Genomic DNA, 57,671 nt, shown 5'->3' with positions numbered 1-57,671 from the left:
CCCAGTATCTTGAGGAGGTGTACGCGAACAACCCCTCGATGTTCGATTCGCTTGATGGGTTCACCTGGTATCAGAACTCGGTTGGGTCCCTTGCGCCCACGCGCTATGGCTGCTCGTACCTTCTCACTGGCCAGCTTCCGCAGGAGGGCGAGGACTTCCAGGACTACGTGAAGTCGTCTGTGAGCAACAGCACGTACCTTAGGGACATCAGTGCACTGGGGTATGACATTGGGGTCTATTCGGATTCGGGCTCGACAACCCATGGCGATCCGAATGCCCTCGCCGGGCTTGCTAAGAACGTCCATCCCCTTGATGACGGTGGCATGAGTGGCCTCGACGAGACAGGTGCGGTACGGATCATGTACAAGGCCGCGCTGTATCGTGACCTACCGTGGATGGTCAAGCCTTTCCTCTGGTACTACACCGACGAGCTCAACCAGCGGATGTCCACCCCCAAGGAGGAGGCGGATGACCTTGGTGATGTTCCCTACAACTTTGATGACCCGTCGTTCTACGCGCAGCTGAAGGCGAGAGGCCTCTCCATAAACAATGACGGGGAGGCAGGGTCGTTCCGCTTCATCCACCTTCTGGGTGCCCACTTCCCGTACACGATGGACGCGCAGGGCGAGCGGGTGGACGGCGAGACCACCTATGAGCAGCAGGCGCTCGGATCCTTCAGGATCGTCTCGACATACCTCGACGACCTCAAGGAGCTTGGCGTCTACGACAACACGACGGTCATCGTGACTGCCGACCACGGCAGGATCGACTTCATGTCAGACACCCCCATCGAGAGGCCGACGTCTCCGATTCTGTTCGTGAAGCCTGCGGGGGCTGCGCATGGGAGCCTTTCCATCGATGCGACGACTCCCGTCTGGGCGCCCGATGTGCTTGCGACCGTTATCGATCAGGCATCCGACGGCGACCAGGACTTGGTTGCAAAGTACGGGACTCCGGCGTATGACGTTGCAGCCACGTTCGACGACAAGCGCGTGCGCACATTTGATGCTCCAACGTGGGACGGGAACTATACGCCGCACATGTACCAGTTCAGCGTGATTGGCCCTGTGGAGGATTGGAACTCCTGGAGCCTCACGGGCGTTACTTGGGAGACGAACGAGCGCTAGACAGGATGCGCGAGAGATGCCAGCCGATGCCGTCTACTTCTCGGCGGCTTGCGCCAAGCGCATCTGGCGCTGACGCCGGTGGGAACGTAGGAGGAATGAGAACATGAGAAGCACGAGAAATGCGCTCGCGCTCCACGACGCGCTCTACGCGTTTGCCCTTACTGCCGTGTGGGTGCTCGTGCCCGCGACCCCGGCCCTCGCCTACGTGGACCCCTCGGTCATGACCTACACCATCCAGGCGCTGGCCGCGGTGGCCGTGGCGCTCTCGGCGGTGCTGGGCGTGGCCTTCAGGCGGACGCGCAGGGCCCTCATGCGGCTCCTGCACGTAGACGAGGGGGCGGGCCGCGTGGTCGAGCCCGCGGTCTCCCGCATCGACCCCTCCGGCAAGGCCGCGGCCGACGCGGCGGCGCGAGAGGCGCTTGCAGCCGCGGGCGGCAACGCGCGCGGGGCCGCCACGGGCCGCCTGGCGGGCGTCCCCTGGCGCCGCCGCCTCGCGCTCTCGCTTCTCGTCTGCCTGTTCGATGCATTTACGGTTCTCGTCGTGGCTCCTTACGAGCTCGTTGCCGCAAACTCTGCGTCGCTTGTCTTTGGCCTGGACAGCGTGTGGCAGCTCATCCTCGTGGCGGGGCTTCTCGTTGGCGTTGTCTGCGCCCTTGTCCTCTCAGTGTTCCGCGGGCGAGCGTTTGACGTGCTTCTCGCCCTGGCGCTTGCCGTTGGCATTGGCTCCTACGTGCAGACGCTCTTTCTCAATGGGGGCCTTACGGTTGCCGACGGCAACCTCATCGACTGGAGCAAGTACACCGGGGAAATGGTGGGGAACCTTCTCGTTTGGGGAGCCATTGCTGCTGCCTTGGTGACGCTTGCCGTTACGCGCGAGAAGGCCGGTAGGGCAGTCGCGGCGGTGGCGAGCGTTGCTCTCGTGCTTGTTCAGCTGGTGGGCGTGGTGAGCCTGTGGGTCTCGCCCCCGGATGGCTCGAGCATCCAGACCCAGAGGATTTACACCACCGAGCAGGGCATGTTTGATGTGTCGAAGAACAAGAATGTTATCGTGCTTGTCGTTGATACCGTTGACTCGCTCAAAACCAAGGCCGTCTACGACAATTACCCCGAGATGCTCGACGAGTTCACGGGCTTCACGTGGTACCAGAACAGCACCGGCTCGATGATACCCACGCGATACGGGATTCCATTCCTGCTCACGGGCTCTTATCCAAAGGCAGGGGAGACTTGGAACGACTTTTTTGGCCGTATCTACTCGGGTAGCACATTCCTGGACGATGTTTCCGCCCAGGGCTACTCGGCGGGCATCTACACCGATTCCTTTAGTCCCGATTATGCCAAAACGCGCACCATCAACGTGCATCCCCTTGATGCATCGAAGGCGCTCGACAAGCGGGGCACGCTCGAGATTCTCTACCAGTGCTCGCTCTATCGCGACATGCCATGGACACTCAAGCCCTTCTTCTGGTACTACACGGACCAGATCAACAATGCCATGTTCTCGAGCGAAGCTGAGAATGACCCCTCAAGCACGCCCTATGTCATGAATGACCCGGCGTACTATCAAAAGCTCAGGGAGCGAGGCCTCTCCATCAACAGCGAGGACGCCTCGTTCCGCTTCATTCACCTTGTGGGGACGCATACGCCCTACACGATGGACGCGCAGGGCAACCTCAACGAGGAAGGCACGAGCCTTGAGGACCAGACGCTCGGTACGTTCCACATCCTCTCCGAGTACCTGAGACAGCTCAAGCAGCTTGGGGTCTATGACCAGTCTACGATCATTGTGACGGCGGACCATGGCGAGTGGTACCTCACGGACGAGCCCCTTACCGAGCCCACCTCGCCCATCATCTTCGTGAAGCCTGCACAGGACGCTGGCGCCGACGCAGCGCCTTGCGCAATCTCCCAGGAGCCGGCCAGTCACAAGGACCTTCAGGCCACCATGCTTAAGGGCATGGGCGCCTCGCAGGACGTTCTCGACCACTACGGAGAGTTCAACGTGGCGCTTGAGGACCGACATGACCCCGCGGATCGCCTGCGCACCTACTGCATGCTTACGCACGACGGCAAGCGTGACTATGACCTGCTTGAGTATCAGATAGTTGGGGACGTCTCCGACTTCAACAACTGGCATCTCGACGGGAACGATTGGCGCAACGAGGAGGCCTGGAAGCAACGCGACGCCGAGAGGTAGCCTAAACCTCTAGGGCCAAGTTCGCGTAATCTGGGTTAACGGGGCGCCGTCGCCCGGAACGAGCGACGGCGCTTGTGGCACAGCATGATTGCCTGGTCGTGCAAGTGGAAGGGGCTCTCGATGGCGGGGTTTGGACATGCGAGAAAGGCGATGGCGAGCGACTTCGATGGGACGCTCTTCTTTGGGATTGGCGGTCGCGTCCATCCGCTCCATCGCTTTCTCCCTCGTGACCTCGCCGCTATCGAGGAGTTCCGAGCGGAGGGCGGCCTCTTTGGCGTGTGCACGGGACGCCCGCTCGGTGCCGTTCTCGACGATGCGGGGAACGCCCTCAGCTTTGACTTCGCCGTCACGAGCAGCGGAGCGTGCGTGAGTGATGCCGAGGGAAACACGCTGTTCTCGCGAGAAATACCTAATGACGACGTGCGGGCGGTCTTGGACGTTGCGCATGGGCAGACGTCGCGACCGTCATTCCTGGCTGTGAAATCAGGCTATCTTGTTCTTGGGGAGAGCAGCATTCCCGGGCTGCCCAAGGCGTTTCTCAAACGGCTGAGGGTCGTGAGCTCCGTTGATGAGGCGCTCTCGGTTGAGCCAGGGGAGCGCGGCGAATCGGTCCAGGTTGTCTCGCTGGGCTTTGCCAGCCAAGAAAGGGCTGCGAGCTTTGTTGCCGGGGTGGGAGAGCGGCTTGGCGGGAGGGTTGCGGCGTTTCAGAACCTCGACTCCGTGGACGTGGTGCCTGCGGGGTGTTCGAAGGGCACGGGGTTGGCAATCGCACGGGAGCGCTTTGGGCTGGGACTGGTTGGTGGCATAGGGGACTCGTTCAACGACCTGCCACTTCTTGGTGAGGCAGATGTGGCGTACACGTTCAACCGTGCGCCAGAGGTCGTTCGGGCGAGTGCCGATGTGCTGGTGGACGATGTCGCTGAGGCACTCGCGGACCTTGGGCGACGGTAAGGTAGTGAGACAAAGTAGGAGACAAAGGGGCAGTCCCTTTGTCTCATGGTCGACTGGCGAGCGAAAAGCGGGGGCGAGGCCATTGCGGCCTCGCCCCCCGAGCGCGATATTGGCGCCCGGGGGGCGTCTCCTACGCGCCAGCCTCAAGCTCCTCGCGGATGGCGAGGATGAAATCGCGCGTGTTGAGCTTGGTGGGGTTCTCCAGCGTGGTGATGCGTGCGAGGTCGCCCGTCATGCGGCCATCTTCGATGGTCTTGACGGTCGCGCGCTCCAGGCGCTTTGCGAAGTCGACAAGCTCAGGCGTTCCGTCCAGCTCTCCACGCTTTGCAAGCGCGCCGGTCCACGCGAAGATCGTGGCCACCGAGTTGGTCGACGTCTCCTCTCCGCGCAGGTACTTGTAGTAGTGGCGCTGAACGGTGCCGTGAGCAGCCTCATACTCGTACTGGCCATGGGGCGAGACCAGCACCGAGGTCATCATGGCAAGCGAGCCAAACGCGGATGAGAGCATGTCGCTCATCACGTCGCCGTCGTAGTTCTTGCACGCCCAGATGAAGCCGCCCTCGCTCTTCATGATGCGAGCAACGGCGTCGTCGATGAGGGTGTAGAAGTACGTGATGCCGGCTGCCTCGAAGCGCTCCTTGTACTCGGCCTCGTACATGTCGGCAAAGATGTCCTTGAAGCGGTGGTCGTAGATCTTCGAGATGGTGTCCTTCGAGGCAAACCACAGGTCCTGGTGCGTGGAGAGCGCGTACTCGAAGCAGCTGCGCGCGAAGCCCTCGATTGAGGAGTCCACGTTGTGCATGCCCTGGATGACGCCGGGCTGGTCAAAGTCGTGGATCAGGCGGCGCTCCTCGTGGCCATCGGCATCTGTGAAGACCAGCTCGGCCTTGCCGGCACCGGGCACGCGGTACTCGACGTTCTTGTACACGTCGCCGTATCCGTGACGGGCAATGGTGATGGGTCGCCTCCAGCACTTGACCACAGGCTCGATGCCCTTGACCACGATGGGTGCGCGGAAGATGGTGCCGTCGAGCATCGAGCGGATGGTGCCGTTGGGGCTCTTCCACATCTGGTGCAGGTGGTACTCCTCCACGCGCTGGGCGTTGGGGGTGATGGTTGCGCACTTGACAGCCACGCCCAGGCGCTTGGTGGCCTCGGCGGAGTCGATGGTCACCTGGTCGCCCGTCTCGTCTCGGTGCTTAAGGCCCAGGTCGTAGTACTCGGTCTTAAGATCGACGTACGGGCAGATAAGCTCGTCCTTGATGATCTGCCAGATGATGCGGGTCATCTCGTCGCCGTCCATCTCGACGAGCGGGGTCTTCATTTCGATCTTCGACATGCGTGCCTCCAGCGGGGTGTTGTTACGGACCTTCGTTGCCTTTGCGGCCCAAGCCTAGTCTGTGGTTCCAGTCTAGTCGACCAAGGCTACAGGACGATTTCCGGCGAGAGCCATGCGGACTGGTCACGGCTCACTACGCGCGCACAAGCATACGCGCGCGGCAGCGAGAGGATCGCTGCGCCACGGTATGCACCGGACGGCATGAGCTCAAGCGACATGGCGCAGTCGGCCACGCCATCGTCCACCAGGCAGAGCGGCAGCAGGAGCCGCATGGTACCAGTGGCGGGATCAAACGCCGGCGCTGCCATGCGGAAGCTTGCCTGTGCAAGGCGCAGCGAGAGGGACGTGGCATCCTGCAGTGCCCTGGCCATGCGTCGGTAGAGGCTGGGGTCTGCCTTTATTGCACGCGCCAGGTCCCTGCATGCGCCCCGTCCCAGACGGCCGCTGCCCGCGTCCACGCCCTCGCGCAGGAGGCGAGACGCCTCGGGGCTGTCGGCAAGTTGGTCGGCGAGGAAGGCGCGTGGCAGGCGCCCGACCTGCTCGCCGAGAAGTGCCGCGGTGTCCAGGATGAGCATGCGACCGGGCTGGCAGACGACGTCCTCAACGCGTTCGAGGTAGCTGGCCGGCTGGGGCAGATCGGGAAGCGTCGCCACAAGGCGGGCGCCAAGCTCGCCCGAGCCTGCCGTGGCAAATCCGTCGAGCTTCCAGGCAATGTCACCGACGTTGGGCGAGAAGACCGCGTAGACGTCCTCGCCAAAGGGAGTGAGCAGCCCCGTGTCAAACGCTGCGAGCGAGCCGTCTGCCGCCGTGGCAACGCGGTCCTGCTCAACGACACGATGGAAGGTTACGGTGAGATACTCGCGCAGGACGCCATAGCGGGACGGCGCGCCCACGCCCTCGCCGGGGAAGTTCCAGCGCTCGGGCGCCACCATGGTGGCAAGCGTCCCCAGGGTGCGCTCCCAGGAACCGATAACCGCAAACTGCGCAAACTCGCGAAGCGGGCTAACGATGGAAGTGCCCACGCCCTGCAGCGACGCACCAGAGAGGTCGCTCCACGCGCCCTCGTCGGCCGCGGGAAGGCCCTCAAGGCCAACCTGCTCGTGGACCATGCCGGTACCGTCGTCACCATCTACCAACGCAAGGCTCCACTGCTTGCCGGACAAGGGTCGTGACGTGCGGCGGATTGTGACCTCCACCGGGCCGGAGCCATCCTCGTGGAGGTAGCGGAGCGGGAAGGTGACGCGGCTCCTCGTGCCCGAGAGGGTCCCGGTCGAGCGGGCAACGCGCCAGTCCTCATCGAGCGTGCGGGTGACGTCGGCGTCGATGGGGAGCTTCTGGTAGAGCACGCGGAGAAGCTCGTCCTTGCAGTGGACCTCTGCCGAGAAGAGCTCGGGGAGGTTCTGGTGGGGGAGGGGCTGCGTGGCTGGGGCGGGTCCAGGGGCGGCTACCGGTGCGGGGGCCGGTGCCGGAGCTGGCGACGTGGCGGGTGCCGGAGTCTCGGGCTGTGCTTGGGCAGCTGCTGCGAGGTCCGCCTCCATGTCCTCGTAGGGGTCATAGGTAATGGTGAGGTTGATGCCAGAGTCGTTGGGCGTCTCGGGCTCCGGCTGCTCGCGGGTCTCGGCTCCAGTGGCCTCTGCCTGCGGCTCGTTTGGCTCTTTGGGGGTTTCGTCGGCAGGGGAGGGCTGCGGCGTCGGCGCAGGTGCTGGCGCCGGTTCGGGTTCCGGCACGGTTACGGTTTCAGGCTCCGGCTCCGGCGCGGATGCCGGCTCTGGCTCGGCCGGAGCTTCCGGTTCCGGTGCGGGCTCCGGCTTGGCCTCGGGCTTCTCAACGTGGCGTGGCTTTGTCGGTTTGGGGTCGTGCGAGCCCTTGCGACGCTTCCACGGCTTGCTCTTGCTTCCCTTCTCTCCTGCGTTGCCAGAGCCAGACTGTCCCGCGCGCTCGAGGTAGCCGTCGTACTCCTCGTTGGGCACAATCGTTGCGTAGACGCGCCCCTTTTTGAAGACGGTGAGCCGAACGAACTCGGGAAGCGCCTCCATAAGCGATTGAATGTCCTCCTGCCCAAGGTCCTGCGGCGCAATGCCGTCCTCCAGAAGCACCTCCTCGACGCGCGAGAGAAGTGCCTGGTGGTTGGTCCCAAGGGTGGACGAGAGAAGCTTGTACAGGTAAAGCCTGTTTCCTGGTGTGATTCTGGGCATCGTTTACGGCCTTCCTTTAAGAGCTCCTGGGTGGGAGCCTGAGTTTGCAAGTTTCTACAGTATCACCCGCGGGTGTCGGCGCACAGCGGATTCGGCGCGGATGGGGCTTGCGCCGACGAGAGCGGAGAAAATCTTCTCTCGGGCGAGAAAACGGCGCCGGGACGTGGGTTTCAGACGGGATTCCGTACGAGACGCGCCCTCCGGCGTCAAAATGGCGCCGGAGCGTGAGTTGTCGCAGGGATTCCGTACAAAAGGGCCCCTTGGGCGCCGCCGGGCGAGGAGCGCGCCGCCTGCCAGACCGCCGGCGGCCGACGGCACCACCGACCCTCCTGCCAGCTAGCATCAAAGATGTGCGGCAACCCCGGTGTTAGGAGGAACCCGTGAAACTCAATGTGCGCAGGACCGTCCTTATCGGCTTTGCGTTCTTCTCCATCTGCGCGTTCTGGCAGATGTACAACAGTGTGATTCCGCTCATGCTCACGAACACGTTCCACCTAGACGAGACCTTCTCGGGCATGATCATGGCTGCCGACAACGTCCTTGCCCTCTTCCTCCTGCCGTTCTTTGGCTCGCTCTCGGACCGCTGCCACAGTCGCCTGGGCCGCCGCATGCCCTTCATCCTCGTGGGTACGGCGCTTGCCGTGGTTGGCATGATCTTCCTGCCCATCATCAACAACGCGTACTATGCGGACGGCTCGGGCGCCCTTCTCGCCGCATTCATTGGCGTTCTGCTCTTTGTGCTTGTTTCCATGGGCACCTACCGCAGCCCAGCCGTAGCGCTTATGCCCGACTGCACGCCCAAGCCGTTGCGCTCGCCCGCAAACGCGATCATCAACCTCATGGGTGCCGTGGGCGGCATCATCTACCTGGGGATTGCCTCCGTGCTCTACAACAAGGGCCGCACTGCTGGCCTCGATCACGTGGACTACCTGCCGCTCTTTGTGATTGTGGCTGCCATCATGGTGGTCTCGGTAGCTATCGTGTTTCTCACCGTAAAGGAGCCCAAGCTCGAGGCCGAGGTCGCGGCATACGAGGCAAAGCACCCCGAGGAGAACCTTGTCGAGAAGGACGCCGCCACGGGCAAGGAGGTGCTCCCCGCGCCGGTTAGGCGCTCGTTGGGCTTCCTTCTCGCGTCCATTGCCCTGTGGTTCATTGGCTACAACGCCATGGAGACCTGGTTTACCACGTATGCGCAGGCAGAGTGGGGCATGGCGCTGGGCGAGGCAAGCCGCTGCCTCATCGTGGCCAACGTGGGCGCCATTGTCTCGTACATTCCCGTGGGGGCCATCGCCAGCCGCGTGGGGCGCAAGCGCACCATCCAGGGCGGCATTGTGCTTCTCGGCGGAGGCTTTGCGTTCTGCGCTGCCTGGACCTTTGCCGGCATGGGCTTCTCGCCCGCGCTCTACGTGGTGATGATCGTCCTTGGCATGGGCTGGGCCGGCATCAACGTGAACTCGCTTCCCATGGTGGTCGAAATGTGCAAAGGCTCCGACACCGGCAAGTTCACGGGGCTCTACTACACCTTCTCGATGGCCGCGCAGACGGTCACGCCCATAGCCGCGGGCTGGCTCATGCATAACGTGAGCTACCGGTCGCTCTTCATCTACGCCACGGTGTTTGTTGCCGCAAGCTTCGTTACAATGCTGTTCGTGCACCACGGAGACTCGAAATTGGTCGAGAAAAGAGGGCTCGAATCGTTCGACGTCGACTAGCGTGCCGCCGGCTCGGCGTGCCTGGCGTTGTCGACGCCTGGATGGAGGATTGTCGATGGCAAACTGCATCATTCGCAAGCATCCGGCGCTCTTCGCTGCCGGCATCGCCGCAGGTCTTGGGGCTGCTGCCGTGTATGGCATGGCACCCCGTACGGGCAACAAGACGGTTGACGAGCGCTGGAACGAGTTTGCGCGCTACCGCTACGCGCACCGCGGCCTCCACGACGACTCCCTTGGCGCCCCCGAGAACTCGCTTGCCGCCTTTAGGCGCGCCCGCGAGTACGGCTTTGGCGTGGAGCTTGACGTGCACCTCACCGCTGACGACCGCCTGGTTGTCATCCACGACTCCGACCTCAAGCGCATGACGGGCAAGGAGGGCACCGTCGAGGAGCTTACGCGCCCGCAGCTCGAGGAGTACCGCCTCAACGGCACCGACCAGGGCATTCCCACGCTTGGCGAGGTCCTGCGCATCTTCGAGTGGGACGGTAGGGGATCCATGCCCGCGCCGCTCATCATCGAAATCAAGACCTACTGCGAGAACGCTGACCTTCTCACCAGCCGCGTCATGGAGTGCCTGGACACCTTTGACGTGCGCTACTGCATCGAGAGCTTCGATCCCGCCGTGCTGGTGTGGCTGCGCCGCAACCGCCCCGAGGTCATCCGTGGGCAGCTCTCGATGGACTTTCTCGCGGACGACGCCGGTGCAAGCGCCAAGGCCCTGCCGCTGCCGCTGCGCGTGGGGGCAACCGCGCTTCTCGGCAACGTGGCCACCAAGCCGGACTTCATTGCGTACCGCTTCGACGACCGCGAGCAGCCCGCGGTGCGTCTGGTGTGCGGGACTCTCGGCGGCAAGCTGGTCACGTGGACCATTCGCAGCGAACGAGACATGCTGGCCTCCGAGGCCGAGGGTGCGCCGGTGATCTTTGAGGGCTTTGTGCCTGCGCCGCAGTCCTGCGTAGCCGCACACTGGGCCAGCGCCACGGCATAGCCGGAAGGCGGCTCTAACAGATTTTTTCGCCGCCGCTGGCTGACCCGCTGCCCTTGTGACCCTTTGCCCAGAGCTTTGCCTCGCGGTTGCGCATGTTCCACACTGTGGCCTCCATGCCCAGGGGCACGTAGTCGAGCTTCTCGAGGTCCTGGGGGAGGTATTCCACTAGACCGCGCTGGGGAGTGGGCGAGAAGTGCGCGGGTTCTGGTCCGGGCGTCGCCTCCAACGCGAAGACCTTGGCGCCGTTGGCAGCGAGGCGTTCCTCGTAGCCGCTTGTGGGGTCGTTGGGGAAGTCTGCCCGGGCGTCCTCGCTTGTCCAGAGAACCTGATAGCCCGCGGCGGCAAGCTCCTCGAGCGTGAAGAGGTAGAGGGGGTGGCTGTCTGTCTTGAGCCGCAGCGTGCCGTCCGGTGCAAGGATGCGGCGGTACTCCATGAGGCAGGTGGCATCCGTAAGACGGCGGCGTGCCTGACGTTTGCGGGGGAACGGCGTGGGGAAGTTGAGGTAGATGCGCGAGAGCTCGCCGGGGGCGAAGGCCTCGGTCACGCGGTGGCCGTCCCAGGCGAGAAAGACAACGTTCTTGAGGCCGCTCTTTGCGGCGAGGCCACCGGCGTAGGCCATGCAGAGCGGCTCGCCGTCCATGCCGAGGAAGAGCACGTCTGGCTCGCGACGAGCGGACTCCACCGTGAAGGCGCCCTTGCCGCAGCCCAGGTCAAGCCGGACCTCGCGAAAGCGCCCGGCGCCCGCCGCTCCGCCTGCTGCGGAGGTGCCGCCCAGAGGGTAGCAGGCCTCCGCCCAGCGTCCGGCGTAGTCCTGGGGCGCAGGCTCGATGAAGTCCGCGTAGCGCTCGAGGCGCTCCTCGAGGACAAAGTGCTTGGGTGTGCGTGCGTGCATGGGGCCTCGGCTATTCTTTGCTCGTCTCGGCGCTGGATGCGGACGCTGACGGCTCGGTGGATGCAGCGCTCGCGCTTCTCCCGCCGCCGAGCGTGAACGTGGTTGCGGCGTGCAGCATGTTGACCTCTGCCAGTTCGAGCTTGCCGTCGATGTAGGGCTGGTACATGGCGTCGATCGAGCCCACGCCCATCGAGCAGCCGCTGCACTGCTCGCACGAGCCGTCGCCGCAGAAGCTCAGCCCGCGGCGCACGATCTCCTCGCGTTCCTCTCGCGTGGTGTCCTTGATGAGGACGCTCTGTGCCATGGCAACCCCTTTGGTCGAGTGATTTCTCTTGGGAGTATAGGCCGCAGAGGTCGGGCAGGCACGCCGCGTGAAGGCTTAAGATAGACAGGTCGTGTAAGTGTCCTCGAATGTCAAAGGAGCCAAGATGGCTGACGATGCAAAGCAGCATGCACTTGACGCACACAAGGAGTGGCACGGCAAGATCGAGGTCGTGAGCAGGGCCAAGATCAGCACGCCGGAGGAGCTTGCCGTTGCCTACACGCCAGGCGTCGCCGTTCCCTGCCTGGAGATCCAGAAGGACCCGAGCCTCTCGTACGAGTACACCCGCCGCTGGAACCTGGTTGCCGTGGTGACCGACGGCTCCGCGGTTCTCGGCCTGGGCAACATTGGCCCCGAGGCGGGCATGCCCGTCATGGAGGGCAAGTGCGCCCTCTTCAAGACATTCGCCGACGTGGACGCCTTCCCCCTGTGCATCCGCTCCAACGACGTGGATGAGATCGTGCGCACCGTGCAGCTGCTCGCCGGCAGCTTTGGCGGCGTGAACCTAGAGGACATCTCCGCGCCGCGCTGCTTCGAGATCGAGCGTCGCCTCAAGGAGACCTGCGACATCCCCGTCTTCCATGACGACCAGCATGGCACCGCGGTCGTGACCTGCGCAGCGCTGATCAACGCGTGCCGTCTCACCGGCCGTGACCTCGGCGACGTCAAGGTGGTCTTCTCGGGCGCCGGCGCCGCGGGCATCTCCATCGCTCGCCTCATGAAGCGCATGGGCGTGAAGGACATCATCATCTGCGACCACACGGGTGCCATCTACGAGGGCCGCGACGGCCTGAACCCGGTGAAGCAGGAGGTCGCCACCTGGACCAACACCGAGAAGGTCCAGGGTTCGCTCGCCGACGCACTTAAGGGCGCGGACGTCTTTGTGGGCGTCTCCAAGCCCAACTTGGTCTCGCAGGACATGGTACGCTCGATGGCCAAGGACCCCATCATCTTTGCCTGCGCGAACCCCGTGCCCGAGATCATGCCCGACGAGGCGCTGGCCGCCGGCGCGGCCGTGGCGGCAACGGGCCGCTCGGACTTCCCCAACCAGATCAACAACGTTCTGGCGTTCCCCGGCATCTTCCGCGGTGCGCTTGACGTGCGCGCGAGCGACATCAACGACGACATGATGGAGGCCGCGGCCTACGCCATCGCCGGTCTGGTGGACGACGAGCACCGTGCGGCGGACTACATCATCCCTGGTGCCTTCGACAAGCGTGTTGCGCCCGCCGTTGCTGCAGCCGTGGCCGACGCTGCGCGCAAGAGCGGGGTTGCGAGGATTTAGCTTCGGGCGTTCGAGTACTCGAACGAACGGATTTGAGAGGGCGGGCCTTCGGTCCGCCCTCTTTTCGTGACGAAGCTGCACGTTATTCTGGCGGAGGTGTCTCTCCTTGGGTTACGGAGTCGCCATTCTCGCCTGATGGTTGCATCGAACTGCCCTGTGTTACACATTGGGGCGCTTTCGTGCATCGAACTCCCCTTCGTTACACGTAGTTTTGGGAGCCTCTCAAGTAGCCAGGGAACAGTCAAAGTAAGAAATCGCAGGTAGAGAGCAGAATCAACTATTTAATAAATTTGGGAATACTCAAATCTGTCAGAATTGGCGTGTAACGAAGGCGAGTTCGATGCAGTTTTGTCCGGAATTGTGTAACGAAGGCCAGCTCGGCGCAATCGACGAGTTCAACGTTACTCATTCCTTCGATTGTCGGAGCCGTAGGTGATTCCTTGGGAAAGCGTGGGAGACTCACACGTTTTTCCAACGAATAATGTGGGAGTTGCGTTGGCGAGACTTACGGCGCCTACTCCATGTGTGTCAGAACGCCTGCAAACAGTGGCGTCAGGGTCATGTTGTCAATGATGAAGTAGACAAAGGGCCGGTCTAGGATGACCTCCCGGACCTCGGGCTCGTCCGGCGTGGCCGTTGAGCAAGTCATGCCTATTGATGTGACCGCTGCCGCTTTTGTGCCTGTCTCGTTTACGTCGATGAAGGTCTTTTGGAGTACGGTGCTTATGGCAAGGTTGCCGTCCTTGAGGGTAGCCAGGCGCGAGAAGTCGGCGAGCTTTGGGTCGAAGGCATCGCGCACGCCCATGGCTACCAGCTGGTCGTTGAGTGTGGTCTGGTAGTCAAGCGAGAACTTGGGGAGTCCGGCGGATGCCTTAATGTTGGAGATTGGGTTTGCAATCACCTCATGCAGGGATGTGCCATCCAGCGACGCCACGAGGTCTGCGAGCTGCACGTCCTGCTTGGGGAGCAGCGCGACAAAGGCAAAGTTGTAGTCCTTATAGGGCTTCAGGAAGCCCTCTGCGAGGTTGTTCTCAAGGTAGGCGGTCTCGTGCGAGTGCATCATGCGGACGCTCTGCTCGTCTCCTTCCTCGGTCGTGAAGGTGTCGCCCTGCACGTCGCCTTCTTCATATGGTTCTTGCCAAACGTCATCAAAGGCCAGAGCGTTAATGAGAAAGAGTTGCTCATCTTCGGTAATGCGTTCCACAAGCTGGTCAATCATGCCATCAGTCTTGGAACTGACCCAGGAATTGATATCGTCGGCGGTTGTGGAGTCAAACGGTGCCGAGAATGCCTGCGCGTAAAGGTTGCCTTTACAGGTGGCGAGGTAATCATCCGAGACGCTGAGGTCATCTGACGCCCTCAGCCAAATGGAGTTTGCGCACTTGAGGGCGAGGGCGCCGCCATTCTGCTGCGTATCATAGAGGCCCTCGCCAGAGATGCGGCGGGCGTAAGCGCCCAGGTAGGTCGCAAGTGAGTCGATATCCATGCCCGTTGCGGTCTCTAGCTGGGAGAGCGTATCGCTTGTGGCACCGGTTTCCGCGAGGGCCAGGGCAAAGAGCGCCGAGAGGGGAGAGACAAGCACGTTTGCCTGCTGGTTTGTGGGATAGGTGCCCTGAAGCAGGCGAGAAGTGAAGTCAAAGAGTGCGTGCATAGTTGTTTGGTCTGTGAGAGCGTTAGCGATGGGCCCCTGAGTGAGCGAAGCGTCCTTTACATCTGCAGTGAGGTCCGTGGCAGAGATGGCTGGCGCGTTATCCTGCGCATTGTTTCTGCAGCCTGTGAGCGCAGTACCAAGCGAGAGCGCTGCGGGCATACCGAGGAGAGCGAGGACAGTGCGTCGTTTAACGAGGCGTTCCATGGGGACTCCCTTCGTATGGGGTAACGAAATTATATGTGGAGGAGTCCCTGGGATCGCTCGCAAGCTGCCCGACGAGCGTTTTTACGCGTTTATCGGGGGCTGTTTTCTAGCGAGCCTCACTCCCCGGGGCGTCGGTTGCGCTCTCGGCCCGTGTACCTACCCGGTTCACCACAACAATCCCTGCGCTCACCAGCACCAACGCGCAGATGGAGCGCACGGGGTCAACCTGCTGGTACTCGCCGAGGAGCACTGCAGAAAGCACGAAGCCAAACACCGGGTTCATGAACCCATAGACCGAGATGCGCGAGACCGAGTTTACGGAAAGCAGGAGCGACCACACGCTGTATGCCGCCGCCGAGATGAACGCCATGTATGCGAGCAGCGCAATGGCGTTCGGTCCGGTGGGCGAAAGCGTCCCGCCGCCTGCCACGCCCATCGCCACGAGGCCCAGGCCGCCCACCACAAACTGCCATCCACTGAGCAGCACCGGGTCATGCCTCAGCGAGAGTCGCTGGATAAGGCAGGAAGACGTCGCCGAGCACAGCGCGCTGAGAAGGATCATCCCCTCGCCGTCGGGCGAGAATGAAAACGAGAAGCTGCCCAGGCTACCACCAAGATTGATGAGAACCACGCCAGCAAACCCCAGGAGGCACCCCGCCACCTTCCTGCCGGTAAGCCGCTCTTGGCGAAACGCCAGCGCCGAAAGCAGGATGGCAAAGAAGTTGGCGCTTGCCTCGATGACCGAGCTCGTGGTTCCCGCGGCGTGCGCAAGTCCCAGGTAGAAGAAGGCGTACTGCCCAAAGGTCTGGAAGAGTGCGAGCAGGCAGATGCCGCCAACGTCGGTGCGCTTGGGCGCCAGAGGCCTTCTGCGGGCAATGCTCACAAAGACGATGACCATTGCCCCGGCAAGAAGGAAGCGCGTTCCCGCAAAGAGCATCTGGGACGCGGTGTCGGTGCCCGCGATGTCAAACAGCGCGTAGCCAATCTTGATGCAAGGGAACGCCGACCCCCAGAGAAGGCAGCAGAACGCGGCCGCGAGCAGGGCTCCCCACGTGCTCGTAAGGAAACGCTCCTGCCGCTCTCCCATGTGGAACTCTGTGCTGCTTGCTCGTGCCATGTTGCTCCTCCCGCGTAGCCGGCGAACCAGTATACGCGGCGTGCTTGTAGTTCGCAGACAGCGTGAGCAGGGCTGTGGGGCCGAAATTAGACGTTTTGGGGCCGAGAAGCCCTCGAAAACGTCTAACACGAGCCCCGCAGCCCCCGGCGACCACCTCAGGTTGCGTCAGCAGGTAAGAAAGCGACCCCCGGAGGGGCCGCAGTCGGCCTTCCCCCGAGGGTCGTGTTCTTGATGTTCTTCGACCATCGGGGGAAGGCCGACTGCGGCTACCCCCTCTGGCTGCGCTTACGCGAAGTAGCTCACACCACCCTCGAACAGCGGCTGGTACGCGTTGCCGGGCACGTTCTTGTAGAGGCCCTCTCCGCTGCGCTCGGTGTGGCCCATCTTGCCCAGTACGCGTCCGTCGGGCGAGGTGATGCCCTCGACGGCCATGAACGACCCGTTGGGGTTGGAGCGCAGGTTCATGGACGGCAGTCGGTCGGCGTTCACGTACTGCGTAGCAATCTGCCCCGCAGCCTCCAGGCGCTCCAGCTCGTCGGCGGTGCAGACGAAGCGTCCCTCTCCGTGGCTGATTGCGATGTTGTGCACGTCGCCCACGTTGCACTTGGAGAGCCACGGCGAGATGGTCGACGCCACGCGCGTGCGCACGAGGCGGCTCTGGTGGCGCCCAATGGGGTTGAAGGTGAGGGTGGGGGAGTCCTCGCGCGCGTCCACGATGTCACCGTAGGGAACAAGCCCCAGCTTGATGAGGGCCTGGAAGCCGTTGCAGACGCCCAGCATGAGGCCGTCGCGCGCCTGGAGCAGGTCGCGCACCGCCTCGGTGACGGCGGGGTTGCGGAAGAACGCCACGATGAACTTGGCCGAGCCGTCGGGCTCGTCGCCGCCGGAGAAGCCGCCTGGGATGAAGACGATCTGGCTCTCGCGTATGGCGTGTACCATGGCGTCGACGCTCTCGGAGACCGCCTGCGGCGTGAGGTTGTTCACGATGACCGTCTTGGCCACGGCGCCCACGCGCTCAAACGCCCGCGCGGAGTCGTACTCGCAGTTGGTGCCCGGGAAGACGGGGATCACCACGCGCGGCTTGGCGTAGCTGGCACCTGCCGTGTGGCGCGTAGGCGTGACGCCTGCCTTCTCGGCGTCAAACGAGATGGGCGCGCATGCCGATCCCTCGGCCTTGCCCAGGTACGGATACACGCCCGAGAGCGCGTTCTCCCAGGGCTTCTGCAGGTCGTTCAGGATGGACATGCGCTCGCCGCATGCGTAGAGCGCGTACTCCGCGAGCGTCTGGCCAAACGCGGCAACGGTCACGCCCTTTGGCGCCTCGGGCAGGTTGGCGTCCTGCGCAAGCTCGATCACAAAGCTGCCGTACGCGGGGTTGAGCAGTGCCTCCTGGGTGAACTCGGGGCGCACGCGCAGGCCAATGAAGTTGCCCACGCACATCTTGAACATGGCCTCGGCCATGCAGCCGTAGCCCGGCGTGCTCACCGCGCGCGCGGCACCGGAGCCAATGAGCTTCTCGACGTAGTCAAACGCGGCGAGAAGGGACTCCGCTGTGGGAGTGATGCCGTCGTCGGCGTACTCCGGCACAACAACGATCACCTGGTCGTCGGCGTGCTTGAACTCCGGCGAGGTCACGCGGTCGACCTTGCCCAGACCGGTGGCAAACGAGACCAGCGTGGGTGGCACGTCGAGGTCTTCGAACGAGCCGGACATGGAGTCCTTGCCACCAATGGAGCCAATGCCCAGGTCGAGCTGGGCCATGAGCGCGCCGAGAAGAGCGGCCGTGGGCCTGCCCCAGCGCCTGGGGTCGTCGCGGAGCTTCTCGAAGTACTCCTGGAACGTGAGGTAGAAGTTCTTGTGCTCGAAGCCCATGGCAACGAGCTTGGAGACGGACTCAACAACGGCCAGGTAGGCACCCGTGTACTCGTCCTCGCTCATGAGGTAGGGGTTGTAGCCCCACGCCATGCCCGAGCACGTAGTGGTCTCGCCGTCCACGGGGAGCTTGGCTGCCATGCCAAGCGCCGGCGTGAGCTGGGTCGTGCCACCAAACGGCATGAGGACTGTCGCGGCGCCAATGGTGGAGTCGAACCTCTCTGCCAGGCCCTTGTTGGACGCTACGTTGAGGTCTGTCACGAGGGAGACCATCTTCTGCGCAAAGGTGTCGCCGGCCCACTCGTGGTGGTACTCGTGCGGCGCGCAGACATGAACCGAGGTGGACTTGGGCGCGCCATTGGACGAGAGGAACTCGCGGCTCACGTCCACGATGGTCTTTCCGCGCCAGGTCATGCGCAGGCGGGGCTCCTCGGTGACCTCGGCGACCACCGTGGCCTCGAGGTTCTCCTCGTGCGCATAGCCCAGGAACTCGTCCACGTCCTCGGGAGCCAGCGCCACGGCCATGCGCTCCTGCGACTCGGAGATGGCAAGCTCAGTGCCGTCGAGGCCGTCGTACTTCTTGGGCACGCGGTCAAGATCAATGAGAAGGCCATCGGCAAGCTCGCCGATGGCAACCGAGACGCCGCCGGCGCCAAAGTCGTTGCAGCGCTTGATGAGGCGGCACGCGTCGCCGCGGCGGAAGAGGCGCTGCAGCTTGCGCTCGGTGGGGGCGTTGCCCTTCTGGACCTCGGCGCCGTCCTTCTCGAGCGACTCCACGTTGTGCGCCTTGGAGCTGCCCGTGGCACCACCGATGCCGTCGCGGCCGGTACGGCCGCCGAGAAGCACGATCTTGTCGCCCGGGGCGGGGCACTCGCGGCGCACGTGGTCCGCGGGCGTGGCACCCACAACGGCGCCGATCTCCATGCGCTTGGCCACGTAGCCGGGGTGGTAGAGCTCGGAGACCTGGCCGGTGGCAAGGCCGATCTGGTTGCCATAGGAGGAGTAGCCGGCCGCCGCCGTGCGGCAGATCTTGCGTTGCGGGAGCTTGCCGGGAAGCGTGCTCGACACGGGCGCCGTGGGGTCGGCCGCGCCGGTCACGCGCATGGCCTGGTACACGTAGCTGCGGCCCGAGAGCGGGTCGCGGATGGCGCCGCCAATGCAGGTGGCCGCGCCGCCAAAGGGCTCGATCTCGGTGGGGTGGTTGTGCGTCTCGTTCTTGAAGAGGTAGAGCCAGTCCTCGTCGTGGCCGTTGACGTCGACCTTTGCCTTCACGGTGCAGGCGTTTATCTCCTCGGACTCGTCGAGGCCGGTGAGCTGGCCCGTGTGCTTGAGCCACTTGGCGCCAATGGTGCCCATGTCCATAAGGCAGACGGGCTTGTTGTCGCGGCCAAGCTGGTGACGTACGTCCATGTAGCGACGGAACGCGGCCGCTGCCTGGGTGTTGTCGAACTGGATGTCGGTGAGGCCGGTGCCAAAGGTGGTGTGGCGGCAGTGGTCGGACCAGTAGGTGTCGATCATGCGAATCTCGGTGATGGTGGGCACGCGCCCCTCGTGCGCAAAGTAGCTCTGGCAGAACTTGGCGTCCGCCACGTCCATGGCTAGGCCGCGGTCGCGCACAAAGTCCTCGATGCCCTTCTCGTCAAGATCGAGGAAGCCGTCCAGGACCTCGACGTCTGCGGGCTCCGGGTAGACGGTGGCGAGGGTCTCGCGCTTCTCGAGCGATGCCTCGCGCGCCTCGACCGGGTTGATCACGTAGTGCTTGATGGCCGTAAGGTCATCATCGGTGAGCGCGCCCTCCAGCACATAGACCTTGGCGTTTCTCACCGTGGGGCGCTCGCCCTGCGAGACGAGCTGGATGCACTCGGCCGCCGAGGCGTCGCGCATGTCAAACTGGCCGGGCAGGGACTCCACGGCAAAGACGCGTGCGCCCTCAGCCACCTCGGGCATCTCGCACGTGGCGCGGTCGGTCTGGGGCTCGGAGAAGACGATCGGCACGCACTGCTCGAAGAGCTCCTCGGAGATTCCCTCGACGTCGTAGCGGTTGATGATGCGCAGGCCTGTGAGCGACGAGATGCCCAGCATGTGCCGCAGCTCGTGGCTGAGCGCCCGCGCCTCCCCGTCGAATCCGTCCCTTTTCTCAACGTAGATGCGCGAGACCATCGAGGCCACCTTTCGTGATGGGTGTGGGCTGGGCACGTCGCGTGTGCGACGCCAAAGGACCGCCCACCATTCTACGGCAGCGAGGGCTCCGGCGTCGGAAGGTGGCGCGCCTGTCACACATTCGTTGCCAAAGCTCGACTAGAGATGTCAGCGGGTCGCCAGCGAGAGCCGCGTCGATCCGCCCGACAAGCGCTTGACGCCTGAGTCACGCACGGTCGCGATTTGGCTTTGTGTGATGCTGGGCTTTTGCTCGTCTCGTCCTCAGCCGTGCGTAATTCCGATGCCCGCGGGAGTGGGGCGGGGGAGCAGCTCCTTGCCGCCCCCGCGCGGAGTCCCCCTCGCGCGGCAAAACCTCACACGCGGAGTCCCCCTTGCGCGGCAAAACCTCACACGTGATATTTCTATATTGATGCGAGAAGACAAAAGCCCAGGTAATGTTAAGAGAATATCAAATAAGAAACAACACGTGTGAGGTTTCTGGTCCGGCTTTGCTTCTTTCGCAACGTGTGGTCGCTCAGATAACGCTTGAATCGCTCAGGTCGATACAAAACCAGCCCCCGAACGTGTGCCGTCTCGCAACACATTCGGGGGCCGAGAAGAACTCTGCGCCGAGAAGCCCCTAGTCGTCCTCGTCGATCTTCTGGAGCGTCGCCATGATTGGCGGGATGATCTGCTTCTTGCGGCTCACCACGCCCTTGAGCAGCGCCATGCCGTCCTTGGGCGTGACGTCGAAGGCCTGCGCCACCACGTCCTCGGCGCCGTTGCCGTAGATCATGAGGTCGGTGCTCTGCGACTTAACGTCGGTGAACATGTAGAAGATCATGGGCAGCTCCTCGGCCTTGGCGGCCTCGGCGAGGAACGGCCGCACGAGGTTCTCGGCAGCCACGCGGCTGTTCTTTGTCATGTAGCTGCCCTGGCCCACGCCAAACTTGGCGTTGCCGCGGCTGAAGACCTTGAAGTCCTGGTGGAAGACCTCCTCGGCGGTGCGGCCCGTGAGGTCGGCGCCAGCCTCGAACATCGAGTCGGCGTACGTCTCGATGTCCTCGCCGCAGATCTTTGCCAGCTCCTCGGCCGCGTGACGGTCCTTGGCCGTGCAGGTGGGGGAGCGGAACGTGAGCGTGTCGGAGAGGATAGCCGAGAGCATGAGGCCCGCGATCTTGGGCGGAATCTCCACGCCGGCCTCGGCGTAGGCACTGTAGATGATCGTGCAGGTGCAGCCCACGGGCTCGGCGCGGTAGTAGACGGGCGCGTTCGTCTCGATGGTGCCAATGCGGTGGTGGTCGAGGATCTCCATGATCTCGGCCTGGTCAAGGCCGTCCACGGCCTGCGAGCGCTCGGAGTGGTCCACGAGAATGACGTGCTTGCGCTTGATGTTGATCAGGTTTGGCGAGCTCACCAGGCCAAAGTAGGAGCCGTCCTCGTCGATGACGGGGAAGAAGCGGTGACGCGACTTTGCCATGATCTTGCGCGCGTCGTCCACGGACGTGTTGACCGAGAACTGCAGGATGCCCTTGCGCAGCATCTTGGCACGCACGGGCACGGACATGCCGATGAGACGCGCGGCGGCGAAGGTGTCGTACGGCGTGGTGATGATGGTGCAGCCGTGGCGCTCGGCGGAGGCAATGACGCGCTTGGACACGTTGGCACCGCAGCAGATGACCAGGCACCCGGCGTCGCACTCGACGGCGAACTGCTGGGTCTCGTAGCGGTTGGTGACCAGCACGATGTCGCCGGCCTTGATGGTGTCCTCCATCATCTCGGGCGTGGTGCCCACGCGCACGTTGCCCTTGGTCACGCGGCCGTTGGGGTCGCCCAGAAGCAGCGTGCCGTTGAGCGTCTCGATGATGTTCTTATAGGTGGTCTGGGCCTCGGAGAGCATGGCGGTATCGAAGATGTCCATGTTCGCGTTGGCGACGTCCTTCACCGCGATGAGGCCCTCGAGGTGCTTGTCCTCGTCGGTGATGCAGAGCGTGTCCACCTTGGTGTCCTGCATCATGTTCCAGGCGGCGAACAGGCTCATCTCGGCGTCGATGCCGGGCTGCTTTTGCACCACGATGTCCTTGATCTGCGGCGTCACCGACGTAATGAGCGGCGGCTCCTCGAAGCCAAAGTGCTTGAGCACAAACGCGGTCTCGCGGTTGAGGGCGCCTGCGCGCCTGGCCTCGTAGATCGGCTCGTCGATCTGGTTCTTGAGGTAAGCGTAGGAAATGGCGGCGCAGATGCTGTCCGTGTCCGGATGCAAGTGGCCGATAACGTTGACCTTGCGGATTGCCTCTGGCATGAATCCCCCTCAGTTCTCTTTGCACCATGCCCGCCGCCAGAGCGGTCGCGGCCGTACAGGTGTATCCCATCCCCCTCGATTGTGCCACCGGTAGTAACAAAAAAGATGCACGCATGGGCGAAACCGCAGGTTTTAGGCATGCAGCGGCATCCGATTGTGCATAAACGTTGAAGGGCGCGGCCCCGTGCGCCGCCGCCCGCGGGGTCGCCCACACGCCCTCCCGTAGAATGGGAGCATACACACGCCCGTGGCGAGCCCTTCTCGCCGCATGCGGCACCCCCACCCAAGGGCACGTTTGGCCCCAGACAGGAGCAGCAATGGCAGAGTTCGTGTACCAGATGTACAAGGCCCGCAAGGTCGTGGGCGAGAAGGTCATTCTCGACGACGTCACCGTGGGCGTCTATCCCGGTGCCAAGATCGGTGTGGTTGGCCCCAACGGCATGGGCAAGTCCACGCTTCTCAAGGTCATGGCCGGCCTCGAGGACGTCTCCAACGGCGAGGCCCGCCTCACGCCGGGCTACACGGTGGGGCTTCTGCAGCAGGAACCGCCCCTCGATGAGGACAAGACCGTGCGCGAGAACATCGAGATGGCCTTCTCGGACGTGATCGCCAAGGTCAACCGCTTCAACCAGATTGGAGAGGAGATGGCGAGCCCCGACGCGGACTTTGACGCCCTCATGGCCGAGATGGGCCGCCTCCAGGATGAGATCGACGCCGCCAATGGCTGGGACCTGGACTCCCAGCTCTCGCAGGCCATGGACGCCCTGCAGTGCCCCGATCCGGACGCCCCGGTGACCCAGCTCTCCGGTGGCGAGCGTCGCCGCGTGGCGCTGTGCCGCCTGCTGCTCGAGGCGCCTGACCTGCTCCTTCTCGACGAGCCCACCAACCACCTGGACGCCGAGAGCGTGCTGTGGCTCGAGCAGTTCCTGCACAACTATCCCGGTGCCGTCATGGCCGTCACGCACGACCGCTACTTCCTGAACGACGTGGCGGGCTGGATCTGCGAGGTGGACCGCGGCCAGCTCTACCCCTACGAGGGCAACTACTCCACCTATCTGGAGAAGAAGGCCGCCCGCCTGGAGGCAGAGGGCCGCGAGAACGCCAAGCGCGCCAAGAAGATGCGCTCCGAGCTCGAGTGGGTGCGCCAGAGCCCCAAGGCGCGCCAGGCCAAGAACCGCGCGCGCCTGGAGCGCTACGAGCAGATGGAGGCCGAGGCCAGGGCCACCAAGAAGCTCGACTTCTCCGAGATCCAGATCCCCGTGGGCCCGCGCCTGGGCGCCAAGGTGCTTACGGTGGAGCATCTCACCAAGGCGTTTGGCGACCGCATCCTTATCGACGACCTCTCCTTTGACCTGCCGCGCAACGGCATCGTGGGCGTGATTGGCCCCAACGGCGTGGGCAAGACCACGCTCTTCAAGATGATCGTTGGCCAGGAGCAGCCCTCTTCGGGCACGCTGGAGCTGGGCGAGACGGTCAAGCTATCCTACGTGGACCAGATGCGCGCCGGCATCGACCCCAAGAAGAGCGTCTGGGAGGTTGTCTCGGACGGCAACGACTACATCACCGTGGGCGACACGGAGATTCCCAGCCGCGCCTACGTGGCCACCTTCGGCTTCAAGGGCACGGACCAGCAGAAGCCTGCAGGCGTGCTCTCCGGTGGCGAGAGGAACCGCCTGAACCTGGCCCTTACCCTTCGCCAGGGCGGAAACCTCCTCCTGCTGGACGAGCCCACGAACGACCTCGACACCGAGACGAGCGAGAGCCTGGAGGATGCCCTCGAGCGCTTCCCCGGCTGCTCGGTGGTCACGAGCCACGACCGCTGGTTCCTCGACCGCGTGGCCACGCACATCCTGGCCTGGGAGGGCACGGACGAGAACCCCGGCAGCTGGCACTGGTTCGAGGGCAACTTTGAGGCCTACCAGGCCGACCGCGAGCGTCGCCTGGGCCCGGAGGCGTCCAAGCCCCACCGCCTGCACCGCAAGCTCACCCGCGACTAATGAGACAAAGGGAGTTTCCCTTTGTCTCATGCGCGGGCTGCTAGAAGGGCGGTTCCCCGACTCATTCAAACAAGTCGGCGAGCGGACGGTCGCGAGGCCGCCCGCTCGCTTTCTAGTGACGTATCATTTCCCCTTGGTGAGTAGTTGCACAGTAGTTGTCCGTCCATCAAGGAGGAAAGCAATGCCTATTGAGAAGCCATACCAGACGCGCAAGGTTGTCATTATCGGCGCCGGTCGCGTTGGCAGCCACGTTGCACTGTGCCTGATGTTTCGCCACCTCGTGAACGAGATCGTGTTTCTCGACGTGAACCGTGAGGCCGCAGAGGCCCAGGTCATGGACCTCGAGGACCTTGCCTCGGGCATGGGCGACTCGTTCACCATCCGTGTTGGTGACTACGCCGACTGCGCGGACGCCCACTTCATCGTTCTCACCGCCGGCCGCAGCCGCAGGCCCGGCGAGACGCGCCTCGACATGCTCGGCGGCACCATGAAGGTGCTCGAGGGCATCGTTGGCCCCGTGCGCGACTCCGGCTTCAACGGCATCGTGCTGAGCGTCTCCAACCCCGCCGACATCGTGACCGAGTACCTGTACCGCAACCTCGGCCTGCCGCGCGAGCATGTCTTTGGGACCGGCACCGCGCTCGACTCCGTGCGACTGCGCCGCATCCTCTCTGGCATCATCGACGTCGACGCCAAGCAGATTCAGGCCTTCTGCATGGGCGAGCACGGCGACTCCTCGTTCATCCCCACCTCGCATGTGACCGTTGGCTCAATCACGCTGCGCGAGTACCTTGCGATGAACCACCACTCCGGCACCAACATCGACTTCGACGAGGTCAAGCGCATGGTCAAGGAGTCTGGCAGCAAGATCGTGGGAGGCAAGGGCTGCACCGAGTTTGGCATCGCCTCGGTTGTCGCCGAGATCATCACGGCCATCCTGCACAACGAGAAGCGCATGCTGCCCCTCTCGGTGCACCTCGAGGGCGAGTACGGCGAGAGCGGTATCTCCGCAGGTACGCCTTGCATCGTGGGCTCCAACGGCATTGATGCCGTGCTCGAGATTGACCTCTCCTACGACGAGCGCCGCGCCATGCGCAACTCCTGCTCGATCATCCGCGGCTACGTCGACCAGGTCATGCCCGAGGTTCCCGCGCAGGAGTAGGGAAGGATTTCTCGGCACCTGGTGCGGTGCTGGAGCGACGCCGCGCCGGGTGCATACGGCACACGTTCGCACCCGAATGCGTGATAAGCCGAATGCGTGACAGACGGGCCGGCCGTGCGGGAATCCCGCGCGACCGGCCCAAGCCATAACGATGCCGATAAAAGCCTCGCGCCGAGAAGTGCCGACGCCCTACGCCAGGGTGCGCCGGATGCTCTCGAGCGCCTTCATGCGGTCGCTCCTGTAGCGGTTGGCCTCGTCCTCGTCCATGGACGAGCAGCGCACGCGGTCGCAGTCGCGAAGCGCCTGCACAATGGCCTCCATCACGGGCTGCGCCTGCTCGGTAGGCGTGACCAGGAGTAGCCTGGTCTTCGCTGCCCCGGTGGCCGCGATGGCACTGGGGGCCGCGGCAACAACGGCCGCAGCCTCGTCGCCCGCATCTGGGCGCTCTACGCGCGTCTCCACGGTGACCAGGCGCTTTGACTGCAAACGCTGCAGCGTACGCGCCAGCTGGAGCGTAGAGAAGCCACAGTAGTCCGCCAGCTCCTCTCGGCCCGAGAAGACCGTGCCAAGTCGCACAAAGGCAAGGAGCCGCACATCACGTGGGGTGAGGTCAAACCGCGCAGCCACAAGCTCGAGGTTCCTCTCGACCAGCTTCTCCTCGAAGTACAGGCCGAGAAGCGTATCGGCATCCATCTCGGGGTTCACGTAGACGGGCACGCGCTCCTCGCCCAGCTTGGCCGAGCGCTGCCACGGCATGATGTCACCGTCGCCGGCGGACTCTATGTAGAAGCGGTAGATGTCGGGACGGCGCGCGCGGTAGTCCTCCTCGTCAAAGACCTGCTTGTAGAAGTCGTTGTAGTACTCAATCACGTTGAGCTTCATCTGGACGACCTTGGCGGGGTTGGCGCCCTGGCTGGCCAGCGAGCCCCTGGTTCGCACGTAGTAGTAGACGGGCACCTGCAGCGGGTAGATGCGCTTGCAGTGCAGCTCGTACTCCATGTTGAAGATGAAGTCCTCGCACCAGCTGAGCGTGACGTCCATGCGCAGCTGGTACTTCTCGATGATGTCGCGACGGTAGAGCTTGTTCCACACCACGCCAAAGTAGAAGTCCGAGGGGTTCTGGATCATGTAGTCGCCAAACTCCTCGCGCGAGAGGACGCCCTCGGCGTCGATGTCGCCCTTGCGCGAGACCTTGCTGCCAATCACGCGGTAGAAGTCCGCGATGACCATGTCGCAGTCGTTGTCCTCCATGGCGCGCACGAGAAGGCGCGTTGCCTCGGGGGCAATCCAGTCATCCGAGTCGAGAAACTGCACGTAATCGCCTTGCGCGGCATCAAGCGCCTTGTTGCGCGTGTCCGAGACGCCGGAGTTTGCCTTGTGGAGCACGCGCACGCGGCTGTCCTTCTCGGCGTACTCGTTGCAGAGGGCGGGCGAGGAGTCCGTGCTGCCGTCGTCTGCCAGGATGAGCTCGAAGTCGCGGTACTCCTGCCCCAAGATGCTGTCGACGCACCTCCGCAGCGTCTCCTGGGCGTTGTAGACGGGAACGATGATGCTTACCTTGGGCATGACGCCCCTCTCGACGAGACCGTTGCGTGGTGAGCGCCCCGTGGCGGGCGCGCGGGCTTCAATTGTAGACTACGGGCTTTGCTATCCTTTAAGGTCGAGAAGGCCGGGTTGGGCGGTCTCGATCGGATTGGTGATGGTTCATGGCAAACAGGGAGAACAGCTACAAGGGTCGTGGGGGGCGAGACAGCATTCGCGTCTCGCACTACGTGCCGGAGCAGACGGGCGAGAAGGGCCCTGGCAACGATTCAGCGAGCGACGCCCAGAGGTGCGCGCAGGAGCGAGGCCAGCGGGGCGGCCAGCGTCGCCGCCAGTCGGCGAGCGACGTGCGCGTGCTGCGGCCGGGTGTTGTACCTGGCACGCAACCTCCCGCCAGGGCAGAGCAGGCCCGCACCTACGCCGAGCGCCACCGCAAGGAGCAACGCTCGCGCACCGTGCGCTGCGGGATTCTCATCGCCGTTGCCTGCGGGGTTGCCCTTGTCGTGGGCATTGTGGCTGCCCGCGGCGGAGTGGGATCCTTGCTCCCGGATAACGCCGGTTCTGGCAGTGGCAATGAGCCCGCGACCCAGGGAGCGAGCGGATCGCAGAGTGCGGAGCAGGGTGCCCGGGCCACGGGCGCCCAGAACGACGGCAGCATCGTGATGACGCTGGGCGGCAGTGCAGACACCTACGTCAAGCGTGGCGAGGGCTACGTGGACGGTGGTTGCTACGCGCACGACCGCACGGACGGCATGATCACCGACAAGGTCACGGCTTCGGGGGAGGTCGATACCACGACGCTGGGAGACTATACCGTGACGTATACCGTCGAGGACTCCGCGGGCATGGTGGCCACAGCCACGCGGACGGTGCACGTGGTAGACGACGTTGATGGCGGCTGGGACGACGACGGCATTTCGGTCTTCATGTACCACGACGTCTACGATGCGGCAAACCCTCCCGAAGGTGCCTCGAGCGACCAGAACCTCATCTCGACCACCCTGCTTGACCAGCAGCTTTCCTGGCTCAACGAGAACGGCTACTACTTCCCGTCGTGGGCCGAGGTGCGTGCCTACATCGAGGGTGGCCACTCGCTGCCGGCAAAGTCGGTGGTGCTCACCTTCGACGACGGCTCCGAGGGCTTCCTCACCTATGCGATTCCGCTGCTCGAGAACCACAAAATCCCTGCTACCTCGTTTGTCATCTGCAGCGACAGCGACATCCAGGACAAGCTCTCGAACTACGCCAGCCCCTACGTGGACTTCCAGTCGCACTCGTACGATCTGCACCGGGCGGGCACTTCGGGCAAGGGCCACGGCGGGCGCATCTACGACCTTACTTCCGACGAGGTCGCCGAGGACCTCAAGCAGTCCGCAGACATCCTCAAGACGAGCGATGCCTTTGCCTATCCGTTTGGCGACGTCTCCGACGCGGCGCCTGCAGGGGTGGAGTAGGCCGGTTTCCTTCTCGCGTTCACTACGCAGTACGGGCAGGTGCATCCGGGTGACGATCCCATGCAGCTCAAGCGCATGCGCGTGTTTGGCACCTACGAGCTGGGAAGCTTCGAGTACCAGGCGGCGCATGGCATAGGGTAGCGTAGCGCCTCTCGCGTGCCGGGGGCTTTCAAGCTACATGTCAGTGTGTCGGAACTTACGTGGCGACGGGTTGCCGGGTCGGGGCGTCTCGGTATCATCAGAGTGCAGGCGGCGCGCCCTTCTCGGCGCGTCGCATCGTTTGGGGCCAGCTGCCCCGATGGGGGCGGGGGTCTCTCATGGCGTTGTTTGACAGGAAGTCAAAGGGTGCTCGCGCGACCTCCGGAGCCGTGCGCGTGCCTCCCACGGCATCGCGGCATGATGGCAACACGGCCGGTCGCGATGGGCGTCGACGCGCGGCGAGTGCGTCGCCCGCTGCGTCTGCGGAGCGCCAGGCTGCTCCCGCCCGGCGCGTGTCAACAGGGTCTCCGTATGAGACAGGCAGCTACGGTGCGGTTGACGCGCGCGATGCCGAGGCGCAGGTCTACGCACGACGCCGCCGCGAGCAGGCGCGGCGCGACGCGCTGCGGGTTGTGGCGATTGCTGCTGTGGCCGTGGTGGTGCTTATCGTTGTGTTGGTGGTCGCAGGCGTGCTGGGGTAGGCGGCCGTTAGTCGAGTGGGCTTCTCGGCTAGTGGTGCCTGGCGAAGGAGCTTGCCGTGGAGGGCTGGGCCAGAAACGTCTGTGACATGGCGGATATGGCAACTATTACCAACGCGCAGGCCACAATGATGAGCAGCACGTAGACGAGGGTGCGGTTGTCGACGTGACCGACGTTGGACACCAGCTGAGAGAAGTGCGACGGCTTGTGCTTTGATGCGGGGGATGACGCGGAGTCCTTGCCCTGGTCAGCATGCATCTGGCTCTCTGTTTCAAGCCCCATCGTGACTTCCTCATCCCCCTGAAAAATCCCCTTGGGCCACAGTATGCGACAAATGAGCTTTCAGCTGCCTTACTCTTTCAAGTTCTCTTGGGATTCTCACGGAGGTCGATGGCGGAGGGCGGCCGAACTGGGGCGGGTTCCGATGTCCCGGTCATCGGCGCAGAATACGTCCAGCCGTGTGTTCTGCCGGTCTAGCGCGCTTCTCGTCCAGTGCAGTTCTCGGCCAGTGCGGCGCTAGATTATTGCGCGAAAAAGCTGGCTTGTTGAGAGTTTCCGCAGTTGAGGCTTTTTCGCCCAGGAATAACGTTCAATAATTGCGGGCGAGAGCCGTGTTCCAGAACCGCTGCCTAGAGGTTGTGGGCTAGGACTGCGTTCCAGAACCGCCGCCGGCGCCATGCGGCAACCAAAAAGGTACGGGCGTCGTGTAAGGGAAACAACCAGTTAGCAAGAGGGACGCGATTGTCGCGCCTGCGAGACCCTACGCTGCGAGGTTGCTAGCGGAGCGGCTCCCCGCAAGGCGACGGCTGGTCTCCACAGAACCGCGGCGCTTGCCGGCAACCTCGCAGAAGATGGCGCCACCCAGTATGAGCACCGTGCCGGCAACGTTTGCGGGCGTGAGGGCCTCGCCAAGGATGAGCACCGAGAGGATCACGGCCGAGAGCGGTTCGAGGTAGCCCCACACCGAGACGCGCTGCACGGGCAGCTGACCCATAGCGGAGAAGTACAGGTAGCAGCCAAGGCCCGTGTTCACGAGGCCCAGGCAGAGAATGGCGGGCCAGTTGGCCGAGAGGGGCACGGCCAGCTCTGAGCCGTGGGCGACAAGCGCAAACACGGCGACGGCGGCAAAGCTCGCAACCAGCTGGATCGCAGAGGCCTCAATACCGGCTACGGCGTTGGATGCGCGCTTGCTGCAGATGACCATCACCGCGTACATGACGGCCGACATGCCACCGCACACAAGCCCCCACGGCGAGAGCGCCACGCCTTTGCCCTGCGCCACCACGAGAAACGCACCGCAGATAACGGCCGCAAAGCCCAGCAGCTTGGCGGGGGTGAGTCGCTCGTGGAAGAGGACCGGCGAGAGCGCCATCACAATGACCGGCCCACAGTAGTAGGCAAGAGACGCAATGCCCACGCCAATGAGCTTGTATGCCTCAAAGAGGAAGATCCAACCCACGCCCAGCGCCGCGCCGGATGAGGCAAGGTAGGCAGCGTCGTGTGGGTGGTCGAGAAACGCGGGACGCTTGCGGGCGCCCAGCACGATGAGGGCAAGCAGCGTGCCGCCAAGAAGGGTGCGGAGCAGGACGATCTGCCAGCTGGGAAGCGAGATCTGGCTAGCAATGATGCCGTTTGAGCCAAAGACGAGCAGTGACAGCAGGTACTTCCTTGACGCGCGCGACATGCATGACCTCCCATGGCACCTCAATTTCCTCAAACACTTTCGCAGAATGTGTATGCTGAGAAAAGCGAATGTTTATCATGAGATACATGATGATTTGTCATGCAACCGGCGGCGGGATCACCCGCCATCGCGTCGTGAGCCGCAAGGGAGCTCCATGGACGCAAACATCCAGAAGTACCAGGCATTTGTCGAGACCGTACGAACGGGTAGCTTTACGCGGGCAGCGCGCTCGCTCTCGTACACACAGTCCGGCGTGAGCCGCATGATCGCCGACCTCGAGCGCGACTGGGGCATGACGCTTCTCGAGCGCAGCCGCGCGGGTGTGACGCTCACCAGCGAGGGGCGCGCGGTGCTGCCCTTCGTGGAGGGCGTGTGCGGCGACTACCGCCGCCTGGAGTCGCAGATAGATGACCTCAATGGGCTTGCCGCGGGCAGTATCCGCATAGGGACCTTCTCGTCTGTGGCCACACACATCCTGCCCAAGGTCATCGGCCGCTTCCAGAAGGACTACCCCGCCATCGAGTACGAGCTGCTCATGGGCGACTACACCGAGATTGACGGCTGGGTGGCGTCCGGCCGCGTGGACTTTGGCTTCCTCCCGCGTGCGCCGCGCTACTCGGGACTCGCCGAGCGCGTGGTTGAGCGAGACGAGCTCATGGCGGTGCTCCCGGTGGGCCACCGGCTGGCGGGGGAGGCGTCCGTGCCCGTCTCGGCGCTCTGCGAGGAGCCGTTCATCGTGCTCGAGCGCGGCCAGGACGACGAGATAACCCCCATCTTCGAACGCGCGGGCCTCTCGCCCAACGCACGCTTTTCCACCTGGGACGACTACGCCATCATGTCGATGGTCGAAAGCGGCCTGGGCCTCTCGATCCTGCCGGCGCTCATCCTGCGGAGAAACCCCTACGCCATCGTGACCAAGCCGCTCGAGCCGGCCACGTACCGCGACATTCGCGTGGTCTATCGCGAGGGAGCGCTGCCACGAGCCGCGCGCCGCTTCCTCGAGTACCTGTGAGCGGATTTTGGTTGAGACTCCCTACTCACCCGTCACGTCGCGGAACTCCTGCGTGCCGGCATCGGACCAGGAGGTCTTTCCAGATGCGATGACCTCGCCCGTCTCGTGCACGTATGCGTACTCGTCGAGCAGCGCCGCCTCTTCGATCGACCAGCTGCCATAATCCTCCACGGGGCAGCTCTCCAGCGCAAAGAGCGCGCACGCGCCGTTCGCAGACTCGTGATCATAGACGAGAATCACGACCTTCTCGCTGTCCTGGCAGAGAATGACCTGCTCATCACCCTTGGCGTTGTACGTCACCTGGTAGCCGTAGCCCTGCGACTTGAGCGCCGCGTCGTAGACGGCTTTGTAGCCCGCGTCTATCTCCTCGGCCTCCTGCTGAGCGACCTCGGAGGATGTGGTGTCTTCATCGGTTGGCGTGGCAGGCGTGTTTGCCTCCGCGTCTGGCAGACCGCCCAGGCTCTCGTCCGCTGCTGCCCGACCTTTCGAGACGCTTCCGTCAAAACCCATGGTCACAAGCTCGTCGCTCTGTTCGGACCCCTTAAGGCGCACCTCGGCGCCCGAGTTCTTCCAGCTCACTTGCCAGCTAGTGGTGCGCACCTGTCCGCCGTCATCCGCGATGCTGGTGTCCACGTGTGAGACTTCGTAGCGGCCCAGCCTGAGGACAAGGCGCGCATCCGCCGGCGAGAAGAACAAGGGCTCGCCAACGGCCTGCAGCTCAAGCGTGAACCTGCCGTCCGGGGAGGTTGACGTGTCAACGGTGCGGACGGCGTAGTTCAGCTCATACGCCAGTGCAACCAAGAGTACCGCCAGCACAACGGTGATTCCGCCTATAACGGCAAGGACGGTCTTTATTACGTGACCGGCTCGGTGCTTTTTGCCGTGGTCGGATGCCATGCTGCCTCCCTCTGCGTTGCGCGGTTACGCACGATGCTAGCAGGACTTTGCCGAGTGACGGCGGGATACAGCCCCTCTTGGGATAGAGTGTTTGTGAGAGGGGGGCGCCATGGAGGACAAGTTTCTCAAGCTTGCGGGGCTGGCGCTTGTGGCGTTTGTTGCCATGGCCGTCATTTTCCAGATTGCAGAGCAGCTGGATACTTTCGCGCGTGGCATCGCATGCGCAGCGGGGATCGGCGTGATGGTGGGGTTGCCCCTTTGTGTGCTGCGCACCTTCTTTGGTGACGATGCGCGCCCTCGGCCGGGTACCTGGAACGGGCTTGTCGCCATGGTTGCAATCTTTGCGTTCTCGCTACTCTTCTACGGGATGTCCGGCCAGCTTGACGGCAGCGCTGCGGCGGCCATGATTATGCTTCCCGGATTCGTAACGCTTCTGGGCATCTTGCGGGGCTGAGCGGGACCAGTGCACTTTACGGTGCGACGTGGTACCGGAGCGACCTTGCGGATATTTGACCGAACTTGACTGATTTTGATTGAAATTGATTGAAACTGCGAGACAATCAACCTAAGCGCGGGGCCCGTACGGCGATTCATTGGGGGAGCGTGCGGGTCTCGCGTCTGTACTGCATTACCATGTCGGCAGAGTGTTCTACCTGCTCTGATATTGCTTTGGGTCTAGGCGAGCCGTGGGGGTGGCGCGCATGCTTGCGCGTGAGCGACAGGACATCATCATTCGGCTCGTGCGCGAGCACGGTTCTGTCACCACGTCAGAGCTCATGTCCATGCTCGGTGCCTCCGAGTCGACTGTCCGCCGTGACCTAGAAATTCTCGACAAGCAGCACCAGCTCAGCCGCGTGCGTGGTGGTGCCACGGCGGTGGTCTCCCGCGCGCGTCTCGTCCTTCACGACGCCTCCGTTGCCCAGAAGCGCGACGTCAACACCGTTGCCAAGCGAGCCATTGGCGCCCGTGCCGCCGCACTCGTAGGCCCAGACGACTTTGTCTACATCGACGCGGGCACCTCGACCATGCAGCTTGCGGAGGCCATCACCCAGACGGAGGCCACGTACTTCACCAACTCGATTCCCCATGCGCAGCTTCTTCTCGCCAAGGGATGCAAGACCTACCTACCTGGCGGGATGGTGAAGCCCCTTACGGAGGCGCTGGTAGGGGAGGCAACCATAGCCTCGCTCGAGAACCTCCACTTTACGTTGGGCTTTTGGGGCACCAACGGCATCTCGCGCGAGGCCGGCTTCACAACACCGGAGTACAGCGAGGCAAAGGTCAAGGAGGTCAGCATGGGGCATACCATGCGTCGCTACGTGCTGGCCGACCAGAGCAAGTTTGACCAGGTATCTCTCGTCACCTTTGCGTCCTTCGAGGACGCGACCATACTCACCGACCGGCTCCCGCCAGACGGGAGCTTTCAGGATGCAGACAACGTCGTGGAGGTAGGGAGCAGCTCATGATTTACACCGTAACGTTCAACCCGTCGCTCGACTACATCGTTCGCCTTGACGACCTTCGCCTGGGCGAGATCAACCGCGTGAACTACGAGCAGGTCCTGCCTGGTGGCAAGGGGATCAACGTCTCCATTGTGCTCTCCAACCTTGGGCACGCGTCCACGGCGCTGGGCTTTGTCGCCGGCTTCACGGGCAAGGAGATCGAGGTGCGCATGAGCGCCTATGGTGCCACCTGCGACTTTATCCAGGTCAAGGAGGGCATGAGCCGCATCAACGTGAAGGCGAAGGCCAAGGAGGAGACGGCCATCAACGGCCTTGGCCCCAAGATCACGCCCGAGGACATCGACGCGCTCTACGCAAAGCTTGACGCCCTCGAGGCCGGTGACCTGCTCGTCATTGCCGGAAACGTGCCCTCGATGCTGCCCTCCGACATCTATGAGCGCATCATGAGCCGCCTCGACGGCCGTGGCATAGACATCGTGGTGGACGCCGAGCGCGACCTTCTCGTGAACGTCCTCCCGTACCACCCCTTCCTGGTGAAGCCCAACAACCACGAGCTGGGCGACATCGTTGGCGCCACCATCGCACACCGCGACGAGGTCGAGCCCTACGCGCGCATGCTGCAGGAGCGCGGTGCCAGGAACGTGCTGGTCTCCATGGGTGGCGAGGGCGCTGTCCTGGTCCCCGAGAAGGGTGACGTTGTCATGAGCGAGGCGCCCAAGGGGACCATGGTCAACACCGTGGGCGCGGGTGACTCGATGGTTGCCGGTTTCCTCACGGGTTGGATCGAGAGCAACGGAGACTACGAGACGGCATTCAAGATGGGCGTCTGCACGGGATCTGCCAGCGCATTCTCGGACAACCTGGCTACACGTCCCGAGGTCGAGGCCCTGCTCGCAAAGATGTAGGCGTTGGGAGAACCTTGCATGGCAGACGACACGCTCGACCAGATACGCGAGAAGTTCTCGCACGACCGCTTTGCGACCGAGGCCTGCGGCTGCAGGGTGGACGAGGCCCGCGCGGGTCATGCGGTTTGCTCGCTCGATCTCACGCCCAAGCACATCAACGAGAAGGGCGTCCCCATGGGTGGCGCCATCTTCACGCTGGCGGACTTTGCGATTGCCGTTGCCTCTAACCTGGGGCGCGTCCCTACGTTCTCGGTTTCGTGCAGCATCGAGTTTCTCAGTGTCGCAAAGGGGCACCGCCTGATTGCCACTGCAGACGTCGATCGCGCGGGCCACACGCTGGGGTTCTATACGGCTGTGGTGACCGACGAGCTAGGCACGCTGGTTGCAAAGATGACGTCTGTTGGGTATGGCAGATAGGCCGATTCGATGCAGACGAAGAACAGCTGCCCCGCCCCTGAGTCCCTCAGCAGCCTTCCTTCCCGCTTGCCCAATAGTCATCCGCACAACCGAGCTGACGGATTATCATCAACCTTACGTGAATTTGTTTGCTTTCGAGCAATTTTCTTTGGAAGGTGGGTACGGTGGACAAGAACTCCAGCATCTGCATCGTCGGCGGTGGCCCCGCGGGACTTTCGCTGGCCATGTACCTCGAGAAGAACGGTTACAACAACTACCGCATCTTCGAGCGCGCGGACCACGTAGGCGGCAAGGCATTCTCGCCGCTCATGAAGGTCAAGAACGCCAACGGCGAGTGGGAGGATCGCACCATCGAGATGGGCGCGGTCATGGGCTGCGACACCTACTTCGCCGTCCACGAGTGCGAGGAATTTGGCGGCACCACGCACGAGGATGGCCCCAAGATGGGCCGCAAGTTCATGAACACCGACGGCACGCCACTAAAGTCAAAGAAGATCGACCTTCTCAAGAAGGTCATGAAGATGAACAAGCTGTCGCGCCTGCTCGACAAGAAGTACAAGGGCTACGACGTCAACGGCCACCGTGGCGTTGCGCAGGGTCGCTACGAGGGTCCGTGCCCCTCGCCGGAGCTCAAGCTCGCGCACATCGAGGGCGAGAACCCCAACCTCAAGGATCTCTCGATGCCGTTCTCGGAGTTCCTCAAGAAGAACGGCTGCGAGGACGCCGAGCTGGTCTGGAAGGGCCCCTTCACCTCGTTTGGCTACGGCTACTTTGACGAGATTCCCGCAGCTTACGTCCTCAAGTACCTCGACGCCTTTACCGTGAGGCAGTTCCTCTCCACCGGCAAGCTCTGGACCTGGAAGAACGGCACCCAGTCCATCTGGCAGGGCGTGAACGACCACCTCAAGCACCCGGCCGAGCTCAACAGCACCATCACGTCCATCCGTCGCACGCCCGAGAAGGTCTACGTCACCGTGAACGGCGGCGAGGAGCAGGCCTTTGACAAGCTGGTCATCTGCACGCCGCTTGAGCTCTTCCTGGAGTACGGCGACGCCAATCAGGCCGAGCATGAGCTCTTCTCCAAGATCGTGCACAAGGAGTACTTCACGATGGCCGTGCGCACGGACGAGGACAAGGCGCCGGAGATCTCGTACTACTACTTTGACAACATGACGCCCGAGACCCGCGGCCACCTCATGGTCTTCTACCACCGCTGGCCGGACGCCGGCCCGCAGCCGCTGGTCACCTTCACGCTGCGCAACCACGAGGGCATGGAGGACGTGCCGTTTGACGAAGCACGCGACACCACGCTTGCCGACATGGCAAAGTCTGGCCTGCCGGTGACCAAGACAGAGCGCATCGACGACTGGTACTACTTCCCGCACGTGAGCTCTGCGGACTACGCGGATGGCTGGTACGACAAGGTCGAGGCCATGCAGGGCGAGAACAACACCTTCTACGCCGGCGAGGTCATGGCCTTTGGCGACATGGAGGAGACGGCCGAGTACTCCCGCGACCTGGTGAGGCGATTCTTCGCATAGGGGCAAGTGGGATGTGTGCCGTGGCGGCGTCGGGGTCCGTAGGGGCTCCGGCGCCGCTTTTTGGGTTCGTGGGTACAGGGGTTCTCGTTTTCCCGGCACTTCTCGGCGCGCGAATTACGCACGGCTGAGGGAGACTGCGACAAAAGCCCAGCACCACACAAAGCTGAATTGCGATCGTGCGTAGTTTGACGGGCGAGAAGGGGTCCGTCGGTTGCGGAGGCCGCTACCTGCGGCTCTGGGCATTGCCGTCGCGCCAGGTGGCGTAGGTCACGGCTGCCGCAACGCCCATTGCGAGCAGATCGAATATCCCTGCGTTCAACGTGTTGAGCGTACCGCCACCCACATAGCCCAGCGCCGCCTTGTGCGCACGGCGGACCGGTCCGCGAACGGTTGCTGCAAGGGTAGGTGCCGTGGGCTGTTCGGTTCTGGCCATGCGTGCTCGCATTCGCTCTGCTTGGGGTAATAACGGGCACTCTATTCGCAATGTGTCCGAGAAACGGTGCGGGGTCGTAGGCTTCGCCGTGGCCCTCTTACTGCAGGCCCATCCCTGCCGTACCATACGATTCACTAGGGCAATCCGAGGAGGTCCGCATGTCTCGCAGCAACTCCGCGCCACGCGCCATCGAGGTCCGCGGCGCGCGCGTGCACAACCTCAAGAACGTCGACGTATCCGTGCCGCTTGGCGAGCTGGTGGGAATCGCGGGCGTTTCGGGCTCCGGCAAGTCGAGCCTGGCGCTGGGGGTGCTCTACGCCGAGGGCAGCCGCCGCTATCTCGAGGCGCTCTCGACCTACACCCGCCGGCGCCTCACGCAGTCTAACCGCGCCGACGTGGACCTTGTCGAGCACGTGCCTGCCGCCCTTGCGCTGCGCCAGCGCCCGGGGGTGCCGGGCGTCCGCTCGACCTTTGGCACCTCGACCGAGCTGTTGAACGGCCTACGCCTGCTCTTCTCGCGCGTGGGCTCGTACACCTGCCCAAACGGCCACCGTTGCCCGCCAACCATGAACGTTGCCCTTGAGCAGCCCATCGTCTGCCCCGTGTGCGGCGAGAAGTTCTATGGCCGCGGTGCAGAGGAGCTGGCCTTCAACTCGACTGGTGCCTGTCCCACCTGCGGCGGGACCGGCGTTTCTCGCGTGGTCGATGAGTCCACGCTCGTGCCGGACGAGAGCCTCAGCATCGACGAGGGTGCGGTCAAGCCCTGGGGAAGTCTCATGTGGAGCCTCATGGCAGACATCGCACGTGACTCAGGCGTTCGCACAAACATCCCCTTTCGCGACCTCACGCCGCAGGAGCGCGAGTTCGTCCTGCACGGTCCCGCCGAGAAGCACCACCTTCTCTATCACAACGAGAAGACCAATACCGCCGGCGAGATGGACTTCACCTACTACAGCGCCGTCTACTCCGTCGAGAACGCGCTTGCCCGCGTGAAGGACGAGAAGGGCATGAAGCGCGTCGCCAAGTTCCTGCGTGAGGGACCGTGCCCGGACTGCCACGGCACGCGACTCTCGGCCGCGGCGAGAGACCCGCAGGTACGCGGTATCAACCTGGCTGAGGCCACGGCGCTGACGCTGGATGAGCTTGCCGCGTGGCTGCCTGGTGTGGCGGCGACGCTGCCGGCCGAGGTCGCACCCATGGCCGAGCAGATCGTGGCGACCATGGCCGAGCCCATCGCCCGCCTGAGGCAGCTGGGCCTGGGCTACCTGGCGCTGGACCGCGCCAGCTCAACGCTCTCCAACGGCGAGCGACAGCGCGTGCAGCTTGCCCGTGCCGTGCGCAATCGCACGACGGGCGTGCTCTACGTGCTCGACGAGCCGTCGATTGGCCTTCACCCGTCGAACGTGGAGGGGCTTCTCGGCGTGGTGGACGACCTTCTCGCCGACGGCAACTCCGTCGTGGTGGTCGACCACGACGTGCGGGTGCTGCGCCACGCGGACCACCTCATTGAGGTGGGTCCGGGCTCTGGCGAGAAGGGCGGCACCATCATCTGCCAGGGGAGCGTTGAGGAGGTCGAGAGGGACGGGGCTTCTCGCATAGCGCCCTTCCTCTCGGGCGAGCGCGTGATTCGCACTCGGCGGCGCGCCGAGAGCAGCGCCATGTTTGACCTGGGGCGCATTCATCTGGAGACGGGCCAGATCCACACCGTGCGACCGCTCTCCGTTGACATGCCGCAGGGTCGCATGGTGGCCGTGACAGGCGTCTCGGGATCGGGCAAGACGACGCTGGTGCTCGAGAGCCTGGTGCCCGCGCTCCAGGCGGGCATTGCGGGGGAGGCGCTGCCCGCGCATGTGCGCACCTGCGACGCGCCCGGCATTCGGCGCGTGTGCCTCATCGACTCCACGCCCATCGGCGCGAACGTGCGCTCGACGGTGGCCACGTACTCGGGCGTGATGGACGACCTGCGTCGCGCCTTCGCCCAGACCACCGACGCCAAGGCCCGCGGCCTGCATGCGGGGGACTTCTCGTACAACACGGGGTCGCTCCGGTGCCCCACCTGCGACGGAACGGGAACTATATCGCTTGACGTGCAGTTTCTTCCCGATGTCGAGATTGACTGCCCAGACTGCCACGGCTCGCGTTATGCGCAGACGGCATGGGAGGTCCGCCGGCACACCACGCGTGGCGCAGGTGGCGAGAAGGGCGACTACTTGAGCCTGCCGCAGCTCATGGAGATGACCGTGGACGAGGCGCTGGGGCGGCTTGGCCGGCTGCGCCGTGTGGCGGCCAAGCTGCAGACGCTCTCGGACATTGGCCTGGGCTACCTCACGCTGGGCGAGGCCACGCCGGCGCTCTCTGGCGGAGAGGCTCAGCGCCTCAAGCTCTCGAGCGAGATCGGCCGCAGCCAGGAGGGCACGCTCTTCGTCTTCGACGAGCCTACGATTGGCCTGCACCCGCTCGACGTTGAGGTGCTTCTCGGCGTGCTGCAGGGGCTGGTGGAGCACGGCGCAACCGTGGTGGTGATTGAGCACGACCTGGACATGATTGCCAACGCCGACTACGTGATTGACGTGGGTCTGGGCGGCGGCGAGGAGGGCGGCCGCATCGTGTGCGCCGGGGCGCCGGAGGAGGTTGCTGGGTGCGCGGCCTCGGTGACCGGGCGGTACTTGGCCGAGGAGCTGGGGGCGCCTGCCCGGAGCTGATTGCGTCTCTGCACGGGTACACATTCGTGATGCGAAGCTGTATCGACCTGCGCGCGCTACACATTCGGGTACGAACCTGTATCGCGCGGGGGTTCCGGCCGATACACATTCGGGTACGAACCTGTATCGCGCGCAGGATGCTACACATTCGGGCGACGAATGTGTATCGGCCGATTGCCGTGACGCCCGCGACGCGAACGGCGGTGCTGGTAAACTCTGCGCAGGCACACGGGCGCGCGCCCAACCTGGGACGGAGGGGTCATGGACATCCGACGCATGCTGGCGGGCAGGCTTCGTACTCACGAGCGAGAAGACCCTTTGCCCCTTTGGACGCCGTGGGGAGAGGAGCTTCTCGCGCGGGACGAGAAGGGCGCCGGCCTCGGCGGTCCCAGCGACGTCAACCGCGCAAGCTCTCCAGCCACGCATCCTCATCCCCAGTTTGCCCGCAGCGCTTGGGGGAGTCTCAACGGCTGGTGGGAGTGTGCGTTTGTCGCCAGCCCCGGAGGCGACGCGCCGGAGCGCACAGCCGCCGTACCAGCGACGTTCTCCCAGCGCATTCGCGTGCCCTTCTCGCCAGAGGCTTTGCTCTCGGGTGTGGGACGCCAGCTCAAGCCGGACGAGCTGCTGTGGTATCGGCGCTCGTTCGAAGCGCCCGCGCTCGTTGCCGGCGAACGACTGCTCCTCCACTTCGACGCCGTGGACTACGCATGCGCCTGCTACGTGAATGGGCGTCTCGCGGGCACGCACAGCGGCGGCTACCTGCCCTTCTCGTTCGACGTGACAGACCATCTGGCACCGGGCGAGAAAAACGAGCTTCTCCTGTGCGTCCGCGATCCCAGCGACACCGAGCCGCACCCGCGTGGAAAGCAGCTCCTCCAGTGCGGGACCATCTGGTACACCGCGCAGAGCGGCATCTGGCAGGACGTGTGGTGGGAGCGTGTGCCCGAGAACCGCGTCGAGGAGCTGCTCGTCGACGCCAGCCCGCATGCTGGCGATGTCACGGTGTGTGCCCGGGTGGTGCGGCCGGGCGAGGAGCTGCGCGTGTCGCTCCTCTCGGCAGACGGGACGCTCGTCGCCAGCGGCTCGGCGGTGGCTGGCGAGAACAGCCTGGCCGTTCGTGTCCCCGTTGACACGCCGCACCTGTGGTGCCCGGATGACCCCTATCTCTACGGTCTGCGCATCGAGTACGGCACAGACGTGGTGACGAGCTACTGCGCCTTTCGCACTGTTTCCGTAGAGCCGGACGCCGCGGGTGTGCCGCGCTTCTGCCTCAACCACCAGCCGCTCTTCCTGCGCGGTCTTCTCGACCAGGGCTACTGGTCAGACGGCCTTCTCACGGCGCCCTCGGCAGACGCGCTTGAGGCAGACATCAAGACTGCAAGGGACCTCGGCTTCAACATGCTGCGCAAGCACATCAAGGTTGAGCAGGACCGCTGGTACTGGCTCTGCGACCGCATGGGCATGCTTGTCTGGCAGGACATGGTGAGCGGCGGCACGGCTCCCTACGACATGTGGCAGGTCAACCAGAAGCCCAACCTGTCCCGCCTTGCCTGTGGACGCTTCCGAGACGACACCCCGTCCCACCAGGCACGGCTCTCCTCGGCAGACCCTGCCTATCAGGAGGAGTGGACGCGCGACTGCGAGGGTACGGTTCGCTACCTGCGAAACCATCCCTGCATCGTGGCGTGGGTCCTCTTCAACGAGGGTTGGGGGCAGTTCTGTGCGCGCGACGCTGTGCGCCGCGTGCGCGCGATCGACCCCACGCGGCCCATCGACGCTATCAGCGGGTGGTTCGACCAGGGCTGCGGCGACTTTGTGAGCGAGCATAACTACTTCCGCAAGCTGCGCGTGCACCTGCCGCGGGGCTCTTCTCGGGCGTTCGTGATCTCGGAGTTTGGCGGGCTCACCTGGCACGTCGATGACCACAGCTCATTCTCGGAGCCGTATGGCTATGCGGGCTTCAAGAGCCTGGAGGAATGGCGCCGTGCGGTGCGGGCGCTTCTCGACGAGGCATGCGCGCTCGAGGCCAGGGGTCTTTCCGGGTACGTGTACACGCAGCTCTCGGACGTGGAGGAGGAGACCAACGGCCTTCTCAGCTACGATCGCCGGGTTAACAAGCTGCTGTTCTAGGCGCTGCAGTCGACTGACGACCAAAGGGTGCTACCGAGAACAAATTCGACGGAATTTACCTCCCACGGGGACCCAAAATGTCGAAATAGTTCTCAGCAGCACCCGGTTAAAGCACCGGTTGAATTAATACGAGGAAAGCCTGTAACTCCCGACAATGCTGGACCAGCATTTGTTTCGAAAGTTATAACTCGTTTCAAATAAGCTGCGGCCTTGTTGCACATAGATATATGCATCCAGCTCCATCACTTCGCCTGCCACGAAAGTGGCAGGCGAAGTGATGGAATGGCTCATGCTGCCTTTTTACTATGCATTACCAAGGAGGAGAGATGCGAACAATCGAGCTCATACATGCGTTGCTTGATGACGGGGGTGACTCCCTCGAAGCGCTTGCCCAGCGTTTCGGAGTGAGTGCTCGCACCGTGCGCTCGCACGTCCATGCGGCGAATCAAGTACTTGAGGGGGTTGCCCAAATTAGATTCGCAAGGAAAGTTAATGCATACGAGCTCGAGGTCCTTGATGAAGATGGATTTCAAGCTTGGCTTGACCGAGGAACAAGAATTGAAAAAGAGCAGTCTGGCTCGTTTAATCGCGTTCCCCGCATCCTCAATTACCTTCTGCTAACCAATGCCTGGGTACGAATTCCAGATCTTGCAGAGCGTCTCTTCGTCTCTTCTCAAAGCGTTTCGGTAGATTTGCGTGAAGTTGAAGCTGAACTATCCAACTTTGGTCTCTTGCTTGTAAAGCGCCCACGGTATGGAATTCGAGTTGAGGGCCCGGAAATCAATAGGCGGACATGCCTTGCTTCGGTTATTTCTTCTTCTCTTGTGGGTTGTGCTGAGAATGCTGAGGAGCTATCTAAGCAAGCCAAACTAATTGGCAAGACTGTTGAGCGGGTACTTGGGGAGAACAACTTCTCGATTAGTTCTATGGCATTCCAGAATCTCGTAGTGCACCTCGTGGTTGCTATCGAGCGAATAGAGCAGGGTTGCTATGTTCCTATGGATTCCGAGCAGTTAGAGCGCTTGATGGCTTTGCCTGAAAGCATCACTGCACAACAGCTCGCAAAGGCTATCGGGAACGACTTCGGAATGGCCCTTCCAAACTCGGAGGTTGCGTTTATTACCATTCACCTTGCGGGGAAGCATTCTATTGATGCTCTTGCTCAAGAGGTTGATGCGGATGGTACGGTAATAAGCGGTAGTGTCTGGGATGTGGTTGGTGAAATACTCGAGGCCGTTCGGCTTTCTATGCGGATAGACCTTCGCAGCGATCTTGAGTTGCGAATGAATCTCGCTCGCCATATTGTGCCGCTTTCGGTAAGGCTTCGATATTGCATGCCTGCGAGGAACCCGTTGCTCGAGGAGACCAAGCTGCGCTATCCACTTGCGTGGTCAATGGCGCTTGAAGCGGGGAAAGTGCTTGAGCATCGTTACGGTGCCATACCCAATGGGGACGAGACTGGCTTTCTTGCTTTGTCCTTTGCACTTGCATTGGAGCGTCGGAGGACCCCAGCGCGCAAGATGCGTGTGCTGGTCGTCTGCGCTTCTGGCATGGGGAGCGCACGGTTGCTTCGCCAGCGTTTTAATACGGAGTTCGGCGAGTTGCTTGAGCAGTGCGATACATGCGACGCGGCAAGTGTGGCGGCAAAAGATCTTGCCGACGTTGATTACGTTTTCTCTACGGTTCCATTGCCCAATCTTCCGGTTCCGGTTTGCCAGATTAACTACTTTTTCGATAAGGATGCCGGAGATGGCATACGGCGCATTCTAGAAGGAACTCCAGGATTCAATGCGGAAGCCCTGTTTTCCCGTGAGCTGTTCTTTCCCCACGTGAAAGTAAAGGATAAGAACTCGCTTCTTGACATGATGGGCTCAGCAATGGTTGATGCCGGTGTCGCTGGACCTCAACTTCTATCGTCAGTAAGACTTCGTGAGGACGCGGCACCAACTTGTTTTGGAAACTACGTGGCCATGCCCCATCCAATGGAGCCTGTGGGGAGTAGGACCTTCGTGGCGGTTGCCCTTTTAGATGACCCCATTTGCTGGGATGAGTGGGGGCATGACGTACGTGCGATATTTCTTGTCTCTTATCAAAGCGGAGGTCAAGTCTCTGACGAAGCCTTTTCGCTGCTCGCAGACCTGTTTACTAATAACCAAGCAATTGAAAGGCTTATTGAAGAGCAGAGCTTTGAATGCCTGCTCGAAGAACTCGGGAAGGTGACTGAACAATGAGTACTGAGAATGATATGCAAGCAGATGATGAGATGCAGGAAATATCACTGGGGATTATCGCATCGTCAGGCCAAGCGCGCAGCCTTGCCTTTCAAGCGCTTGCGAAGGCCCGGAATGGAAACTACGGCGAAGCTCATGAGCTCCTGGAAGATTCAAAGCAGGCTGCTTTATCTGCGCATGAGTGTCAGACACATCTGCTTACCCGTGAGGCATCTGGAGAACACGTCGGCATAGATGTGCTCCTCGTGCATGCTCAAGACCATCTCATGACGTCAATGCTTGCCCAGGAGTTAATCGAGGAACTCATTCTCCTCTACGAAAAGAAAGCTGATCGAGGGGAGGTGTGTGTCTGAATTTAGTCCTGCAGTTAAGGGTTCTAGATAGTTGCGAATGGAGGGATACATGAAAGTACTGCTAGTTTGCGCGGGTGGGATGTCCACGAGCATCATCATGAAAAAGATGCGAGATTACGCAAGGACAAACGACATAGATGACTTTGAGGTTCAGGCAACTGGTGTTGGGAGTTTCCGCGATGTCATCGACGCGTTTGATGTTGTTCTGCTTGGCCCACAGATTTCTTATCGGTTTGATGAAATAGCTGGTGTAGCAGGTTCCAAGAAACCGGTCGGTGTGATTGCGCCCACCGACTATGCTCTCGGCAATTGCCAAGCGATCTTCAAGCAAGTTGAGAGCTTGCTCAAAGGCGAGTAACCAAGCAACTGCCATTTATTCCATCGCATTAATCATGTTAGGAAACATTATGGCCAATGCACAAGACAAACTCATGAAGGCACTTATGCCCGTTGCAACTTGGGTGGAGAAACGGAAGCATCTTCAAGCTGTCAAGGATGGCATGATTGGTGCCACCGCATTTATCATCGTGGGATCGATGTGCCTTATTCCAATGGCTCTGATGAACCTTATTGGCTCTGGGCCAGTCTATGACTTCCTTGGAAGAATCAACCCCTTCTTTTTGAAGATTGCCGGGTTCACTAATGACTATATCGGCCTCTACGCTGCATATCTGATTGCTCGATCACTCGCAAAGCGAGACGAAATCGATGGGCCAATCATTGGAATCAATGCAGTAGTTGTCCAACTGATTCTCACGGGATTCTCCGTTGATGGGGTGGACGGTGCCGTTGCCACTGCATACTTTGGATCTCAGGGGCTGTTCGTGAGCATCATTTCGGGGCTCATTACGGTCGATATCACGCAGCTATTCATCACTAGGGGATGGGTTATCAAGCTTCCAGATAGCGTACCCGAGATGGTCGCTAACAGCTTTAGTGCGCTGATTCCTGTAGCGGCGACATGCGGAATTGCCTCGCTCATCACTGTCGTGTCCCAATCTGCTGCAGGACAGGTCTTCCCTGCCTTGCTCCAGACACTTCTTGCTCCTGCCATCACTTCGATGGATACGCTTCCAGCACTCCTTATTGTGATTTTCCTCACGCAGCTCCTATGGTTCTTTGGGCTTCATGGTCCTTCTATTACCCAAGCGGTGTGGGCGCCATTTGCCATTGCCTACGCAACGGAGAACGTGGCGGCATATGCTGCGGGAGAAGCCGCCACGCATGTGTTCACCTATGGCTTCTATTACAACATCCTTCAGGTGACGGGCTCGGGTCTTACTTTGGCCCTCGTGGTATTCATGATGCTTTCGAAGTGTGAGACCTATAAGGCAGTCGGTAGAGCTGCAATTGTCCCCTCCCTCTTTGGAATCAACGAGCCCGTAATCTTTGGCCTTCCTATCATGCTCAACCCATTTATGTTCGTTCCCTTTGTTCTTGGGCCTCTCGTTCCGACCATCATTGCTTGGTTCGCCTTTAAGAGCGGTCTCGTTGGAATGCCCGTCGCAGTACCGCCAGGATTTATGCCTCCCGGAGTCGGAGCTTTTCTTATGACATATGACTGGAAGGCAGTTGTGTTGGTGTTCGTGCTTCTCGGTGTCATGGCCGTCTTTTACTACCCGTTCTTTAAGGCAATGGAACGTGAGACGCTTGCTCGCGAGAAGCAGCAGGAGACCGAGGCTCACGAGGCCTAGGTCAACGGTTCGACTACCAAGGAGGTAGCAGATGGAAAACGCAGGGAAGAATAGTATTTCGGTCGTCATCGCGGGAGGTGGGAGCACCTATACGCCAGAAATCATTCTGATGCTCCTTGCTAATCTCGACAGGCTTCCGCTGCGTTGTATCAAGCTGTATGACAATGACGGAGAGCGTCAGGGAAAGCTTGCATCGGCAGTGAAAATACTCATTGAGGAACGCGATCCCTCGATTGAGTTTGTTGCAACTACCGATCCGAAGATTGCCTATACAGATGTTGATTTCTGCCTAGCTCATATTCGTGTTGGTCAGCTTCCCATGCGTGAGCTGGATGAGAAAATCCCCCTGAAATATGGAGTTGTTGGTCAGGAGACATGTGGACCTGGCGGTCTGGCATACGGACTGCGTTCTATCCCGGGCGTGATTGAGAACATTGACTACATGGAGAAGTATTCTCCAAATTGTTGGATGCTCAATTATTCCAATCCTGCGGCAATTGTTGCCGAGGCGTGTAGGAGGCTTCGACCTCATTCCCGCGTAATCAACATTTGCGACATGCCCATTGGGCTTGAAGATTCCTTTGCGCGGATTCTTGGTTTCAAGTCTCGTAAGCAACTTGACTACCGGTATTTTGGGCTAAACCACTTTGGCTGGTATACGTCGGTGAAAGACCCCGACGGCAACGAACTGCTTCCCAAGCTCGTAGAGCATGAACTTAAGTATGGAAACACCATGCCCGGAGAGAGCATGGATGACTATACCGACCATACTTGGTATGACACCGCATTGAAGGTCAAGGATATTGTTTCCCTTGATCCATCGATGGCACCAAACTCGTATCTCCAGTACTACCTCTTCCCGGACGACATGGTTGCCCATTCTGACCCTCAATACACTCGAGCTAATATGGTTATGGATGGCCGAGAAAAGCGCGTATTTGGGGAATGTGCACGTATCGCAGAGGCCGGCACCGCAGAAGGCACTTCTTTGAGGATTGGTATTCATGCAGAGTTCATTGTTGACCTGGCAACGGCACTCGCTTTCAATACGCATGAAAGAATGCTGCTGATTGTTCCGAACAACGGAGCAATTGAGAATTTTGATCCCAAGGCAATGGTCGAAATTCCCTGCATTGTCGGCAAGGACGGTTACGAGCCACTTTCTATCGGTACCATTCCGACTTTCCAGAAGGGGCTTATGTATGAGCAGGTTTGTGTAGAGAAGCTGGTTGTTGATGCATACGAACAGCATAGCTATCTCAAGATGCTCCAGGCGATGAGCCTCTCAAAGACCGTTCCCTCCGCAAATGTTGCGAAGAAGATTCTCGATGAGCTTATCGTTGCAAATGAGGGCTACTGGCCAGAGCTCCACTAGCATTTCTGACCGCTGGTACCTTGCAGGCATAGCCCTGCAAGGTACCCCTTTTAGTTGGAGGTTACGATGGAAGAAAACTATTCGATATGGGAACATGCGCACACAAACCACGGCATAGAGGTGGACGAAGCGGTTTCCGCTCTGCAAAAGTGTATCCGACGGGCTCGCGAGGAAGATGCCGCAAGGTTTGCGTACGAATTGTATACGACAAGCCCAGCTCTGCTTGAAAAGGTCTGGAGTCGTCTTGAGTCGATTTCCGTGGAAGATATTGGATTCGGAAACCTCGATGCAGCAGTATATGTGCATACCCTCAACGAGATGCGCAAGAATTATCCCTACGATGATCCAGATCAACCGATGTTCTTCGTTCATGCGATTCGGATTCTCTGTCGGAGTGAAAAGGATCGCTCGAGCGATTTCCTGAAGAACATCATTATTAAAACGGCTGCGATGGGGCAGGTGCCTGAGGTCCCTGACATTGCGCTCGACAAGCATACACGTCGCGGTCGTAAACTCGGCCGAGGATCGCGCGAGTTCTATGAAGAGGGATGTCTGGTCTTCCCCCAAGCTAACGTTGACAATGACTACCGAGCACGATACGGCAAGGTTCTCGAGGAGTATTCCCCTGACAAAGCGGAACCGGGCGCTTTCAAGTTCGTTGCCGGGCGTTTCTAGGAAGGCTACCGATTGACGTGAAAGATGGTATTACGCAGAAAGGAAGTTCCTCGCCTCGAGTACTTGACGCGAAATTGGCCATCTCAATTATCGCTTCGGGCAGCCTAGCCTTCTGCGCAATCGTTTTCGAGACTTCAACAAACGTTGCCATCCCAGTCATGATGTCAGAATTGGGAGTGGATACTGCAACTATTCAGTGGATTACATCCGCGTATTTGCTGGTGTTATCTGTGACGATACCCGTATTCCCAGTTCTTAAGTCACGCTATCCCCTGCGGTGCCTTTTTACTGCTTCAACTCTTGCCTTCGTAGCGGGAACGATTCTGTGCTGCACTTCTGTCTCATTTCCCCAGCTCCTGACCGGCAGAATAATTCAGGGGCTGGGGACCGGCGTTGCAATGCCCCTCATGTTCAACATGGTTGTTGATCAGGTGCCCCTTGATCATCTGGGCATGATGATGGGTGTTGCCTCGCTCATCATTTCATTGGCGCCGGCTATTGGGCCTGCATACGGTGGGGTCGTACTAGAAGAATTTGGTTGGCGCGCAATGTTTGCATTTTCGATTCCCCTCCTCGCTGCAGCTTTCTTAGCAGGATTAGCCTGCATAAGACAGACAACAGAACTGGATAGGCGTCCGTTCGACGTGGCTGGATTCTTATTTGTCGCACTTGGATTTCTCTTGATTGTTGTGGGCGTGAACCGTCTCTCAAACGGTGGTATTACAGCTCTCGTCGTTGTTCTCCTCTTGGTAGGTACAGCTCTTCTCGTTCAATTTGTGAAGCATGTGAGATGTGCTTAGAATCCTTTGGTATCGCCTGAAGTATTTTCCTCAACGAGATTCATGGCCTCGGTGGCTGCTATCGCAAGTACATCCATGGTATGTCTCGGATATGCGTGGCTCATTCCCAATTACGCGCAAATGGCCATTGGTGCGGGCGCAAAAGTTTCTGGTCTTGTGATGATTCCAGGCTGCGTGGCGACCATGCTGCTCTCTCCGGTTGCTGGTCGACTTCTCGATAGAATCGGACCGCGTTTTCCAATTGCAGCGGGTGCTACATTGATGCTAATAGGTGCAATTCTGCTATGCACCCGCCCACTGAATGGCGCCTGGGGATTGGCAGTGTGGTATCTGCTTTCAGGAATGGGTCAAGGTTTCTTGGCTAGTCCTTCGATGACTTATGGTCTATCTTCTCTCAACGATGGCCTGCGGGCTGATGGAACTTCGGTATGCAACGCACTTCAGCAGTTGGGTGGCTCAATAGGCGTGAGCTCGGTTGCGGCGGCTGTGGGGGCTGCCCAAATCTCTGCGGGGGATAATACAGCTGGGATGATAATGGGCGGACAGATGGCATTCGTGTTGTTGACGTTAGTTGTGGTAGGTGTTGCTGTCTTCTCGACGATTGCTTTGAGGTTTGCGGAACCATAGCGTCCCTTAGAGCTAAATCAGTCAAGCTAGGAGCTACTAGCGCTGGCTGGCATCCCTTAGACGGGCTTCGCTGCTGAACCAACCAGGGCTGATCCGCTATCCATGCCGCTATGTCAACCCGGTGCAGCCGAGAACAAATTCGACGGAATTTACCTCCCGCGCGGCCCAAAATGTCGAAATAGTTCTCAGCAGCACCGGGGCGACGAGCAGCATCGGGGCGACAAAAAACGGGGGCGACCGCATGGCGGCCATCCCCCGTGGGTGCGCATCTCTCGCACGTGCCTACATGTGCTCGTGGCAGGTGCGCGCAATCACGTCGAGCTGCTGCTCGCGCGTGAGGTCGATGAACTTCACCGCATAGCCGGAGACGCGGATCGTGAAGTTGGCATACTCGGGCTTCTCGGGGTGCTCCATCGCGTCCTTGAGCTTCTCGACGCCAAAGACGTTGACGTTCAGGTGGTGCGCGCCGTTGGAGAAGTAGCCGTCAAGCACGTTCACCAGGTTGCCAACGCGCTGCTGCTCGTCGGTGCCAAGCGCGCCGGGGTTGATGGTCTGCGTGTTGGAGATGCCGTCGAGCGCATACTCGTAGGGCAGCTTCGCCACGGAGTTGAGGCTGGCGAGAAGGCCGTTCTTCTCAGCGCCGTAGCTGGGGTTGGCGCCGGGCGAGAAGGGCGTGAACGCCGCACGGCCGTCGGGCAGGGCGCCGGTGGCCTTGCCGTACACCACGTTGGACGTGATGGTAAGGATGGACGTCGTGGCCTCGGAGTTGCGGTAGGTGTGGTGCTTCTTGATCTTGGTCATGAAGGTCTTGAGCAGCCACACGGCGATGTCGTCCGCGCGGTCGTCGTCGTTGCCGTAGCGGGGGAAGTCGCCCTCGGGCACGTAGTCCACAACCAGACCGTCCTCGTCGCGCACGGTGCGCACGCGGGCATACTTGATGGCCGAGAGCGAGTCCACCACGTGGCTAAAGCCCGCGATACCGGTGGCAAAGGTGCGGCGCACGTCGGTGTCGATGAGGGCCATCTCGGCGGCCTCGTAGTAGTACTTGTCGTGCATGTACTGGATGAGGTCGAGGATGTTCACGTACAGGCCGGCCAGCCAGTCCATCATGATGTCGAACTTGTGCATGACCTCGTCGTAATCGAGGTACTCGCTCGTGATGGGGGCAAGCTCGGGGCCAACCTGCATGTGGTTGCCCTGCTTGTCGGTGTACTTGAGGTCCTTGCCGCCGTTGATGGCGTAGTTCAGGCACTTGGCCAGGTTCGCGCGGGCCCCAAAGAACTGCATCTCCTTGCCGGTCTGGGTGGCCGAGACGCAGCAGCAGATGCTGTAGTCGTCGCCCCACACCGGGCGCATGACGTCGTCGTTCTCGTACTGGATCGAGCTGGTGGTGATGGAGACCTTGGCCGCGTAGCGGCGGAACGCCTCGGGCAGGCGCTTGGAGTAGAGCACCGTGAGGTTGGGCTCGGGCGCGGGACCCATGTTCTCGAGCGTGTGCAGGAAGCGGAAGTCGTTCTTGGTCACCATGTGGCGGCCGTCCTGGCCAAGGCCGGCCATCTCGAGCGTGGCCCACACGGGGTCGCCGGAGAACAGCTCGTTGTAGCTGGGAATGCGCGCGAACTTGACCATGCGGAACTTGAGGACCAGGTGGTCGATGAGCTCCTGCGCCTGCGTCTCGTCGAGCTTGCCTGCCTCGAGGTCGCGCTGGATGTAGATGTCCAGGAACGTGGAGATGCGACCCACGGACATGGCGGCGCCGTTCTGGGTCTTGATGGCGGCCAGGTAGCCAAAGTAGAGCCACTGCACGGCCTCGTGTGCGTCGCGCGCGGGCTGCGAGATGTCGTAGCCGTAGAGCTTGGCCATCTCCTTCATGCCCCTGAGTGCGCGGATCTGCTCGGCGATCTCCTCGCGCAGGCGGATGACGTCGTCGGTCATGGTACCGTCGCCGCAGTTGAGGAGGTCCTCCTGCTTCTTGGCGATGAGGAAGTCGATGCCGTAGAGCGCCACGCGGCGGTAGTCGCCCACGATGCGGCCGCGGCCGTAGGTGTCGGGCAGGCCGGTGATCACGTGGCTGTGGCGGGCAGCGCGCATCTCGGGTGTGTAGGCGTCAAAGACGGCCTGGTTGTGGGTCTTGCGGTACTCGTTGAAGATCTGGTCATACTTGGGGTTGATCTTGTAGCCGTAGCTCTCGGCCGCCTGCTGCGCCATCTTGATGCCGCCGTAGGGCATGAAGGCACGCTTCAGGGGCTTGTCGGTCTGGAGGCCAACGACCTTCTCGAGATCCTTGAGCTCGGGGTCAATGTAGCCGGGGCCATACGCGGTGAGGCCCGAGACAACCTCGGTCTCGCAGTCAAGCACGCCGCCGTTGGCGCGCTCCTGCTTCTGGAGCTCCTGGACCTTGCCCCAGAGCTTGTCGGTGGCCTCGGTGGGGCCGGCGAGGAACGACTCGTCGCCGTCGTACTGGGTGTAGTTGCGCTGGATGAAGTCGCGAACGTTCACGTCGTCCGTCCAGTGACCTGTCGAGAAGCCCTGCCATTCTTCACGTAGTGCCATGCGTTCCTCCTGTAGTTGCTATGCCTGCGGAAGCCCCGACACGGCCGCGCCGAGGATTCGTTCCGCGTTTTCCACACGTTCCTTGCTGGGCGGCTGGGTGTCGCGCAGCGTGTAAGGTATGCCGAGCTCGTCCCACTTGTAGACGCCCAGGCTGTGGTAGGGGAGCACGTCGACGCGGCGGACGTTCGAGAGCGTCTTGATGAAGTCCGCGGTGCGACGGAGGTACTCGTCGTTGTCGGTGATGCCGGGGACCAGCACGTGGCGGATCCACACGGGTACTCCTGCGTTGGAGAGCCAGCGCAGGGCGTCGAGGATGTTCTCGTTAGAGTGGCCGGTGAGGGCACGGTGCTCGACGGGGTCGATGTGCTTGATGTCTGCGAGAACCAGGTCACAGGCGGCCATGATGCGTTCCCATGCCTGGTAGAACGGCTGCTGGCGGGTGAAGGGCGCGAGCGAGGTGTCCAGGCACGTGTTGATGCCGCGGGCGTGGGCGGCTTCGAAGAGCTCCGCCACAAACTCCGGCTGGAGCAGTGCCTCACCACCCGAGACGGTGATGCCGCCTTCACGCCCCCAGTAGCTTCGATAACGTTCTGCCTGGTCGAGCAGCTCGGCCGGCTCCATGAGGGTGCCGCGGTCGAGGGCCCAGGTATCGGGATTGTGGCAGTAGCGGCAGCGCATGGGGCATCCCTGGAGGAAGACAATAAAGCGCACTCCCGGGCCGTCCGCCGAGCCAAATGACTCGGTCGAGTGAATACGTCCCTGCATGGTTTGCCTCCGCCCCCGAGCTAGTCCAAACCCACACTGCGCGCTCAAATGTAGGGTGAGGACCTAGATGTTTCCTTGATTGAAATCAAGTAATGGGAAATTTCAGAGCAATACTGCGGGAGCGGCGGTGATAAATGGTGCACACCATATGCGACACCCTAGATTGGAAGCCTTATGCGAGGGACATTGATCTGGTAATGCTATCGGCGCCGCATAAAAACGTTTTATCGAACAGAATTTGGGCGACCGCTGCACAAAATGGCTCTATCGAACGTTGGCAATTCGGCTATGAAATCAATCATTGAACTATATTTGCATATCTATGCAAAATATTATGCAATTATGCGATTTCATACATATGTAGTTCAATTATTGATTACTGGTGCCGTAGGGTCCGGTTCGCTAGAGCATTTTTGTGCACGCTGATCCCAAATTCTGTTCGATAGGCGGTTTTTATGCGTCACGGCTGTCAGATGACAGTGCTATCCGTGCGCTACACCCCGCGCATGCCGTCGCGGTCGATGATGCGCAGCCGCCCGCGGCCCACGCGCTCGACCAGCCCCTCCTTGCTCAGCGAGGATATCGCACGAGAGACGGTCTCGGGCCGCAAGCCCACCGAGGCCGCAATGTCTTCCAGCCCAAGGTGGATTTCGGTGCCCATGCAGCGCTCGTCACGAAGCAGCAGGTACTGCGCCACGCGTCGCCGCGGGTCGCGAATGCCCAGCATCATGGCCTTTTCTTCCGCGTCATCCAGCTCGGTGCACACCATGCGGATGAGTCCCATGGCGGCGTCGGGGTGCTCCGAGAGCATGGCCTCGAAGTCCGTACGGTGAATGGAGCACAGCTCAACGCGGGTAAGGCAGCCTACGGAGTAGTGGTAGACGTTGTCCTCGAGGAACATTCCGTGCCAGATTGCCTGTCCATCGTGCAGCACGTCGAGTACGTACTCCACGCCGTCGGGGTCGATGCGGAAGGTTTTGATTCGCCCAGACCGTACGATAAGGACTGAGTCGATGGGGTCGCCCTCGTGCACCAGGATGTCCCCGCGCCGGTGGGTGGAACGAACCGAGCGGGCGAGAAGATCGTGCTTCGCGTTGTCGGGCAGGCCCGCGAACAGGCGAATCCTGTTCACGCAGGTGCCGTTTGCCGCTTTGAAGCCGCAGCCCTCGCACTGCTGGCAGGGTATGTTGTCGTCGTGGGCCACGTGCATGCCTAGTCCTGAGACGCCAGCTTGAAGCCGTCGAAGGTAAAGCCCGGGCTTACCACGCAGGAGACCAGCGCATCTTCGCTGGCGGGAAGCGTGCGCTGCCAGACCCCCGCGGGGACAATCAGCTCGCCACAGGCGCCGTGATTGTCTACGCGCAGCGTCACGCGCCGCGCGCCGCGCTCGTCAGGCTGCTCGCCGTTGCCGCCCAGCTCGAGCGTCACCGCACCGGGCCCGTGCCAGAGCCACAGCTCGTCTGCGTCGACAACATGCCACGCGCTGGCGTCACCCGCCGGCAGCAGAAAATAGATGCACGATGCTAGTGGGCGATTCCCACTAGCGTCTGTCGCCAACGCCGACTGCCACGTGCGGCGATACCACCCGCCCTCGGGGTGCGGTGCTAGGTCCAGCTCACCAATCACGCGCTGCGCGTAGTCGCTGAGCCGTGGTGTGCCATCTGCTGCCGCGCTGCTATCATGCTCGGTCATCGTGTACCTCCTGTGAGTGGTCATTGTGGGCGCGGGTCTCCATCATAGCCGCGGCGCGTGCGCTACGTCCGGCGCGCACCTGTGCGGGAGTCTCGCCAAAGTGCTCGCGAAACAGCCGATGGAAGTTGCTGGTTCCTTCATACCCAACCATTGCCGCGGCCTTTGCCACGGGAAGCCCCGTGTCCGTAAGCAGCTGGTGGGCGCGAAGCATGCGCTGTTCGCGAACGAGCTGCGAGAAGGTCCGTACGCACTGCGCGTGAAGCAGCCCAGAGAGGTAGGTGGGGTTGTACGAGAAGCGCTCGGCCAACCCCTGGAGCGTGACGCTCTCGGGATGCGCGGCTATTTCGGTGAGCAGCAGGGCGACAAGGTCGTCGGGGCGTCGGCGTCCGGGAGGTCGGCGAATCGCGGGACTTGCCAGCGCGATGGCCGCTGAGGCCAGGCCATCTATTACCAGCTCCCGCTCCTCCCGGCGCTCGGCGTAGGCAACCACCATGAGCGAGAAGATGTCCTGTAGCATGGCAGGGTCAACCTCGCCCGCCTTCGTTATCTCCGTGGTGTCTTGCTGCTCCTGGCCAAGGTTGTCAATCAGCACTTGAAAGAAGTTGGACGAGGCGGGCGCGAGGGGCATGAGCACCTGGTCCAGCCGCTGCTTGCCGAGAAAGGCATAGACCATGATGTCGTCTGGCCTGGGGTGGCGGCGCACGGTATGGACTACCCGTGCGGCGAGGGAGGGTCCAACCTCTCTGGCGGCGAGCGGCAGCGTGTGTGCATCGCGCGGAGCCTGCTGCATGGGTCGGGGGTGCTGCTCCTCGACGAGGCCACGTCGGCCCTGGACCAGGAGGCGCCCGACCAGGTCACCCGCTCGGTGGTGGCGCTTGAGGGGACTACGCGCATCATGGTGACGCACCGTCTGGACGCCGGGCAGCTGCGGCTCTTCGACGGCATCTTGGTGCTGCGCGACGGCCGCGTGTGCGAGCGGGGCACCTTCGACGAGCTCATGGCCGTGCCAGACGGCTACTTCCGGGCGCTCTATACCGTGGGGGAGTAGGGGGCGGGGCGGTGCCGGCGGTGGGGCGCTGCGGCTGGCGTTCCCGGCGGTGCCCCCTGCCGGCGTGTCGTAACTGGTGCTCCGGGGCTGTTTTGGGACGTTTCTCTCCCCACGGACGGTGTAATGTGTCGAGTATGGGCCCCGCCACGCTCGCGTGGTGGAGTCAAGCGCTACTGGCAGCTCGATGCGGGGGATGGTGTTTGCTGTGGATTCCGATGAGCCCGTTCAGTCTGCGAGAGGGACCGTCATCCTCTTCCTTGTGGTTACGTTTGCGCTGGACTGGGTGAGCTGGATTCTCGCTGGTGCCCAATCGGGATGGGCCATCGACGAGTCGAGCGTTGTATGGGGCCCGCTGCTTGCCGTCTCTATGTTCGGGCCACTTGCTGCCACAATTATCGTCCGTGTGGCGAGAAAAACCACCGTCGACGCCGGTTGGCGGCCTCGTATCAAGGGTGGGGTGCGCTGGTATCTGCTTGCGTTGGCTATCCCACCAGCCCTTACGCTTGCCGGCTCCGTGGTGTACTTTGTCTTCCTCTCCGGGGACTTCGATCCGGAGGCATCGCGCTTCTCCGCTGCCGCCATCGCCCAGCTTGGCATAGGCGCCGACCAGGTTCCGGCAATCTTTGCCGTCCAGGTTGCCAATGCTGTGATTTTCGCCCCATTCATCAACATGCTGCTTGCCATTGGCGAGGAAGCAGGCTGGCGCGGGTTTCTCTATCCCGCGCTGAGGGAGCAGATGTCGCGCCGCCACGCGGCGATTCTCACTGGAGCTGCATGGGGCCTCTGGCACGCGCCCCTCATTGCTATGGGGTATAACTACGGCACCGATTACCTGGGGTTTCCCGTGCTTGGCATTGTTGCCATGACCATCTTTTGCATGGCGTTTGGAATGTTTCTCTGCTTTCTCCGCGAGCGCTCGGGAAGCGTTTGGCCTTGCGCACTCGCGCATGGATCTCTCAATGCCGTGGCTGGCTTGGGCATGTGGTTTAGCCGCAGTGCAGGCGGCATTCTTGGGCCAATGCCGTTGGGGCTTCTCGGCTGCATCCCGGTGGTGCTACTGGCACTCTGGCTGTTGGGGCGCCTTGGCGCCCCGAGCGCGGACGTCGCTAGATAAGGCAGCTCACCAGGAGAATCGCAGGCAGAAGGCCTTGCTTGAGAATGATCTTGGGGTCGCTGGTGGCGGCTCCGTACGCGGCGACGGCAACCATCGACGTGCTAAGGGCAATCACCGCCGCCTTGCTGGGGATGCACAGCGCAGCCACAAGCAACAGAATCGCAAGGACGCCGTTGTAGACTCCCTGGTTCTTGAAGAGCGTGCTCACCGAGGGGCGCGAAAGCTCGTCGACGGTCATGTTGAACGTCTGCGCCGTGCGCTCCGAGGTGGTCGCGAGAGTTTCCAGATAGAAGATGAAGAGGAACTCCGCCGCAACCAGCACGGCAAGGACAGTAGTGATGACGGACATGGTAACTCCTATCGCTGATGTAGCAATTTTCTGTCGGTGTCTAGTCTAGGGGCGTTCGTTTTCTCTTGCTGGCCGCTCTGGCGAG

At 62.0% G+C, this 57,671-nt stretch carries 45 protein-coding genes and 1 pseudogene (1 of these 46 running past the window's edge); 27 read left to right on the top strand and 19 right to left on the bottom strand.

The window, feature by feature from the left end:
• The 3 genes from NVS32_RS01175 to NVS32_RS01165 all read left to right on the top strand — a co-directional run.
• On the top strand, positions 1–1,127 hold the 3' portion of the coding sequence (locus tag NVS32_RS01175; protein ID WP_258498393.1) for an alkaline phosphatase family protein. The gene continues 985 nt to the left of window position 1, outside the view; only the last 1,127 of its 2,112 coding nucleotides appear in the window; the start codon falls outside the window, past its left edge; the stop codon is at positions 1,125–1,127.
• Positions 1,128–1,230: 103 nt separating this feature from the next.
• A complete protein-coding gene (locus NVS32_RS01170) occupies positions 1,231–3,324 on the top strand; it encodes an alkaline phosphatase family protein (protein ID WP_258498392.1) in 2,094 nt (697 codons plus the stop codon).
• 120 nt (positions 3,325–3,444) lie between these two features.
• The gene (locus tag NVS32_RS01165) at positions 3,445–4,275 is read left to right on the top strand and encodes an HAD family hydrolase (protein WP_258498391.1); all 831 of its coding nucleotides are present in this window, start codon (positions 3,445–3,447) and stop codon (positions 4,273–4,275) included.
• Positions 4,276–4,405: 130 nt separating this feature from the next.
• Here the strand turns inward: NVS32_RS01165 and NVS32_RS01160 are convergent, their stop codons facing one another.
• Both NVS32_RS01160 and NVS32_RS10870 read right to left on the bottom strand, forming a co-directional pair.
• Positions 4,406–5,614 carry an NADP-dependent isocitrate dehydrogenase gene (locus NVS32_RS01160; protein WP_258498390.1) on the bottom strand — a complete coding sequence of 403 codons (1,209 nt, stop codon included), beginning with the start codon at positions 5,612–5,614 and terminating at the stop codon, positions 4,406–4,408.
• An 86-nt stretch (positions 5,615–5,700) separates the two neighbouring features.
• Complete coding sequence (locus tag NVS32_RS10870) at positions 5,701–7,809, bottom strand: DUF3825 domain-containing protein (RefSeq protein WP_303646446.1); 2,109 nt, start codon at positions 7,807–7,809, stop codon at positions 5,701–5,703.
• A gap of 380 nt (positions 7,810–8,189) precedes the next feature.
• On the opposite strand from NVS32_RS10870, the gene NVS32_RS01145 reads away from it, so the two are divergent.
• Together NVS32_RS01145 and NVS32_RS01140 are read left to right on the top strand one after the other, a co-directional pair.
• Positions 8,190–9,521: an MFS transporter gene (locus NVS32_RS01145; protein WP_032110352.1), complete on the top strand. Its 1,332-nt coding sequence runs from the start codon at positions 8,190–8,192 to the stop codon at positions 9,519–9,521.
• A 55-nt stretch (positions 9,522–9,576) separates the two neighbouring features.
• Entirely contained in the window at positions 9,577–10,509 is a 933-nt protein-coding gene (locus NVS32_RS01140; RefSeq protein ID WP_303646445.1) for a glycerophosphodiester phosphodiesterase family protein, read from the top strand.
• A 13-nt stretch (positions 10,510–10,522) separates the two neighbouring features.
• Here the strand turns inward: NVS32_RS01140 and trmB are convergent, their stop codons facing one another.
• Entirely contained in the window at positions 10,523–11,401 is an 879-nt protein-coding gene (trmB, locus tag NVS32_RS01135; protein WP_258498389.1) for a tRNA (guanine(46)-N(7))-methyltransferase TrmB, read from the bottom strand.
• Positions 11,402–11,411: 10 nt separating this feature from the next.
• Positions 11,412–11,705: an NADH-ubiquinone oxidoreductase-F iron-sulfur binding region domain-containing protein gene (locus tag NVS32_RS01130; RefSeq protein WP_258498388.1), complete on the bottom strand. Its 294-nt coding sequence runs from the start codon at positions 11,703–11,705 to the stop codon at positions 11,412–11,414.
• 124 nt (positions 11,706–11,829) lie between these two features.
• Here NVS32_RS01130 and NVS32_RS01125 point away from each other — a divergent pair, with 124 nt between their 5' ends.
• On the top strand, positions 11,830–13,008 hold the full coding sequence (locus NVS32_RS01125; protein ID WP_059054970.1) for an NAD(P)-dependent malic enzyme: 1,179 nt from the start codon (positions 11,830–11,832) through the stop codon (positions 13,006–13,008).
• 514 nt (positions 13,009–13,522) lie between these two features.
• Here the strand turns inward: NVS32_RS01125 and NVS32_RS01120 are convergent.
• From NVS32_RS01120 to NVS32_RS01105, 4 genes are all read right to left on the bottom strand, one after another.
• Positions 13,523–14,863, bottom strand: a complete 1,341-nt coding sequence (locus NVS32_RS01120; protein ID WP_258498387.1) for a serpin family protein — start codon at positions 14,861–14,863, stop codon at positions 13,523–13,525.
• A 106-nt stretch (positions 14,864–14,969) separates the two neighbouring features.
• Entirely contained in the window at positions 14,970–15,980 is a 1,011-nt protein-coding gene (locus NVS32_RS01115) for a DMT family transporter (protein ID WP_258498386.1), read from the bottom strand.
• A 285-nt stretch (positions 15,981–16,265) separates the two neighbouring features.
• The gene (locus NVS32_RS01110; RefSeq protein WP_258498385.1) at positions 16,266–20,012 is read right to left on the bottom strand and encodes a phosphoribosylformylglycinamidine synthase; all 3,747 of its coding nucleotides are present in this window, start codon (positions 20,010–20,012) and stop codon (positions 16,266–16,268) included.
• A gap of 619 nt (positions 20,013–20,631) precedes the next feature.
• Positions 20,632–22,293, bottom strand: coding sequence for a putative manganese-dependent inorganic diphosphatase (locus NVS32_RS01105; protein ID WP_118109766.1), 1,662 nt, complete (start codon positions 22,291–22,293; stop codon positions 20,632–20,634).
• Positions 22,294–22,610: 317 nt separating this feature from the next.
• Here NVS32_RS01105 and ettA point away from each other — a divergent pair, with 317 nt between their 5' ends.
• The gene (ettA, locus tag NVS32_RS01100; RefSeq protein ID WP_258498384.1) at positions 22,611–24,290 is read left to right on the top strand and encodes an energy-dependent translational throttle protein EttA; all 1,680 of its coding nucleotides are present in this window, start codon (positions 22,611–22,613) and stop codon (positions 24,288–24,290) included.
• A 181-nt stretch (positions 24,291–24,471) separates the two neighbouring features.
• Positions 24,472–25,452, top strand: coding sequence for an L-lactate dehydrogenase (locus NVS32_RS01095; RefSeq protein ID WP_258498383.1), 981 nt, complete (start codon positions 24,472–24,474; stop codon positions 25,450–25,452).
• Between the two features lie 189 nt (positions 25,453–25,641).
• On the opposite strand, the gene NVS32_RS01090 is transcribed toward NVS32_RS01095, so the two are convergent.
• Entirely contained in the window at positions 25,642–27,018 is a 1,377-nt protein-coding gene (locus NVS32_RS01090) for a glycosyltransferase family 2 protein (protein ID WP_032110345.1), read from the bottom strand.
• A gap of 140 nt (positions 27,019–27,158) precedes the next feature.
• Between NVS32_RS01090 and NVS32_RS01085 the strand changes: the two genes are divergently transcribed.
• Together NVS32_RS01085 and NVS32_RS01080 are read left to right on the top strand one after the other, a co-directional pair.
• Complete coding sequence (locus NVS32_RS01085; RefSeq protein ID WP_258498382.1) at positions 27,159–28,448, top strand: immunoglobulin-like domain-containing protein; 1,290 nt, start codon at positions 27,159–27,161, stop codon at positions 28,446–28,448.
• Between the two features lie 317 nt (positions 28,449–28,765).
• Positions 28,766–29,128, top strand: a complete 363-nt coding sequence (locus NVS32_RS01080) for a hypothetical protein (protein ID WP_118078525.1) — start codon at positions 28,766–28,768, stop codon at positions 29,126–29,128.
• A gap of 28 nt (positions 29,129–29,156) precedes the next feature.
• On the opposite strand, the gene NVS32_RS01075 is transcribed toward NVS32_RS01080, so the two are convergent.
• Both NVS32_RS01075 and NVS32_RS01070 read right to left on the bottom strand, forming a co-directional pair.
• Complete coding sequence (locus tag NVS32_RS01075) at positions 29,157–29,408, bottom strand: hypothetical protein (RefSeq protein WP_032110343.1); 252 nt, start codon at positions 29,406–29,408, stop codon at positions 29,157–29,159.
• A 478-nt stretch (positions 29,409–29,886) separates the two neighbouring features.
• Positions 29,887–30,810, bottom strand: coding sequence for a DMT family transporter (locus NVS32_RS01070; protein WP_032110342.1), 924 nt, complete (start codon positions 30,808–30,810; stop codon positions 29,887–29,889).
• A 154-nt stretch (positions 30,811–30,964) separates the two neighbouring features.
• Here NVS32_RS01070 and NVS32_RS01065 point away from each other — a divergent pair, with 154 nt between their 5' ends.
• The gene (locus NVS32_RS01065) at positions 30,965–31,822 is read left to right on the top strand and encodes a LysR family transcriptional regulator (protein ID WP_258498381.1); all 858 of its coding nucleotides are present in this window, start codon (positions 30,965–30,967) and stop codon (positions 31,820–31,822) included.
• Between the two features lie 21 nt (positions 31,823–31,843).
• Here the strand turns inward: NVS32_RS01065 and NVS32_RS01060 are convergent, their stop codons facing one another.
• The gene (locus NVS32_RS01060) at positions 31,844–32,719 is read right to left on the bottom strand and encodes a hypothetical protein (protein WP_258498380.1); all 876 of its coding nucleotides are present in this window, start codon (positions 32,717–32,719) and stop codon (positions 31,844–31,846) included.
• Between the two features lie 109 nt (positions 32,720–32,828).
• Between NVS32_RS01060 and NVS32_RS01055 the strand changes: the two genes are divergently transcribed.
• The 5 genes from NVS32_RS01055 to NVS32_RS01035 all read left to right on the top strand — a co-directional run bounded on the left by NVS32_RS01055 (position 32,829) and on the right by NVS32_RS01035 (position 37,045).
• Positions 32,829–33,173, top strand: coding sequence for a hypothetical protein (locus NVS32_RS01055; RefSeq protein ID WP_118078517.1), 345 nt, complete (start codon positions 32,829–32,831; stop codon positions 33,171–33,173).
• A gap of 247 nt (positions 33,174–33,420) precedes the next feature.
• Entirely contained in the window at positions 33,421–34,185 is a 765-nt protein-coding gene (locus NVS32_RS01050; RefSeq protein WP_118078516.1) for a DeoR/GlpR family DNA-binding transcription regulator, read from the top strand.
• A complete protein-coding gene (gene pfkB, locus NVS32_RS01045; RefSeq protein ID WP_118078515.1) occupies positions 34,182–35,087 on the top strand; it encodes a 1-phosphofructokinase in 906 nt (301 codons plus the stop codon). The genes NVS32_RS01050 and pfkB overlap by 4 nt, the downstream gene beginning before the upstream one ends.
• An 18-nt stretch (positions 35,088–35,105) precedes the next feature.
• Complete coding sequence (locus tag NVS32_RS01040) at positions 35,106–35,504, top strand: PaaI family thioesterase (RefSeq protein WP_118078514.1); 399 nt, start codon at positions 35,106–35,108, stop codon at positions 35,502–35,504.
• A 164-nt stretch (positions 35,505–35,668) separates the two neighbouring features.
• Positions 35,669–37,045: an FAD-dependent oxidoreductase gene (locus NVS32_RS01035; RefSeq protein ID WP_118343478.1), complete on the top strand. Its 1,377-nt coding sequence runs from the start codon at positions 35,669–35,671 to the stop codon at positions 37,043–37,045.
• Between the two features lie 223 nt (positions 37,046–37,268).
• Here NVS32_RS01035 and NVS32_RS01030 read toward each other — a convergent pair whose 3' ends face one another.
• Positions 37,269–37,478 carry a hypothetical protein gene (locus tag NVS32_RS01030; protein WP_118088748.1) on the bottom strand — a complete coding sequence of 70 codons (210 nt, stop codon included), beginning with the start codon at positions 37,476–37,478 and terminating at the stop codon, positions 37,269–37,271.
• A gap of 158 nt (positions 37,479–37,636) precedes the next feature.
• Between NVS32_RS01030 and NVS32_RS01025 the strand changes: the two genes are divergently transcribed.
• The 9 genes and pseudogenes from NVS32_RS01025 to NVS32_RS10970 all read left to right on the top strand — a co-directional run bounded on the left by NVS32_RS01025 (position 37,637) and on the right by NVS32_RS10970 (position 50,065).
• A complete protein-coding gene (locus NVS32_RS01025) occupies positions 37,637–40,180 on the top strand; it encodes an excinuclease ABC subunit UvrA (RefSeq protein WP_258498379.1) in 2,544 nt (847 codons plus the stop codon).
• 261 nt (positions 40,181–40,441) lie between these two features.
• Positions 40,442–42,310 carry a glycoside hydrolase family 2 protein gene (locus tag NVS32_RS01020; RefSeq protein WP_258498378.1) on the top strand — a complete coding sequence of 623 codons (1,869 nt, stop codon included), beginning with the start codon at positions 40,442–40,444 and terminating at the stop codon, positions 42,308–42,310.
• 326 nt (positions 42,311–42,636) lie between these two features.
• Complete coding sequence (locus NVS32_RS01015) at positions 42,637–44,541, top strand: BglG family transcription antiterminator (RefSeq protein ID WP_258498377.1); 1,905 nt, start codon at positions 42,637–42,639, stop codon at positions 44,539–44,541.
• On the top strand, positions 44,538–44,894 hold the full coding sequence (locus tag NVS32_RS01010; RefSeq protein ID WP_118078508.1) for a PTS lactose/cellobiose transporter subunit IIA: 357 nt from the start codon (positions 44,538–44,540) through the stop codon (positions 44,892–44,894). The genes NVS32_RS01015 and NVS32_RS01010 overlap by 4 nt, the downstream gene beginning before the upstream one ends.
• Positions 44,895–44,943: 49 nt before the next feature.
• Entirely contained in the window at positions 44,944–45,252 is a 309-nt protein-coding gene (locus NVS32_RS01005; RefSeq protein WP_118078507.1) for a PTS sugar transporter subunit IIB, read from the top strand.
• 85 nt (positions 45,253–45,337) lie between these two features.
• Positions 45,338–46,588 carry a PTS sugar transporter subunit IIC gene (locus NVS32_RS01000; RefSeq protein ID WP_258498376.1) on the top strand — a complete coding sequence of 417 codons (1,251 nt, stop codon included), beginning with the start codon at positions 45,338–45,340 and terminating at the stop codon, positions 46,586–46,588.
• A gap of 31 nt (positions 46,589–46,619) precedes the next feature.
• Entirely contained in the window at positions 46,620–47,963 is a 1,344-nt protein-coding gene (locus NVS32_RS00995) for a 6-phospho-alpha-glucosidase (protein ID WP_118078506.1), read from the top strand.
• Between the two features lie 66 nt (positions 47,964–48,029).
• Positions 48,030–48,638, top strand: coding sequence for a hypothetical protein (locus tag NVS32_RS00990; protein WP_118078505.1), 609 nt, complete (start codon positions 48,030–48,032; stop codon positions 48,636–48,638).
• A gap of 17 nt (positions 48,639–48,655) precedes the next feature.
• Positions 48,656–50,065 (top strand): annotated as a pseudogene (locus NVS32_RS10970) (DHA2 family efflux MFS transporter permease subunit).
• A gap of 282 nt (positions 50,066–50,347) precedes the next feature.
• Here the strand turns inward: NVS32_RS10970 and pflB are convergent.
• The 5 genes from pflB to NVS32_RS00955 all read right to left on the bottom strand — a co-directional run bounded on the left by pflB (position 50,348) and on the right by NVS32_RS00955 (position 55,778).
• The gene (pflB, locus tag NVS32_RS00975) at positions 50,348–52,618 is read right to left on the bottom strand and encodes a formate C-acetyltransferase (protein ID WP_258498373.1); all 2,271 of its coding nucleotides are present in this window, start codon (positions 52,616–52,618) and stop codon (positions 50,348–50,350) included.
• Between the two features lie 18 nt (positions 52,619–52,636).
• Positions 52,637–53,383, bottom strand: a complete 747-nt coding sequence (pflA, locus tag NVS32_RS00970; protein ID WP_258498372.1) for a pyruvate formate-lyase-activating protein — start codon at positions 53,381–53,383, stop codon at positions 52,637–52,639.
• Positions 53,384–53,876: 493 nt separating this feature from the next.
• Entirely contained in the window at positions 53,877–54,587 is a 711-nt protein-coding gene (locus NVS32_RS00965) for a Crp/Fnr family transcriptional regulator (protein ID WP_258498371.1), read from the bottom strand.
• Between the two features lie 8 nt (positions 54,588–54,595).
• Positions 54,596–55,075 carry a cupin domain-containing protein gene (locus tag NVS32_RS00960; protein ID WP_118310854.1) on the bottom strand — a complete coding sequence of 160 codons (480 nt, stop codon included), beginning with the start codon at positions 55,073–55,075 and terminating at the stop codon, positions 54,596–54,598.
• Positions 55,062–55,778 carry a helix-turn-helix transcriptional regulator gene (locus tag NVS32_RS00955; RefSeq protein WP_258498370.1) on the bottom strand — a complete coding sequence of 239 codons (717 nt, stop codon included), beginning with the start codon at positions 55,776–55,778 and terminating at the stop codon, positions 55,062–55,064. The genes NVS32_RS00960 and NVS32_RS00955 overlap by 14 nt, the downstream gene beginning before the upstream one ends.
• Before the next feature lie 3 nt (positions 55,779–55,781).
• Here NVS32_RS00955 and NVS32_RS00950 point away from each other — a divergent pair, with 3 nt between their 5' ends.
• Together NVS32_RS00950 and NVS32_RS00945 are read left to right on the top strand one after the other, a co-directional pair.
• Positions 55,782–56,123, top strand: coding sequence for an ATP-binding cassette domain-containing protein (locus NVS32_RS00950; protein WP_258498369.1), 342 nt, complete (start codon positions 55,782–55,784; stop codon positions 56,121–56,123).
• A 205-nt stretch (positions 56,124–56,328) separates the two neighbouring features.
• Positions 56,329–57,237 carry a CPBP family intramembrane glutamic endopeptidase gene (locus NVS32_RS00945; protein WP_258498368.1) on the top strand — a complete coding sequence of 303 codons (909 nt, stop codon included), beginning with the start codon at positions 56,329–56,331 and terminating at the stop codon, positions 57,235–57,237.
• Here the strand turns inward: NVS32_RS00945 and NVS32_RS00940 are convergent.
• The gene (locus NVS32_RS00940; protein WP_258498367.1) at positions 57,230–57,586 is read right to left on the bottom strand and encodes a DUF1304 domain-containing protein; all 357 of its coding nucleotides are present in this window, start codon (positions 57,584–57,586) and stop codon (positions 57,230–57,232) included. The two genes, NVS32_RS00945 and NVS32_RS00940, sit on opposite strands and share 8 nt — an antisense overlap.
• Positions 57,587–57,671: the final 85 nt, after the last annotated feature.

The sequence above is a fragment of the Tractidigestivibacter montrealensis genome (assembly GCF_024741235.1).
Classification (GTDB): domain Bacteria; phylum Actinomycetota; class Coriobacteriia; order Coriobacteriales; family Atopobiaceae; genus Tractidigestivibacter; species Tractidigestivibacter montrealensis.
The sequence above is the reverse complement of the archived record's forward strand: the minus strand, read 5'-3'. Positions and strand labels throughout refer to the sequence as shown.

Bases quoted from the DNA above. Each gene is read 5' to 3' on its own strand.
- NVS32_RS01115 (WP_258498386.1), bottom strand. From the start codon at position 15,980: ATGGCACGAGCAAGCAGCACAGAGTTCCACATGGGAGAGCGGCAGGAG.
- NVS32_RS01125 (WP_059054970.1), top strand. From the start codon at position 11,830: ATGGCTGACGATGCAAAGCAGCATGCACTTGACGCACACAAGGAGTGG.
- NVS32_RS00950 (WP_258498369.1), top strand. From the start codon at position 55,782: ATGGACTACCCGTGCGGCGAGGGAGGGTCCAACCTCTCTGGCGGCGAG.
- NVS32_RS00960 (WP_118310854.1), bottom strand. From the start codon at position 55,075: ATGACCGAGCATGATAGCAGCGCGGCAGCAGATGGCACACCACGGCTC.
- NVS32_RS01090 (WP_032110345.1), bottom strand. From the start codon at position 27,018: ATGCCCAAGGTAAGCATCATCGTTCCCGTCTACAACGCCCAGGAGACG.
- NVS32_RS01025 (WP_258498379.1), top strand. From the start codon at position 37,637: ATGTCTCGCAGCAACTCCGCGCCACGCGCCATCGAGGTCCGCGGCGCG.
- NVS32_RS01000 (WP_258498376.1), top strand. From the start codon at position 45,338: ATGCCCGTTGCAACTTGGGTGGAGAAACGGAAGCATCTTCAAGCTGTC.
- NVS32_RS01075 (WP_032110343.1), bottom strand. From the start codon at position 29,408: ATGGGGCTTGAAACAGAGAGCCAGATGCATGCTGACCAGGGCAAGGAC.
- NVS32_RS01010 (WP_118078508.1), top strand. From the start codon at position 44,538: ATGAGTACTGAGAATGATATGCAAGCAGATGATGAGATGCAGGAAATA.
- NVS32_RS01060 (WP_258498380.1), bottom strand. From the start codon at position 32,719: ATGGCATCCGACCACGGCAAAAAGCACCGAGCCGGTCACGTAATAAAG.
- ettA (WP_258498384.1), top strand. From the start codon at position 22,611: ATGGCAGAGTTCGTGTACCAGATGTACAAGGCCCGCAAGGTCGTGGGC.
- NVS32_RS01050 (WP_118078516.1), top strand. From the start codon at position 33,421: ATGCTTGCGCGTGAGCGACAGGACATCATCATTCGGCTCGTGCGCGAG.
- NVS32_RS01140 (WP_303646445.1), top strand. From the start codon at position 9,577: ATGGCAAACTGCATCATTCGCAAGCATCCGGCGCTCTTCGCTGCCGGC.
- NVS32_RS01040 (WP_118078514.1), top strand. From the start codon at position 35,106: ATGGCAGACGACACGCTCGACCAGATACGCGAGAAGTTCTCGCACGAC.
- NVS32_RS01015 (WP_258498377.1), top strand. From the start codon at position 42,637: ATGCGAACAATCGAGCTCATACATGCGTTGCTTGATGACGGGGGTGAC.
- trmB (WP_258498389.1), bottom strand. From the start codon at position 11,401: ATGCACGCACGCACACCCAAGCACTTTGTCCTCGAGGAGCGCCTCGAG.
- NVS32_RS01085 (WP_258498382.1), top strand. From the start codon at position 27,159: ATGGCAAACAGGGAGAACAGCTACAAGGGTCGTGGGGGGCGAGACAGC.
- NVS32_RS01095 (WP_258498383.1), top strand. From the start codon at position 24,472: ATGCCTATTGAGAAGCCATACCAGACGCGCAAGGTTGTCATTATCGGC.
- NVS32_RS01005 (WP_118078507.1), top strand. From the start codon at position 44,944: ATGAAAGTACTGCTAGTTTGCGCGGGTGGGATGTCCACGAGCATCATC.
- NVS32_RS01055 (WP_118078517.1), top strand. From the start codon at position 32,829: ATGGAGGACAAGTTTCTCAAGCTTGCGGGGCTGGCGCTTGTGGCGTTT.
- NVS32_RS10870 (WP_303646446.1), bottom strand. From the start codon at position 7,809: ATGCCCAGAATCACACCAGGAAACAGGCTTTACCTGTACAAGCTTCTC.
- NVS32_RS01080 (WP_118078525.1), top strand. From the start codon at position 28,766: ATGGCGTTGTTTGACAGGAAGTCAAAGGGTGCTCGCGCGACCTCCGGA.
- NVS32_RS01110 (WP_258498385.1), bottom strand. From the start codon at position 20,012: ATGGTCTCGCGCATCTACGTTGAGAAAAGGGACGGATTCGACGGGGAG.
- NVS32_RS00940 (WP_258498367.1), bottom strand. From the start codon at position 57,586: ATGTCCGTCATCACTACTGTCCTTGCCGTGCTGGTTGCGGCGGAGTTC.
- NVS32_RS00995 (WP_118078506.1), top strand. From the start codon at position 46,620: ATGGAAAACGCAGGGAAGAATAGTATTTCGGTCGTCATCGCGGGAGGT.
- pfkB (WP_118078515.1), top strand. From the start codon at position 34,182: ATGATTTACACCGTAACGTTCAACCCGTCGCTCGACTACATCGTTCGC.
- NVS32_RS01160 (WP_258498390.1), bottom strand. From the start codon at position 5,614: ATGTCGAAGATCGAAATGAAGACCCCGCTCGTCGAGATGGACGGCGAC.
- NVS32_RS01165 (WP_258498391.1), top strand. From the start codon at position 3,445: ATGGCGGGGTTTGGACATGCGAGAAAGGCGATGGCGAGCGACTTCGAT.
- NVS32_RS00990 (WP_118078505.1), top strand. From the start codon at position 48,030: ATGGAAGAAAACTATTCGATATGGGAACATGCGCACACAAACCACGGC.
- NVS32_RS01170 (WP_258498392.1), top strand. From the start codon at position 1,231: ATGAGAAGCACGAGAAATGCGCTCGCGCTCCACGACGCGCTCTACGCG.
- NVS32_RS01105 (WP_118109766.1), bottom strand. From the start codon at position 22,293: ATGCCAGAGGCAATCCGCAAGGTCAACGTTATCGGCCACTTGCATCCG.
- NVS32_RS01065 (WP_258498381.1), top strand. From the start codon at position 30,965: ATGGACGCAAACATCCAGAAGTACCAGGCATTTGTCGAGACCGTACGA.
- NVS32_RS01130 (WP_258498388.1), bottom strand. From the start codon at position 11,705: ATGGCACAGAGCGTCCTCATCAAGGACACCACGCGAGAGGAACGCGAG.
- NVS32_RS01030 (WP_118088748.1), bottom strand. From the start codon at position 37,478: ATGGCCAGAACCGAACAGCCCACGGCACCTACCCTTGCAGCAACCGTT.
- NVS32_RS01070 (WP_032110342.1), bottom strand. From the start codon at position 30,810: ATGTCGCGCGCGTCAAGGAAGTACCTGCTGTCACTGCTCGTCTTTGGC.
- pflA (WP_258498372.1), bottom strand. From the start codon at position 53,383: ATGCAGGGACGTATTCACTCGACCGAGTCATTTGGCTCGGCGGACGGC.
- pflB (WP_258498373.1), bottom strand. From the start codon at position 52,618: ATGGCACTACGTGAAGAATGGCAGGGCTTCTCGACAGGTCACTGGACG.
- NVS32_RS01120 (WP_258498387.1), bottom strand. From the start codon at position 14,863: ATGGAACGCCTCGTTAAACGACGCACTGTCCTCGCTCTCCTCGGTATG.
- NVS32_RS01020 (WP_258498378.1), top strand. From the start codon at position 40,442: ATGGACATCCGACGCATGCTGGCGGGCAGGCTTCGTACTCACGAGCGA.